At 68.7% G+C, this 53124-nt stretch carries 66 protein-coding genes, 4 tRNA genes and 1 pseudogene (2 of these 71 running past the window's edge); 30 read left to right on the top strand and 41 right to left on the bottom strand.

All coding sequences use genetic code 11. The annotated features are described in order from the left end of the window. The 3 genes from OQ968_RS18450 to OQ968_RS18440 form a co-directional block, all read right to left on the bottom strand. Window positions 1–677: the 5' portion of a metal-dependent transcriptional regulator gene (locus OQ968_RS18450; protein WP_324680474.1), read on the bottom strand. The gene continues 13 nt to the left of window position 1, outside the view; only the first 677 of its 690 coding nucleotides appear in the window; it begins with the start codon at window positions 675–677; its stop codon lies off the left edge, out of view. Between the two features lie 132 nt (window positions 678–809). After that, the gene (gene sigB, locus OQ968_RS18445) at window positions 810–1805 is read right to left on the bottom strand and encodes a sigma-70 family RNA polymerase sigma factor SigB (RefSeq protein ID WP_324680472.1); all 996 of its coding nucleotides are present in this window, start codon (window positions 1803–1805) and stop codon (window positions 810–812) included. 118 nt (window positions 1806–1923) lie between these two features. Beyond that, entirely contained in the window at window positions 1924–2394 is a 471-nt protein-coding gene (locus tag OQ968_RS18440) for a DUF3099 domain-containing protein (protein ID WP_420715947.1), read from the bottom strand. A gap of 63 nt (window positions 2395–2457) precedes the next feature. On the opposite strand from OQ968_RS18440, the gene OQ968_RS18435 reads away from it, so the two are divergent. Continuing rightward, window positions 2458–2697 carry a DUF3039 domain-containing protein gene (locus OQ968_RS18435; RefSeq protein WP_324680468.1) on the top strand — a complete coding sequence of 80 codons (240 nt, stop codon included), beginning with the start codon at window positions 2458–2460 and terminating at the stop codon, window positions 2695–2697. Here OQ968_RS18435 and OQ968_RS18430 read toward each other — a convergent pair whose 3' ends face one another. Next, window positions 2698–3630 carry a YihY/virulence factor BrkB family protein gene (locus tag OQ968_RS18430; protein WP_420715946.1) on the bottom strand — a complete coding sequence of 311 codons (933 nt, stop codon included), beginning with the start codon at window positions 3628–3630 and terminating at the stop codon, window positions 2698–2700. Window positions 3631–3694: 64 nt separating this feature from the next. Then, window positions 3695–3880, bottom strand: coding sequence for a DUF7455 domain-containing protein (locus OQ968_RS18425; protein ID WP_076063742.1), 186 nt, complete (start codon window positions 3878–3880; stop codon window positions 3695–3697). Between the two features lie 135 nt (window positions 3881–4015). Between OQ968_RS18425 and OQ968_RS18420 the strand changes: the two genes are divergently transcribed. Next, the gene (locus tag OQ968_RS18420; RefSeq protein WP_324680465.1) at window positions 4016–4393 is read left to right on the top strand and encodes a DUF952 domain-containing protein; all 378 of its coding nucleotides are present in this window, start codon (window positions 4016–4018) and stop codon (window positions 4391–4393) included. Here the strand turns inward: OQ968_RS18420 and OQ968_RS18415 are convergent. Then, a complete protein-coding gene (locus OQ968_RS18415) occupies window positions 4369–4755 on the bottom strand; it encodes a RidA family protein (protein WP_324680463.1) in 387 nt (128 codons plus the stop codon). The genes OQ968_RS18420 and OQ968_RS18415 overlap by 25 nt on opposite strands. An 86-nt stretch (window positions 4756–4841) precedes the next feature. On the opposite strand from OQ968_RS18415, the gene OQ968_RS18410 reads away from it, so the two are divergent. Next, complete coding sequence (locus OQ968_RS18410) at window positions 4842–5270, top strand: nuclear transport factor 2 family protein (RefSeq protein ID WP_324680461.1); 429 nt, start codon at window positions 4842–4844, stop codon at window positions 5268–5270. Here the strand turns inward: OQ968_RS18410 and OQ968_RS18405 are convergent. Both OQ968_RS18405 and OQ968_RS18400 read right to left on the bottom strand, forming a co-directional pair. Further along, the gene (locus tag OQ968_RS18405; RefSeq protein ID WP_324680459.1) at window positions 5258–5545 is read right to left on the bottom strand and encodes a hypothetical protein; all 288 of its coding nucleotides are present in this window, start codon (window positions 5543–5545) and stop codon (window positions 5258–5260) included. The genes OQ968_RS18410 and OQ968_RS18405 overlap by 13 nt on opposite strands. Window positions 5546–5557: 12 nt before the next feature. Continuing rightward, window positions 5558–6433, bottom strand: coding sequence for an SAM-dependent methyltransferase (locus OQ968_RS18400; RefSeq protein ID WP_324680457.1), 876 nt, complete (start codon window positions 6431–6433; stop codon window positions 5558–5560). Window positions 6434–6572: 139 nt separating this feature from the next. Here OQ968_RS18400 and OQ968_RS18395 point away from each other — a divergent pair, with 139 nt between their 5' ends. Next, entirely contained in the window at window positions 6573–7187 is a 615-nt protein-coding gene (locus tag OQ968_RS18395; RefSeq protein WP_324680455.1) for a TetR/AcrR family transcriptional regulator, read from the top strand. Window positions 7188–7239: 52 nt separating this feature from the next. On the opposite strand, the gene OQ968_RS18390 is transcribed toward OQ968_RS18395, so the two are convergent. After that, window positions 7240–8853 carry an RNA polymerase sigma factor gene (locus tag OQ968_RS18390; protein ID WP_324680453.1) on the bottom strand — a complete coding sequence of 538 codons (1614 nt, stop codon included), beginning with the start codon at window positions 8851–8853 and terminating at the stop codon, window positions 7240–7242. Window positions 8854–9030: 177 nt separating this feature from the next. Beyond that, window positions 9031–9840, bottom strand: coding sequence for a polyphosphate--glucose phosphotransferase (gene ppgK / locus OQ968_RS18385; RefSeq protein ID WP_324680451.1), 810 nt, complete (start codon window positions 9838–9840; stop codon window positions 9031–9033). 101 nt (window positions 9841–9941) lie between these two features. Between ppgK and OQ968_RS18380 the strand changes: the two genes are divergently transcribed. After that, on the top strand, window positions 9942–10817 hold the full coding sequence (locus OQ968_RS18380) for an inositol monophosphatase family protein (RefSeq protein WP_324680449.1): 876 nt from the start codon (window positions 9942–9944) through the stop codon (window positions 10815–10817). Between the two features lie 9 nt (window positions 10818–10826). On the opposite strand, the gene cei is transcribed toward OQ968_RS18380, so the two are convergent. Next, window positions 10827–11477, bottom strand: a complete 651-nt coding sequence (cei, locus tag OQ968_RS18375) for an envelope integrity protein Cei (RefSeq protein WP_324680447.1) — start codon at window positions 11475–11477, stop codon at window positions 10827–10829. A 190-nt stretch (window positions 11478–11667) separates the two neighbouring features. Here cei and OQ968_RS18370 point away from each other — a divergent pair, with 190 nt between their 5' ends. Next, window positions 11668–11970: a DUF4193 domain-containing protein gene (locus OQ968_RS18370; RefSeq protein ID WP_003919098.1), complete on the top strand. Its 303-nt coding sequence runs from the start codon at window positions 11668–11670 to the stop codon at window positions 11968–11970. 6 nt (window positions 11971–11976) lie between these two features. Here OQ968_RS18370 and OQ968_RS18365 read toward each other — a convergent pair whose 3' ends face one another. After that, complete coding sequence (locus OQ968_RS18365) at window positions 11977–12456, bottom strand: DUF3093 domain-containing protein (protein WP_324680439.1); 480 nt, start codon at window positions 12454–12456, stop codon at window positions 11977–11979. Window positions 12457–12481: 25 nt separating this feature from the next. Here OQ968_RS18365 and dut point away from each other — a divergent pair, with 25 nt between their 5' ends. Both dut and OQ968_RS18355 read left to right on the top strand, forming a co-directional pair. Beyond that, complete coding sequence (gene dut / locus OQ968_RS18360) at window positions 12482–12946, top strand: dUTP diphosphatase (RefSeq protein WP_324680438.1); 465 nt, start codon at window positions 12482–12484, stop codon at window positions 12944–12946. Further along, window positions 12946–13665 (top strand): DUF3710 domain-containing protein, encoded by a 720-nt coding sequence (locus tag OQ968_RS18355; RefSeq protein ID WP_324680436.1) that lies wholly within the window; start codon window positions 12946–12948, stop codon window positions 13663–13665. The genes dut and OQ968_RS18355 overlap by 1 nt, the downstream gene beginning before the upstream one ends. Window positions 13666–13678: 13 nt before the next feature. Here the strand turns inward: OQ968_RS18355 and OQ968_RS18350 are convergent, their stop codons facing one another. Further along, window positions 13679–14377, bottom strand: coding sequence for an alpha/beta hydrolase (locus tag OQ968_RS18350; protein ID WP_324680434.1), 699 nt, complete (start codon window positions 14375–14377; stop codon window positions 13679–13681). Between the two features lie 134 nt (window positions 14378–14511). Here OQ968_RS18350 and OQ968_RS18345 point away from each other — a divergent pair, with 134 nt between their 5' ends. Together OQ968_RS18345 and OQ968_RS18340 are read left to right on the top strand one after the other, a co-directional pair. Beyond that, a complete protein-coding gene (locus OQ968_RS18345) occupies window positions 14512–14880 on the top strand; it encodes an OB-fold nucleic acid binding domain-containing protein (RefSeq protein ID WP_324680432.1) in 369 nt (122 codons plus the stop codon). Then, window positions 14877–15548 carry a DUF3159 domain-containing protein gene (locus OQ968_RS18340; RefSeq protein ID WP_324680430.1) on the top strand — a complete coding sequence of 224 codons (672 nt, stop codon included), beginning with the start codon at window positions 14877–14879 and terminating at the stop codon, window positions 15546–15548. Before OQ968_RS18345 ends, OQ968_RS18340 begins: the two co-directional genes overlap by 4 nt. Here OQ968_RS18340 and OQ968_RS18335 read toward each other — a convergent pair. Both OQ968_RS18335 and OQ968_RS18330 read right to left on the bottom strand, forming a co-directional pair. After that, window positions 15545–16219, bottom strand: a complete 675-nt coding sequence (locus OQ968_RS18335) for a TrkA family potassium uptake protein (RefSeq protein WP_324680428.1) — start codon at window positions 16217–16219, stop codon at window positions 15545–15547. The two genes, OQ968_RS18340 and OQ968_RS18335, sit on opposite strands and share 4 nt — an antisense overlap. Window positions 16220–16223: 4 nt before the next feature. Continuing rightward, window positions 16224–16907: a TrkA family potassium uptake protein gene (locus tag OQ968_RS18330; RefSeq protein ID WP_324680427.1), complete on the bottom strand. Its 684-nt coding sequence runs from the start codon at window positions 16905–16907 to the stop codon at window positions 16224–16226. Window positions 16908–16990: 83 nt separating this feature from the next. Between OQ968_RS18330 and OQ968_RS18325 the strand changes: the two genes are divergently transcribed. From OQ968_RS18325 to OQ968_RS18305, 5 genes are all read left to right on the top strand, one after another. Next, entirely contained in the window at window positions 16991–18985 is a 1995-nt protein-coding gene (locus OQ968_RS18325) for an APC family permease (RefSeq protein WP_324680425.1), read from the top strand. Beyond that, entirely contained in the window at window positions 18982–20175 is a 1194-nt protein-coding gene (locus OQ968_RS18320) for a class I SAM-dependent RNA methyltransferase (RefSeq protein WP_324680423.1), read from the top strand. Before OQ968_RS18325 ends, OQ968_RS18320 begins: the two co-directional genes overlap by 4 nt. Before the next feature lie 116 nt (window positions 20176–20291). Then, the gene (locus tag OQ968_RS18315; RefSeq protein ID WP_324680421.1) at window positions 20292–21197 is read left to right on the top strand and encodes an ABC transporter ATP-binding protein; all 906 of its coding nucleotides are present in this window, start codon (window positions 20292–20294) and stop codon (window positions 21195–21197) included. After that, entirely contained in the window at window positions 21194–21904 is a 711-nt protein-coding gene (locus tag OQ968_RS18310) for a fluoroquinolone transporter permease (RefSeq protein WP_324680419.1), read from the top strand. The genes OQ968_RS18315 and OQ968_RS18310 overlap by 4 nt, the downstream gene beginning before the upstream one ends. Continuing rightward, complete coding sequence (locus OQ968_RS18305; protein WP_324680658.1) at window positions 21904–22680, top strand: ABC transporter permease; 777 nt, start codon at window positions 21904–21906, stop codon at window positions 22678–22680. Before OQ968_RS18310 ends, OQ968_RS18305 begins: the two co-directional genes overlap by 1 nt. Here OQ968_RS18305 and OQ968_RS18300 read toward each other — a convergent pair. Genes OQ968_RS18300 through OQ968_RS18290 form a run of 3 tightly spaced genes read right to left on the bottom strand, consistent with a single transcriptional unit; the run spans window position 22647 to window position 25745 of the window. Continuing rightward, window positions 22647–23936 carry an ArsB/NhaD family transporter gene (locus OQ968_RS18300; protein ID WP_324680417.1) on the bottom strand — a complete coding sequence of 430 codons (1290 nt, stop codon included), beginning with the start codon at window positions 23934–23936 and terminating at the stop codon, window positions 22647–22649. The two genes, OQ968_RS18305 and OQ968_RS18300, sit on opposite strands and share 34 nt — an antisense overlap. A gap of 42 nt (window positions 23937–23978) precedes the next feature. Further along, a complete protein-coding gene (locus OQ968_RS18295; protein ID WP_324680415.1) occupies window positions 23979–25268 on the bottom strand; it encodes an ArsB/NhaD family transporter in 1290 nt (429 codons plus the stop codon). 33 nt (window positions 25269–25301) lie between these two features. Next, complete coding sequence (locus tag OQ968_RS18290) at window positions 25302–25745, bottom strand: CBS domain-containing protein (RefSeq protein ID WP_324680656.1); 444 nt, start codon at window positions 25743–25745, stop codon at window positions 25302–25304. A gap of 156 nt (window positions 25746–25901) precedes the next feature. Here OQ968_RS18290 and dxs point away from each other — a divergent pair, with 156 nt between their 5' ends. After that, window positions 25902–27827: a 1-deoxy-D-xylulose-5-phosphate synthase gene (gene dxs / locus OQ968_RS18285; RefSeq protein WP_324680413.1), complete on the top strand. Its 1926-nt coding sequence runs from the start codon at window positions 25902–25904 to the stop codon at window positions 27825–27827. Window positions 27828–27831: 4 nt separating this feature from the next. On the opposite strand, the gene OQ968_RS18280 is transcribed toward dxs, so the two are convergent. From OQ968_RS18280 to OQ968_RS18270, 3 genes and pseudogenes are all read right to left on the bottom strand, one after another. Next, complete coding sequence (locus OQ968_RS18280; RefSeq protein ID WP_324680411.1) at window positions 27832–29109, bottom strand: ribonuclease D; 1278 nt, start codon at window positions 29107–29109, stop codon at window positions 27832–27834. 1 nt (window position 29110) lies between these two features. Then, window positions 29111–29746 (bottom strand): annotated as a pseudogene (locus OQ968_RS18275) (DUF3000 domain-containing protein). Between the two features lie 99 nt (window positions 29747–29845). Next, window positions 29846–30658: an enoyl-CoA hydratase/isomerase family protein gene (locus tag OQ968_RS18270; RefSeq protein ID WP_324680407.1), complete on the bottom strand. Its 813-nt coding sequence runs from the start codon at window positions 30656–30658 to the stop codon at window positions 29846–29848. A 54-nt stretch (window positions 30659–30712) separates the two neighbouring features. On the opposite strand from OQ968_RS18270, the gene hemE reads away from it, so the two are divergent. From hemE to OQ968_RS18250, 4 genes are read left to right on the top strand one after another with little or no spacing between them, the layout of a single operon-like run. Next, window positions 30713–31774, top strand: coding sequence for a uroporphyrinogen decarboxylase (gene hemE, locus OQ968_RS18265; RefSeq protein ID WP_324680405.1), 1062 nt, complete (start codon window positions 30713–30715; stop codon window positions 31772–31774). Further along, window positions 31771–33138 carry a protoporphyrinogen oxidase gene (locus tag OQ968_RS18260; protein WP_324680403.1) on the top strand — a complete coding sequence of 456 codons (1368 nt, stop codon included), beginning with the start codon at window positions 31771–31773 and terminating at the stop codon, window positions 33136–33138. Before hemE ends, OQ968_RS18260 begins: the two co-directional genes overlap by 4 nt. A 5-nt stretch (window positions 33139–33143) precedes the next feature. Then, complete coding sequence (gene hemQ / locus OQ968_RS18255; protein ID WP_324680401.1) at window positions 33144–33848, top strand: hydrogen peroxide-dependent heme synthase; 705 nt, start codon at window positions 33144–33146, stop codon at window positions 33846–33848. Continuing rightward, window positions 33845–34594, top strand: a complete 750-nt coding sequence (locus tag OQ968_RS18250; RefSeq protein WP_324680399.1) for a class I SAM-dependent methyltransferase — start codon at window positions 33845–33847, stop codon at window positions 34592–34594. The genes hemQ and OQ968_RS18250 overlap by 4 nt, the downstream gene beginning before the upstream one ends. A gap of 74 nt (window positions 34595–34668) precedes the next feature. Here OQ968_RS18250 and msrB read toward each other — a convergent pair whose 3' ends face one another. The 7 genes from msrB to OQ968_RS18215 are packed head-to-tail and all read right to left on the bottom strand — an operon-like array spanning window position 34669 to window position 40624. Beyond that, window positions 34669–35076 carry a peptide-methionine (R)-S-oxide reductase MsrB gene (gene msrB, locus OQ968_RS18245; RefSeq protein WP_324680397.1) on the bottom strand — a complete coding sequence of 136 codons (408 nt, stop codon included), beginning with the start codon at window positions 35074–35076 and terminating at the stop codon, window positions 34669–34671. After that, on the bottom strand, window positions 35073–36425 hold the full coding sequence (gene aftC, locus OQ968_RS18240; protein ID WP_324680394.1) for an arabinofuranan 3-O-arabinosyltransferase: 1353 nt from the start codon (window positions 36423–36425) through the stop codon (window positions 35073–35075). The genes msrB and aftC overlap by 4 nt, the downstream gene beginning before the upstream one ends. 20 nt (window positions 36426–36445) lie before the next feature. Continuing rightward, the gene (locus tag OQ968_RS18235) at window positions 36446–38005 is read right to left on the bottom strand and encodes an alpha/beta hydrolase (RefSeq protein ID WP_324680392.1); all 1560 of its coding nucleotides are present in this window, start codon (window positions 38003–38005) and stop codon (window positions 36446–36448) included. Between the two features lie 25 nt (window positions 38006–38030). Next, window positions 38031–38774 (bottom strand): pyrimidine reductase family protein, encoded by a 744-nt coding sequence (locus OQ968_RS18230; protein WP_324680390.1) that lies wholly within the window; start codon window positions 38772–38774, stop codon window positions 38031–38033. A 21-nt stretch (window positions 38775–38795) separates the two neighbouring features. Next, the gene (locus OQ968_RS18225; RefSeq protein WP_324680387.1) at window positions 38796–39359 is read right to left on the bottom strand and encodes a GNAT family N-acetyltransferase; all 564 of its coding nucleotides are present in this window, start codon (window positions 39357–39359) and stop codon (window positions 38796–38798) included. Beyond that, complete coding sequence (locus OQ968_RS18220) at window positions 39347–39856, bottom strand: hypothetical protein (protein ID WP_324680385.1); 510 nt, start codon at window positions 39854–39856, stop codon at window positions 39347–39349. Before OQ968_RS18220 ends, OQ968_RS18225 begins: the two co-directional genes overlap by 13 nt. Window positions 39857–39877: 21 nt before the next feature. Next, entirely contained in the window at window positions 39878–40624 is a 747-nt protein-coding gene (locus OQ968_RS18215; protein ID WP_324680383.1) for a Clp protease N-terminal domain-containing protein, read from the bottom strand. A gap of 118 nt (window positions 40625–40742) precedes the next feature. Here OQ968_RS18215 and OQ968_RS18210 point away from each other — a divergent pair, with 118 nt between their 5' ends. Beyond that, window positions 40743–41075, top strand: a complete 333-nt coding sequence (locus tag OQ968_RS18210) for a DUF732 domain-containing protein (RefSeq protein WP_324680381.1) — start codon at window positions 40743–40745, stop codon at window positions 41073–41075. Here OQ968_RS18210 and OQ968_RS18205 read toward each other — a convergent pair. After that, window positions 41072–41632 (bottom strand): hypothetical protein, encoded by a 561-nt coding sequence (locus OQ968_RS18205; RefSeq protein ID WP_324680379.1) that lies wholly within the window; start codon window positions 41630–41632, stop codon window positions 41072–41074. The two genes, OQ968_RS18210 and OQ968_RS18205, sit on opposite strands and share 4 nt — an antisense overlap. A gap of 65 nt (window positions 41633–41697) precedes the next feature. On the opposite strand from OQ968_RS18205, the gene OQ968_RS18200 reads away from it, so the two are divergent. Next, window positions 41698–42039 (top strand): DUF732 domain-containing protein, encoded by a 342-nt coding sequence (locus OQ968_RS18200; RefSeq protein ID WP_324680377.1) that lies wholly within the window; start codon window positions 41698–41700, stop codon window positions 42037–42039. Between the two features lie 77 nt (window positions 42040–42116). Here the strand turns inward: OQ968_RS18200 and OQ968_RS18195 are convergent, their stop codons facing one another. Continuing rightward, the gene (locus OQ968_RS18195; protein ID WP_324680375.1) at window positions 42117–42452 is read right to left on the bottom strand and encodes a DUF732 domain-containing protein; all 336 of its coding nucleotides are present in this window, start codon (window positions 42450–42452) and stop codon (window positions 42117–42119) included. A 421-nt stretch (window positions 42453–42873) separates the two neighbouring features. On the opposite strand from OQ968_RS18195, the gene OQ968_RS18190 reads away from it, so the two are divergent. After that, window positions 42874–43107, top strand: a complete 234-nt coding sequence (locus OQ968_RS18190; RefSeq protein WP_324680373.1) for a hypothetical protein — start codon at window positions 42874–42876, stop codon at window positions 43105–43107. A 17-nt stretch (window positions 43108–43124) separates the two neighbouring features. Here the strand turns inward: OQ968_RS18190 and OQ968_RS18185 are convergent, their stop codons facing one another. Then, the gene (locus tag OQ968_RS18185) at window positions 43125–43400 is read right to left on the bottom strand and encodes a hypothetical protein (RefSeq protein ID WP_420715954.1); all 276 of its coding nucleotides are present in this window, start codon (window positions 43398–43400) and stop codon (window positions 43125–43127) included. Window positions 43401–43810: 410 nt separating this feature from the next. Between OQ968_RS18185 and OQ968_RS18180 the strand changes: the two genes are divergently transcribed. Beyond that, window positions 43811–44776 carry a hypothetical protein gene (locus tag OQ968_RS18180; protein WP_324680371.1) on the top strand — a complete coding sequence of 322 codons (966 nt, stop codon included), beginning with the start codon at window positions 43811–43813 and terminating at the stop codon, window positions 44774–44776. An 8-nt stretch (window positions 44777–44784) separates the two neighbouring features. Here OQ968_RS18180 and OQ968_RS18175 read toward each other — a convergent pair. The 3 genes from OQ968_RS18175 to OQ968_RS18165 form a co-directional block, all read right to left on the bottom strand. Continuing rightward, a tRNA-Val gene (locus OQ968_RS18175) sits at window positions 44785–44859 on the bottom strand. Window positions 44860–44873: 14 nt separating this feature from the next. Beyond that, window positions 44874–44947, bottom strand: a tRNA-Cys gene (locus tag OQ968_RS18170). Window positions 44948–44975: 28 nt separating this feature from the next. Beyond that, window positions 44976–45048: transfer RNA gene (locus OQ968_RS18165), tRNA-Gly, on the bottom strand. Between the two features lie 178 nt (window positions 45049–45226). Between OQ968_RS18165 and OQ968_RS18160 the strand changes: the two genes are divergently transcribed. Next, window positions 45227–45301: transfer RNA gene (locus OQ968_RS18160), tRNA-Val, on the top strand. A gap of 23 nt (window positions 45302–45324) precedes the next feature. On the opposite strand, the gene OQ968_RS18155 is transcribed toward OQ968_RS18160, so the two are convergent. From OQ968_RS18155 to OQ968_RS18140, 4 genes are all read right to left on the bottom strand, one after another. Beyond that, entirely contained in the window at window positions 45325–45633 is a 309-nt protein-coding gene (locus OQ968_RS18155; protein WP_324680369.1) for a type II toxin-antitoxin system PemK/MazF family toxin, read from the bottom strand. After that, window positions 45620–45865 (bottom strand): ribbon-helix-helix protein, CopG family, encoded by a 246-nt coding sequence (locus OQ968_RS18150; RefSeq protein ID WP_324680652.1) that lies wholly within the window; start codon window positions 45863–45865, stop codon window positions 45620–45622. The genes OQ968_RS18155 and OQ968_RS18150 overlap by 14 nt, the downstream gene beginning before the upstream one ends. 75 nt (window positions 45866–45940) lie before the next feature. Continuing rightward, on the bottom strand, window positions 45941–46441 hold the full coding sequence (locus OQ968_RS18145; RefSeq protein WP_324680366.1) for a hypothetical protein: 501 nt from the start codon (window positions 46439–46441) through the stop codon (window positions 45941–45943). Between the two features lies 1 nt (window position 46442). Further along, the gene (locus tag OQ968_RS18140; RefSeq protein WP_324680364.1) at window positions 46443–46763 is read right to left on the bottom strand and encodes a helix-turn-helix transcriptional regulator; all 321 of its coding nucleotides are present in this window, start codon (window positions 46761–46763) and stop codon (window positions 46443–46445) included. Window positions 46764–46868: 105 nt separating this feature from the next. Between OQ968_RS18140 and OQ968_RS18135 the strand changes: the two genes are divergently transcribed. After that, complete coding sequence (locus OQ968_RS18135) at window positions 46869–47162, top strand: hypothetical protein (protein ID WP_324680362.1); 294 nt, start codon at window positions 46869–46871, stop codon at window positions 47160–47162. Window positions 47163–47248: 86 nt separating this feature from the next. Further along, window positions 47249–48079 (top strand): enoyl-CoA hydratase/isomerase family protein, encoded by an 831-nt coding sequence (locus OQ968_RS18130; protein WP_324680360.1) that lies wholly within the window; start codon window positions 47249–47251, stop codon window positions 48077–48079. 6 nt (window positions 48080–48085) lie between these two features. Here the strand turns inward: OQ968_RS18130 and OQ968_RS18125 are convergent, their stop codons facing one another. Both OQ968_RS18125 and OQ968_RS18120 read right to left on the bottom strand, forming a co-directional pair. Then, window positions 48086–49645: a long-chain-fatty-acid--CoA ligase gene (locus OQ968_RS18125; RefSeq protein ID WP_324680358.1), complete on the bottom strand. Its 1560-nt coding sequence runs from the start codon at window positions 49643–49645 to the stop codon at window positions 48086–48088. 50 nt (window positions 49646–49695) lie between these two features. After that, window positions 49696–50202 carry a hypothetical protein gene (locus tag OQ968_RS18120; protein WP_420715953.1) on the bottom strand — a complete coding sequence of 169 codons (507 nt, stop codon included), beginning with the start codon at window positions 50200–50202 and terminating at the stop codon, window positions 49696–49698. Between the two features lie 189 nt (window positions 50203–50391). Between OQ968_RS18120 and OQ968_RS18115 the strand changes: the two genes are divergently transcribed. Genes OQ968_RS18115 through OQ968_RS18105 form a run of 3 tightly spaced genes read left to right on the top strand, consistent with a single transcriptional unit; the run spans window position 50392 to window position 52943 of the window. Next, window positions 50392–51180, top strand: coding sequence for an SDR family oxidoreductase (locus OQ968_RS18115; protein ID WP_324680356.1), 789 nt, complete (start codon window positions 50392–50394; stop codon window positions 51178–51180). 17 nt (window positions 51181–51197) lie between these two features. Then, the gene (locus tag OQ968_RS18110) at window positions 51198–52139 is read left to right on the top strand and encodes a catalase family peroxidase (RefSeq protein WP_324680354.1); all 942 of its coding nucleotides are present in this window, start codon (window positions 51198–51200) and stop codon (window positions 52137–52139) included. 36 nt (window positions 52140–52175) lie between these two features. Further along, the gene (locus OQ968_RS18105; RefSeq protein WP_420715952.1) at window positions 52176–52943 is read left to right on the top strand and encodes a sulfite exporter TauE/SafE family protein; all 768 of its coding nucleotides are present in this window, start codon (window positions 52176–52178) and stop codon (window positions 52941–52943) included. A gap of 14 nt (window positions 52944–52957) precedes the next feature. Here the strand turns inward: OQ968_RS18105 and OQ968_RS18100 are convergent, their stop codons facing one another. After that, window positions 52958–53124, bottom strand: the end of a protein-coding gene (locus OQ968_RS18100; protein ID WP_324680350.1) for an anti-sigma factor antagonist. 268 nt of this gene lie beyond the right edge of the window; 167 of the gene's 435 nt are visible here — the last part of the coding sequence; its start codon lies off the right edge, out of view — the gene reads right to left on this strand; the stop codon is at window positions 52958–52960.

The following is a 53124-nucleotide window of genomic DNA, read 5'->3' as shown; positions in this document are numbered from 1 at the left end:
ACCTTGACCGCGTGCGCCATCTCGTGCGGCAGGGTGACGTTTTCGTGGCCCGGGATCAGGATGGTCACGCCGGCGGGGCCGGTCTCGACGGTCACCCGGGCGTTGGGCACCACGCCGGCGTCCTTGAGCCGGGTGATCAGGTCGATGTCGCCCTGGACGTGCTCGGTGAGCTGGCGCACGACCACCGCGACCGGCGACCCGGCGGGCAACTCGGTCAACCGGACCAGGTCGGCGTCCTCGGCGCCCGAGTCCGGGCCCACGCCCAGGTCCAGCAGCCCGGGGATCGGGTTGCCGAACGGGGAGGTGGTGGGGTGGTTGAGCACCTTCACCAGCCGCCGCTCGACGTCCTCGCTCATGACGTGTTCCCACCGGCACGCCTCGGCGTGCACCTCTTCCCACGGCAACCCGATGACGTCGACGAGCAATCGCTCGGCGAGGCGGTGCTTGCGCATCACGGCGACGGCCAGGGCCCTACCCTTGTCGGTGAGCTCCAGGTGGCGGTCGCCGGCGACGTGGAGCAATCCGTCCCGCTCCATGCGGGACACGGTCTGGCTGACGGTCGGCCCGCTCTGGTCGAGCCGTTCGGCGATCCGGGCGCGCAGCGGCGTGACGCCCTCTTCCTCTAGGTCGTAGATCGTCCGCAGATACATCTCGGTGGTATCAACCAGCTCGTTCATCCAGCACCCTCCGTTGACGCTGAGTCTACTTGGCCAGCTGCGCGAATGGGTCCAACGCGTCCCAGGCAAGCAGTATGCCCGCCGCTGCTGCGACGGGCATACTGTCTGCTACCTGGCTCTGGGTTGGCGGGGTCAGCTCGCGTACGACCGTAGCCGATCGGCGCGTTCCCCGTTGCGCAGTTTGGCCATCACGTCCCGCTCGATCTGACGCACCCGCTCGCGCGACAGACCGAACAGCTTGCCGATCTGGTCCAGGGTGCGCGGCTGGCCGTCGTCCAGACCGAAACGCAACCGGATCACCTGATGCTCACGCTCGTCGAGGGTGGCCAGCACGCTGCGGATGTCGGTGTGCAGCAGCTCGGCGATCACCGCGTTCTCGGCGGACATCGCCTCGGCGTCCTCGATGAAGTCGCCCAGCGGGGCCTCCTCCTCGGAGCCGACCGGCATGTCCAGGCTCACCGGGTCGCGGCTGTGCTCGAGCAGATCGTTGATCTTCTCGACCGGAATGCCCGACTCGGCGGCCAGCTCCTCGTCGGTGGCCTCGCGCCCGAGGTTCTGGTGCATCTCCCGCTTGATCCGCGCCAGCTTGTTGACCTGCTCGACGAGGTGGACCGGCAGCCGGATGGTGCGGCTCTGGTCGGCCATGCCGCGGGTGATGGCCTGACGGATCCACCACGTGGCGTACGTCGAGAACTTGAATCCCTTTGTGTAGTCGAACTTTTCCATCGCGCGGATCAGGCCCAGGTTGCCCTCCTGGATGAGGTCCAGCAGCGGCATGCCCCGGCCCGTGTAACGCTTGGCCAGCGAAACCACCAGGCGCAGATTCGCTTCCAGCAGGTGACGGCGCGCGGCCTCGCCGTCGCGCACGACGGCCGCGAGATCGCGTTTGCGGTTCTCGCCGAGGCGCTTACGGGTTTGCAGCAGGTGCTCGGCGTAAAGCCCGGCCTCGATGCGCTTGGCGAGTTCTACCTCGCCCGCGGCGTTGAGCAACGCGGTCTTACCAATGCCGTTCAGGTAAACGCGCACGAGGTCCGCCGCGGGGCTTTGAGCATCCAGATCGCCGTCAATCCTGCTAGTGGTGGCCCGTGTTTCGGCCATAGCGACCTCCCGATTGGCTTGTACTGTCATGTCCTTTAACGACAGGTCCGCCCTTGGAGTTCCCGCGGATTCGGCATCTCACACGACTTGACGTGCACAAATGTGCCGCCGACCTGAGAATGTCCTGAGAAGTCCGGTTCGCGGCCGGTCAGCCGGAACCCATGCCAGAACCCGCGTCGTAGTCCGCGTCGCCGTCCGGGCCCGCGTGCGGCAGCGGATGCCGGCGAGCCTCGAGCGCGGGCCGCTCGGCGGTGGGGAACAGCGGGGTGCGGCGCCGCGCGCTGTCGAACCGCCGGGGCTCGTCGGCGCGGCGCGGCGGCCGGTCGTTGGCGATCAGCACGGCCATCCACGGCAGCGGCACCGACGCCGCCACGATCAGCAGTGAGATCAGGCCGTTGTGCCAGGCGCCGTAGGCCAGCGCGGCGAAGACGAGCGCCGGAACCCGGAACGCCATCAGGGTGAGGTATTTGCGGACCCGCGCGCGGTGCTGCTCTTCGTACGACGGTGCGGCGGCGGTGATCAGCACCGGCCGGGCCTTGTTGCGGTCGAAGTCGTCGAACCTGTCGAAGTTTCCGGACCCCGGACCGGAGCCGCGCGTCATTCCTCCACTGTCCCACACGCGCTCGACTCCGGCTCGGCCGGTTTGGCGACCGGCGGCGCGCGGTGTTGCACAATGTGAGGTATGCAGACCCAGACGATCGAACGCACCGAGACCGACGAACGCGTCGACGACGGGACCGGCAGCGATACCCCCAAATACTTCCACTACGTCAAGAAGGACAAGATCGCCGAGAGCGCGGTCATGGGCAGCCACGTGGTGGCGTTGTGCGGCGAGGTGTTTCCCGTCACGCGGGCGGCCAAGCCGGGCTCACCGGTGTGTCCGGAGTGCAAGCAGATCTACGACCGGCTCAAGAAGGGCTGATCAGGCCGGCGGCTGCGTCGCGCCCGCGCGGGCCAGCAACCAGTTGCGCAGCCGGTGCGCGTGGGTGGCCGGCGCCGGGAACTCCTCCTGGATGGCGGCGTTGAGCTCGGCGCCCAGCATGATGGCGAAGCCGCCGAAGAACGCGAACAGCAGGAACGCGATCGGGGTGGACAGCGCGCCGTAGGTGTAGCCGGTGCTGGTGATCCACCTCAGGTAGACGCGCAGGCCCAGCGTCGCGGTCACGAAGAACGCCGTCGCCAGCACGGCGCCGAACGCCAGCCGGTGGGTGGGCAGCGGCACCGGCAGCGACACCCGGTACAGCAGCACGATCCCGAGCATCAGGCCGAGGATCAGCGCGGGGTAATAGCCGTAGCGCAGGATGTTGGCCAGGCTGTACGGGATGTGCTCGCTCACCTTGCGCGGGCCCACCACCATCACCGGCGCGGCACACACCACGAACACCAGCATCACCACGTAGAGAAACAGCGCGAAGAACCGCTGCCGCACCGGGTGCCGCAGGGGAGTCTGGTCGTGGGCCGCCACCACGGCGTCGACGTATGCCGAGATCGCCGACGACCCCGCCCACAGCGAGATCACGAAACCCAGCGACACCACCTCGCCCCGGGCGTTGGCGGTGACGTCGCGGATGGTGGGCTCGATGATCTCGTTGACGACGCTCGGCGAGAAGAAGCTGTGCGCGGTGGACAGGATGCTTTTCTCGATCGACGGCAGCGTGTCCCGGCCGAACAGCGGCGCCACATAGGCCAGGCTGCCCAGCATCCCCAGCAGCAGCGGCGGCAGCGACAGCGCCGACCAGAAGCCGGCCTGCGCCGACTCGGAAAAGATCGAGTCGTCCCAGCTCTTGGAGAGGGTCCTGCGGCTGATTCGCCAGATGTGGTGGCGGGACGGCCTCGCGGCGACCTGATCGCTCATAGGGGTCCAGCATTACCGATGACTGCGCCGGCGCCCCACATTGCAGATGGGTGAGTTCGCGGACCTAGTTGCCGCTGACCTCCAGCACCGCGGACAGCTCGGTCAGCTTCGCCTCGTGCTCGTTGGCGTGGTGCTGGCAGAAGAGAAGCTCGGCCCCCGAAGGCAGCTTGGCACGGACGCGAGCCGCGGCACCGCAGCGATCGCAGCGGTCCGCTCTGGTCAGCTCGGGACTGGTCAAAGTTGCGTTCATGGCTTCTCCCATTTTTTCGTACATTCACTGTCTCAGACGTATCCGGTTTTCGCGTTGTTCCCCGACCGTTATCGGGTGTGTCGTTTCTCACGGAGTCCCCACCTGCGTCGGGCACCCGCTTTAAGCTGGCCCGACGTGACGTCCGCTCCCGGCCCCCTGGTGCACCTGTGCGGCGCCGAAGAGTGGGCCGCCGCCCGCGCCCGCGGCGAGATCCGGCCGTGCGCCGGGGACCGGTTCATCCATCTGTCGACGCTCGAGCAGGTACACCTGCCGGCCAACCGGCTCTACCGCGGCCGCGACGACCTGGTCCTGCTGCGCGTCGATCCGGCCCTGCTGGACTCGCCCGTGCGCTGGGAGCCGGGCGTGGCAACCGATCCCGAGTCGATGGTGTTCCCGCACCTGTACGGCCCGATCCCGGTGCGCGCTGTGACGAGGGTCACGGACTATCCGCCGGGGGCCGACGGTGCCTTCCCGCCCATCGCGGGACCTCAGGAGGCGAGGGAGTCGACGTAGGCGTCGGCCTCGACCTCGACCAGCAGGTCGGGAGCGATCAGCGCGGCGACCTCCACCATGGTGGCGACGGGACGCACGTCGCCGAAGACTTCCGCGTGCACCGCCGCGACCTCGCGCCAGCGGGCGATGTCGGTGACGTAGATGCGGGTCCGGATCACGTCGGTGAGCGCAGCGCCGGCCTGCCGGAGCGCAATCTCGATGCGGCGCAAGGCATCTCGGGTCTGCGCGGCGATGTCGCCCGCCGGCCCGGCGCCGGTCGTCCCGGCCACCGCCACGTGCGGGCCGACGCGAACCGCGCGCGAGTAGCCGACCACCGATTCGAATTCGGATTCGGACGAGACAAGTTTGCGGTGGGCCGACATGCGGTCACAGTAGCCGACCAAACACGTTGGACGACACCGAATTAAGCTCGGCGGCAACCGGGGCCGCCCGGCGGAGGGAGCGAGCGATGGCCAATCCTGGCATCTCCGAGGACGCGCTGCTTGCGCAGGAGGCGCGCTTCGCGCGGGCGTTCGCCGCCGGCGACCCCGAGGTCGCGCGGGGTCTCTATTCGCCCGACGTGGTGTACGTCAGCCCGACGGTGCGGCTCTTCGACTGGCCCGACCGGATCGACGGCGTCGACCGCACGCTCGAGTTCATCGCGCTCACCATCCGCGGCTGCGCCGACATCCGCTACGAGGCGACCGAGCACGCCATCGCGCCGGGCGGGGACGTCGCGTTCGTGCGCGTGCAGTTCGACTGGACCTCGGGTGCGCACCGCCTGCGCTCGACGTACGTGGTGGTCTACCGCTACCACGACGGGCTGATAGCCCGCCAGGAGCTCTATTACGACCCGAGCGGGGCGCTGCAGCGAGGCACTGCCGGTCATTGGATTTGATGCGGCGCGAACCATACGCCCTCCGGGGAGCCGATCGCGCCGGCCCGCTCGCGCGCGGTCGCCAATTCTTTGGAAGCGGCGAATCTACGGGCCTTGGCGAGGTCGTGCATATCCATCACGACGATGACGGTGTTCGCGTCCTCGGCGTCGACGTAGGTCCCGGTCACCACCAAACCGTGCTCACGGCGCACCGCATCCAATTGAGGGTCGCGGAAAACGGCGTTCCACTGCTCGGTACTGCCGACTTTTTGTTTGACGAGCATGACTCCTGCCACGATGAATCCTCCTTAGCGCGTTCGGTTTTCAGGCCGGCGTCTGGTGGCGGCGACCAGCCAGCCGCGGCCGGCCGCATCGTTGTGGGGGTCGAAGGCGGGCGGGGCAGGACGGCCGTATTCGGCGGCAAGCTGTGCAATGTCGCGCACCTCGGCGTGCCAGCCGCGCCGTTGCAGCCAGGTCCCCAGATCGTCGCCCGGACCGCCCCGCCACAATGCGACGAGTTCGGGTGAGATCGCGGTGAGCGCGGCGCGAAGCAGTGGCGAATCCTCGTTGTGGTCGAAGGCCAGGGTGCTTCCCGGCGCCGAGCACGCGCTGATGCGATCGAGAAACACGTCGGCGGCATCGGGTTCGAGAGCGTATAGGATCCCTTCGGCCAGCCAGGCCGTGCGCTTGTGCGGATCGAACCCGGCCTCGAACAGCCTTGCGGGCCAGTCGGTTCCCAAATCCACTTGCACTGCGACCCGATGACACCGCGGCTGCGCGTGCAGCTCGTCCAACACGGCCGACTTGAACCGTAAGACCTCGGGCTGGTCGGCTTCATAGATCGCGGTGCCGGCCGGCCAGGCGAGGCGAAACGCGCGGCTGTCCATGCCGCAGGCCAGCAGGACGACCTGGGTGATGCCCGTGCCGGCGGCATCGGCCAGTGCTTGGTCGAGAAAGCGGGTACGCACCGCGACCTGCCCGGCCATCAGCTCAAGGAATTTCGGGCCGGCACCGGTGCCGGCCCACGGCGAGCCGTCGGGATGGGCGCGGTCGACAAACGCTTGCGCGTACGGATCGTCGAACAGCCGGTCGGTGCGGCGGCTTTCCCGCGCGCGCAGCAGTGCGACACCGAGGGAGGTGGCGCCGATGCCGGTCGGCGCCGGCGTGTGTGGCTGATCAGCCATGTGGGTCACCCACTTTCGAGCCCGTGCGTGAACCGAACGGTATGTCTACAGCTGTAGACATACAAAATGTTAGTCCCGTATGGGAATGATGTCTACAGTTGTAGATAAACTCGCGTGGATAAGACTCGATGGAGGCGGCATGTCGCGCACGGTCAATCGGGCAGGCCCGGAAGCGAGCGCCCCGCCGCGTCGCAGCGCCGCCGCCACCCGGGCACGCCTTCTGCAGGCCGCTCGCGAGCAGTTCTTGCGCCAGGGTTATCGGGCTACCTCACTGCGCGCCATCGCCGCACAAGCCGGCGTCGACGTGATGCTGATCAGGCGCTACTTCGGGTCCAAGCGAGAGCTCTTCACCGAGGCCACCGATATCTCGGGCAATGTTCCCGCCGCCCGGGCCGCCGCGGATCACGCGGTGGGGCAGCTGCTGATCGACCGAGTCCTGCAAGCCCGTCGCGATATCGACGCCCCGCTGTTCGCGCTGCTGCGCTCGAGCGGGGATCCCGAGGTCGTCGCACGGCTCAACCAGCAGATCGAAATCGGTATCACCCGCAACCTGTCCGACCGCATCATCGCCGACCAACCGCGACTTCGCGCCGACATGGTCACCGCACTGCTCCTGGGCATCGGCGTGCTGCGCGTGCTGCTCAACAAGGAGCCCATCGCCACCGCCGACGATCGCGACATCGCCGCCATCTTCAGCGCGGCATTCCACAGCCTCACCAAACTGCCCGGCGCCGACGAGTCGGCAGCGTCGTAGGTTTCGCGGTCGTTCGGCGCCGCGATCGCTCGCGTACGCCTACGCCCAAATCTCAGTCCAGGTAGTCGCGCAGCACCTGAGAACGGCTGGGGTGGCGCAACTTTGACATCGTCTTGGACTCGATCTGGCGGATGCGCTCGCGGGTGACGCCGTACACCTGCCCGATCTCGTCCAGGGTGCGGGGCTGGCCGTCGGTGAGGCCGAAACGCAGCCGTACTACACCGGCTTCGCGCTCGGACAGCGTCTCGAGCACCGATTGCAGCTGGTCTTGCAGCAGCGTGAACGACACCGCGTCGACGGCCACCACCGCCTCGCTGTCCTCGATGAAGTCGCCCAGCTGGCTGTCGCCCTCGTCGCCGATGGTCTGGTCCAGCGAGATCGGCTCGCGCGCGTATTGCTGGATCTCGAGCACCTTTTCGGGCGTGATGTCCATTTCCTTGGCCAGCTCCTCGGGCGTGGGCTCGCGGCCCAGGTCCTGCAGCAGCTCGCGCTGGATGCGGCCCAGCTTGTTGATCACCTCGACCATGTGCACCGGGATGCGGATGGTGCGGGCCTGGTCGGCCATGGCGCGGGTGATGGCCTGGCGGATCCACCACGTCGCGTAGGTGGAGAACTTGTAACCCTTGGTGTAGTCGAACTTCTCGACCGCGCGGATCAGGCCCAGGTTCCCCTCCTGGATCAGGTCGAGGAACGCCATGCCGCGGCCCGTGTAGCGCTTGGCCAGCGACACCACCAGCCGCAGGTTGGCTTCCAGCAGATGGTTTTTCGCGCGGTCGCCGTCGCGGCAGATCCACATCATGTCCCGGCGCTGGGCGGCGGGCAGCTTGTCGCCGCGCTCGGCGTGCTCGGTCATCAGCTGGGTGGCATACAGGCCGGCCTCGATCCGCTTGGCCAGCTCGACCTCTTCCTCCGCGTTGAGCAGCGCCACCTTGCCGATCTGTTTCAGGTAAGCGCGAACCGAGTCCGCCGACGCGGTCAGCTCGGCGTCCTTGCGGGCCTGACGCAACGCCTCGGATTCGTCCTCGTCCCAGACGAAATCGCCTGAGGCCTTGTCCTTTTCGCTGGGCTCGGCGAGCTCCTCCTCGTCATCGGCCGCCGCCTCGACCGCCGCGACCGGGACGGCCTCGGCGTCGCCCGGCACGATGTCGGTGTCGTCGGCCGCGACTTCTTCCTCCAGGTCGTCGAGGTTGAGGTCGGCGGCGTCGATTTCGATGTCTGGCTCGCTGAGGTCGGGTTCGGCGTCGAAGTCTTCGGCCGCGTCGACGTCGACGGCCTCGACTTCGGGATCCGCCGGGGCGGCCTTCTTGGTGGACTTGGCGGACTTGGGGGAGGCTTTCGTCCCGCGGCCCGACGGCGCCTTCGCCGGCGCGCCCTTCGCCGCCGCGCTCTTGGCCGGTGCGCTCTTTGCCGGTGCGCTCTTTGCCGATGCGCGGGTCTTCTTCGCAGCGCCGGCCTCGCCCGTGGTGGGCTTGGCGCGCGTCGCCGGCTTCGTGGCCGTCGTCGGCTTGGTGGCGGTCGCGGACTTGGCGGCGCGCGGCGCCGACTTGGTGGCCCGCTTCGCCGGCGCGGAGCCGTTGGCCTTTGCCGCCGGCCGCTTAGCGGGGGACTTCGTGGCGGTGCGTTTCGCCGGCGCTTCGGTTGCCGTGCTGGCCTTGCTCGCTGCCACTTACACCCCTTCGGTTGGACTCACTTCCGGTGGGTCTGGGCATGGTGAACCGAAAGTGTCTGCTATGTCGAATGTCGGCGTTGATCTCAGCGCGAGTACTCGCACGCTATCGGTCGGGCGTTCGCCGAGGACCATTGTAACGACAGTGCGTGCTCATACCGTCCCACCGGGCAAAATTCAGTGCGTCACGTCCGAGGTGGAGGCCATCGCCGCGCCGACGATGCCGGCCGTGTTGAGCAGGGCCGCGGCCACCACCGGCGTGCGGTTACCGAGCAGCGGCAGCCATTTGTCGGCCTTGCGGCTGATGCCGCCGCCCGCGATGAACAGGTCGGGCCACATCGCGTTCTCGATGGCGACCAGCACCCTGGTCACCTGCTTGGCCCACTTCTCGTAGCTCCACCCCTTGCGCTCCTTGACCGACGACGCCGCGCGTTGCTCGGCCTCCTTGCCGCCGACCTCGAGGTGCCCGAACTCGGTGTTGGGTATCAGCGAGCCGTTGTGGATCACCGCCGACCCGATCCCGGTCCCGAACGTCAGCAGCACCACCAGGCCGGAGTGGCCTTTGCCCGCCCCGTACCGTTCCTCGGCCAGGCCGGCCGCGTCGGCGTCGTTGAGAACCGTGACCTCCTGGCCGTTCAGCTCGGCGCCGATGATGTCGCGCGCGTTGGTCCCGATCCACGACTTGTCCACGTTGGCCGCCGTGTGGACGATGCCGTGGGTGACGACGCCGGGGTAGGTCACCCCGAGCGGGCCGGTCCAGCCGAACTCGTTGACGACCGCCGCGATGGTCTTGGCGACGGCCTGGGGGGTGGCCGGTTGCGGGGTCAACAGCTTGACGCGGTCGCCGATCAGCTGCCCGGTGTCCATGTCGACGATCCCGCCCTTGATTCCGCTGCCGCCGACGTCGATGCCGAAGCCACGACGTTGCGGCGCGCCGGCCGCCGGGCCGGTGCCGGGCGTGTCCGTGCTCGAGTCGGTGCTGGTCATCGGATCTCCTCGGCGAGACTTGGGCTGTGACTCACCATAGCCCGGGGGCCGCGCAGGTTGGCGCGTCCGCGCGGCCGTGGCGGCTGTGATGCGATAGACGCGTGACGGCCTATGACGACGACCCCGCGCCGCTGCGTTCGGTCGCCGAGACGCTGGCCGCCGAGGCCGCCGGTTTCGTGCGTGCGCGCCGCGCCGAGGTGTTCGGCGCCGCGGCGGGCGACGCCGGCAACGGAGCGGTGCGGTCGAAGAGCACCCCGACCGATCCGGTGACGGTGGTCGACACGGAGACCGAACGGCTGCTGCGCGACCGATTGGCCCAATTGCGGCCCGGGGAGCCGATTCTCGGCGAGGAGGGCGGCGGGCGCCCCGACCCCGCGGCCACCCCCGACGGCACCATCACCTGGGTGCTCGACCCCATCGACGGGACGGTGAATTTCGTCTACGGCATCCCGGCCTACGCGGTGTCGGTCGCGGCGCAGGTGGACGGCGTGTCGGTGGCGGGCGCGGTCGCCGACGTCGTCGCCGGCCACGTGTATTCGGCGGCGAGCGGCCTGGGCGCCCATGTCACCGACGAGGCCGGGACGCGCGCCCTGCGCTGCAGCGCCGTCGACGATCTGTCGATGGCGTTGCTGGGCACCGGATTCGGGTATTCGAGGCGGCGCCGCACCGTCCAGGCGGCGCTGCTGGCGCGGCTGCTGCCGGTGGTCCGCGACGTGCGCCGGATCGGTTCCGCCGCACTGGATTTGTGCATGGTCGCCGCGGGCCGGCTGGACGCGTTCTACGAGCACGGGCTGCAGGTGTGGGACTTCGCCGCGGCGGCGCTGATCGCGGCCGAGGCGGGCGCCCGGGTGCTGCTGCCGCCGCCGAGCGGGCCGGTCGGCGGCGCGGGACTGGTGGTGGCCGCCGCCCCCGGAATCGCCGACGAGCTGCTGGCGACCCTCGAGCGATTCGACGGCCTGCAGCCCATCCCCGGCTGACCCGGCGGGTCAGCAGCTGCTGGCGTGGATCTTTTGCAGCAGCGCGGGATCCGACGGCTCCGAGGCGCCGGGGCGCAGGCCGGCGAGCACGGCGTCGATGTCGTCGTTGTGGGCCAGGCCGGAGAAGTCGGTGCCGACGGCGAGGTCGACGCTGTCGTCGGCGCGGTTGTCGTTGAACAGTTCGGTGCACGGCGCCACCAGCCACACCGCCGCGGCGGCGGCCTGCCCGGCCGTCCCGAACCGGATCTGGCCCGGGCAGTTCAGCCGGGCGCCCGCGTACAACGGGTCGTTGGCGGCGGTCGGCGCGGCGAAGCCCAGGTCCTTCATCGCCCCTGCCACGTCGGCGGCCTGGCCGCCCCGGCCGCTGGCGTTGAGCACGCGCACCTTGGTGTCGGCGAGCTTGGCGGGCGCGACGTCGGCCATCGCGGATCGCGACATCTGCTCACCGAGCTGCGGCGCCGCCGCCCCCTCCTTCTGGGGAGGCGGATTGCACACCGCGACCTCATGGACCCTGGCCGGCCGCGTCAGCGCGATGGTCCACGCCACGCCCGTCACCAAAACCAGGAGGACGAGCACCACGATCGCGGGCCGGGGATTGCGTCGCCGAAAGGGCCGGCCGTGCTTGTCAAACGCGGTACCCTCGGTGATTTGTGCGACCACAGGTGGCACTCTAGCGGCACGCAAACGCACTGTTTGAAGCCGAACATAAGGGTCAATCCGGGGGTGTGACGTAAATCACAACTTAATGGACTACGATCCGGGCACGAATCATTTGGTGGATGCGTTCGACGCTGGTACAAAGCGTTCCTTGAAGTAACGCGGGGAACGCGGGCATAGAGGGGATAGGACGATGCCTACCGACTATGACGCTCCACGGCGCACCGAGACGGACGACGTCTCGGAGGACTCGCTGGAGGAGCTCAAGGCGCGACGGAACGAAGCGGCTTCGGCCGTCGTCGACGTGGACGAATCCGAATCCGCCGAGTCCTTCGAACTGCCCGGCGCGGACCTGTCCGGTGAAGAGCTGTCGGTCCGCGTCATCCCGAAGCAGGCCGACGAGTTCACCTGCTCGAGCTGTTTTCTGGTGCAACACCGCAGCCGGCTCGCCAGCGAGAAGAACGGCGTGATGATCTGTACCGACTGCGCGGCCTGAGCCGGGTCAACTGCGCAATGCCGACAGCACCCGCTCCGGGTGACGGCAGCTCACCAGCCAGTACGGCGTGGGGTCGTCTGGATCGTCGAGGACCAGGAGGATCATCGGGCCGACCCACGCCCGGTGCAGCACATAGGCCGCCGGGTCGAGCTGCCTGCCCAGCGCCGCCGATTTCGCCGAGCGCGCCACCTCCGCGGAGCGGGCGATCACGGTGACCGGTAGGTGCGCCTGGCCCGCCCACAGCTCGACCCCGGCCTCCGGGCCGGCGGTGACCTTGATCTCTATGCGGCCCAACCACAACAGCGCCGCGGCCGCCACCGCGAACAGCGCGACGAACGGCAGCCACGGGGGTAAGGAGCGAACGCCGAGGTTGACTTCGTATGCGACGAGCCCGGCCAGCCCCAGACCCAGCGGCCACCACCACCATGGAACCCACAGGCGTTCGCGATATCGCACACTGTGCGGCGCGACGCGCGTACCGGACACGCGGTCAAGGGTAATCTGTGGCCCCGTGTCGACCAGTCTGGCTGTTGTCCGTCTCGATCCCGAACTCCCGCTGCCCAGTCGCGCGCACGACGGCGACGCGGGGGTCGACCTGTACAGCGCAGAAGACGTGAAGCTGGAACCCGGGCAGCGCGCCCTGGTGCGCACGGGCGTGGCGGTCGCCGTCCCGCACGGGATGGTCGGCCTGGTGCACCCGCGCTCGGGATTGGCTGCGCGCGTGGGCCTTTCGATCGTCAACAGCCCGGGCACCATCGACGCGGGCTATCGCGGCGAGATCAAGGTCGCGCTGATCAACCTCGACCCGGGTGAGCCCATCGTGGTGCATCGCGGCGACCGCATCGCCCAGCTGCTGGTGCAGCGGGTCGAGCTGGTGGAGTTGGTGGAGGTCTCGTCGTTCGACGAGGCCGGGCTGGCCGAGACGACCCGTGGCCACGGCGGCCACGGTTCCTCCGGCGGACATGCGAGTTTGTGATGGCAGCGTTGGGTAAAGGTTCAGGCAAGGACGACGAGGCCCCGGTCGAGCGCAACGACGACGAGCTGGAGGAGCTCGAGGGGCCGTTCGACATCGACGACTTCGACGACCCATCCGTCGCGGAGCTGGCCCGGCTCGACCTGGGCTCGGTGCTCATCCCGATGCCCGAAGGCGGGCAGCTGCAGGTCGAGTTGACCGAGACCGGTGTCCCCAGCGCGGTGTGGGTCGTCACGCCCAACGGCCGTTTCACCATCGCCGCCTACGCGGCGCCCAAGACGGGCGGGCTGTGGCGCGAGGTGGCCGGCGAGCTTGCCGACTCGCTGCGCAAGGACTCGGCCAAGGTCAGCATCAAGGACGGCCCGTGGGGCCGGGAAGTGGTCGGCGTCGCCTCCGGCGTGGTGCGCTTCATCGGGGTCGACGGCTACCGCTGGATGATCCGCTGCGTCGTCAACGGGCCGCACGAGACCATCGAGGCGCTGGAGCAGGAGGCGCGGGAGGCGTTGGCGGACACCGTGGTTCGCCGCGGCGACACCCCGCTGCCGGTGCGGACGCCGCTGCCGGTGCAGCTGCCCGAGCCGATGGTCGAGCAGCTGCGGGCCGCGGCCGCGCAGCAGGCCCAGCAACAGGAGGGGGCCCAACCGCCGCCCGGCGAGCCCGCCGCGCGGCGCAGCGCCGAGGGCTCGGCGATGCAGCAGCTGCGCACCACGACCGGGGGATAGGTCCCGCAACGGGCTACGCGTCGGCGAGCGCGGCCAGGCAGGCCGCCCCCAGCGCGGCGGCGTCGTCGCCGATCTGGTCGAGCGTCACCGTCCGCAGGGCCGCGCGCGGCGCGGCGCCCACCCAGTCGATGCCGACCTGCAGCGGGTGGATCGGGTCGTCGACGGCGGCGACCACCCCCAGCGGCACGGCCAGGCGGGCCAGCTCGGCGCGGCTGGGCGCGACGTAGGCCGCGGCCTCTTCCATCGCGTCGGGCAGTCGCGGCCACTGGGCCTGCCACGAGCGGGCCAACTCCTCGGCCAGCCAGCGTGGGCTGGAGGCCCGCATCTGTGCGGTCGTCGCCGCCAAACCGTGCGTTCGCAGCTGGCATGCGGAATGCCGCGCGGCCAGCGCCGCCGGGGCCGTACCCGGGGCGCCGGCCCAGGCCGGCAGGGCGGCCAGGACGGCGACCACGCGGTCGGGATGCGCGAGCGCCCACGCCGTCGCCACCGCGGCACCGATCGACACGCCGCCCACGGCGATCGGGCCGTCGCGCCCGGCGTCGTCCAGCGCGGAGAGGTAGCCGTCGATCAGCCGGTCCGGCCGCGGCGCCGGGGCCACCAGCGACGCGCCGGCCTCCCGCAACGGTCCGGAAAACGCCCGGTAGACGTAGTCGTCGTCGGATCCGGTGCCGGGCAACAGCGCGGTGGTGACACCGCGCAGATCGACAACCACCCCTCGATAGTGCCCGCCGCCGGAGGGTCGCCAAAATCACGGTTTGTTGGGGTTGGCGCCGGGGAACCAACAGGTCTACGGTGTCCGTTGGCATAAGACGGAAGCGCCGTAGCTTTAGCAGTCAGGAGCGGCCAATGGGGGCCCAAGGATATCTGCGTCGGCTCACCCGTCGATTGACGGAGGACCCGGAACAACTCGACTCCGAGGAGCTGTCCGACGAGGTCGCAAGCACCGGCGCGCAGCGCGTGATCGATTGCGAGCGCGGCCAGGAAGTCACCATGGTGGGCACGCTGCGCAGCGTGGAATGTAACGGCAAGGCCTGCGCGGGCGGGGTCCGCGCCGAACTGTTCGACGGCACCGACACCGTCACCCTGGTGTGGCTGGGGCAACGCCGCATCCCCGGCATCGACTCGGGCCGCACCCTGCGGGTGCGCGGCCGGCTGGGAAAGCTGGAGAACGGGGCCAAGGCCATCTACAACCCGCACTACGAAATTCAGCGGTGAGCGTTCCCGGCCAAACCAGCAATCGCACCACGCTGGAACGCCTGCTGGAGCAGGCGGGCGGGGTGAGCGGGGTCGTCTACTCGTCGCTGCCGGTGGTGACCTTCGTCACGGCTTCCTCCCTCTTCGGCCTGCTGCCCGCGGTCGGGTCGGCGCTGGCCGTGGCCACGCTGGTCCTGCTGTGGCGGCTGATCCGGCGCGATTCCCCGAAGCCGGCGTTTTCCGGGTTCTTCGGCGTCGCCTTCTGCGCGGCCATCGCCTACGCGATGGGGGAGTCGAAAGGCTACTTCCTGCTTGGCATTTGGGGGTCGTTGTTCTGGGCGGTGGTGTTCGCGCTGTCGATCCTGGCCCGCCGCCCCGCGGTCGGCTACGTGTGGACCTGGGCCAGCGGGCGCGATCACGGTTGGCGCGCCGTGCCCCGGGCGGTGTACGCGTTCGATTTCGCCACGCTCGGCTGGATGTTGGTGTTCGGCGCCCGGTACGTGGTTCAGCAGCAGCTCTACGACGCCGGCCGGACCGGTTGGCTGGGCGTGGCGCGGATCGGGATGGGCTGGCCGCTGACCCTGCTGGCCGCCGCCGCGACCTACGCGGCGATCAAGGCCGCCCAGCGCGCCATGTCCACGGCCGCCGGTGCCACTGTCGCGGTCGAGGCCGACCACCCGGTCGACTAGGGCGCGGGCGGGGCGGCCGGCAGCAGCAGCTTGCGCAGGTCCTCCTCCACCTCGGTGACGGCGACGAACAGCAGCTCGTCGCCGCCCTCCAGCGGCTCGTCGGCCTCCGGCACGATCACCCGCGTCCCGCGCAGGATCGTCACCAGCGCCGCGTCGCGGGGCAGCTGCAACCTGCGCACCGGCTTGCCGCCCCACGGCGTGTCGTCGGGCAGGGTGATCTCGACCAGGTTGGCCTGACCCTTGCGGAACTCCATCAGCCGCACCAGGTCGCCGACGGCGACGGCCTCCTCGATCAGCGAGGCCAGCATCCGCGGGGTGGACACCGCCACGTCGACGCCCCAGGCGTCGGTGAACAGCCATTCGTTGCGGGGGTCGTTGACCCGCGCCACCACCCGGGGCACCGCGAACTCGGTCTTGGCCAGCAGGCTGAGCACCACGTTGACCTTGTCGTCGCCGGTCGCGGCCACCACCACGTCGAAATCCTCCAGATGCGCCGACTCCAGCAGGCTCAGCTCGCAGGCATCGCCCAGCCGCCAGTGCGCGGCCGGGATCGCGTCGACGTCGACGTGTTCGGGGTTGCGCTCGATCAGCGTCACGTCGTGCCCGTTGCCGATCAGCTCGCGGGTGACCGAGCGGCCCACCGCGCCGGCCCCGGCGACAACTACCTTCATGGCTTCACCGGCCCCCTCCCGACTCGAGGTCCTCGCCGGGCGGCAGTGCGGCGATGGCCACCGCCTCGGCGGCGCGGCCGGATATCGCGGCGATGTAGACCTGGTCGCCGGCCTGGATGATGGTCTTGGGCTCCGGCAGCACACCGGTCCCGAACCGGATCAGGAACGCCACCCGAGCGCCCGTGGCCTGCTCCAGGTCGGTGGCCCGGTGCCCCACCCAGTCCTCGTGCAACACCACCTCGGAGACGGTGACGGTGCCGGTCGGATCGCGCCACTTGGCGGTCTCGCTCTCCCGGGTCAGCGCGTTGAGCAGCCGGTCGGTGGTCCAGGGCACGGTGGCGATCGTGGGGATGCCGAGGCGCTCGTAGACCTCGGCACGCTTGGCGTCGTAGATCCGGGCGACCACGCGCTTGACGCCGAACGTCTCCCGGGCCAGTCGGGCCGAGATGATGTTGGAGTTGTCCCCGGACGACACGGCGGCGAAGGCGTCGGCCTCCTCGATGCCCGCGCTCAGCAGCACATCCCGGTCGAATCCCTGGCCCAGCACGCGCTCACCGGCGAACTCCGGGCTCAGCCGGTTGAACGCGGCGCTGTCGCGGTCGATGACGGCGACGTCATGCCCGATCCGGGACAGCCCGTCGGCCAGGGAGGAGCCCACCCGGCCGCACCCCATCACAACCACCCGCACTTGAGGCCTCCCGGCTGGGTTCTGCGTGTTCCTGCAATCGGCAACGCTACCGGCAAACCGGGGTGGGCTTACCCTTGGCTCTCGTGTCCAAACTTTCGACCGCCGCGCGCCGGTTGCTCATCGGCCGGCCGTTTCGCAGCGACCGGCTGAGTCACACGCTACTGCCCAAGCGGATCGCCCTGCCGGTGTTCGCCTCCGATGCCCTGTCCTCGGTGGCGTACGCACCGGAGGAGGTCTTCCTGATGCTCTCGGTGGCCGGCGTGACCGCGTACGCGCTGACGCCGTGGATCGGCCTCGCGGTGGCCGCGGTCATGTTGGTCGTGGTGGCCAGCTACCGGCAGAACGTGCACGCCTACCCGTCGGGCGGGGGTGACTTCGAGGTGGTCACCACCAACCTCGGCGATACCGCCGGCCTCGTCGTCGCCAGCGCCCTGATGGTGGATTACGTTCTGACCGTTGCCGTTTCGACGGCGTCGGCGATGTCGAACATCGGCTCGGCGATCCCGGTCGTGGCTCAGCACAAGGTGTTCTTCTGCGTGGCCGCCATCCTGCTGGTGATGTCGTTGAACCTGCGCGGGGTTCGCGAGTCGGGGGTGGCGTTCGCGATCCCGACATACGCGTTCATCGTCGGGGTGCTCGTCATGATCGGCTGGGGCCTGTTCCGGATCTTCGTGCTCGGCGACCCGCTGCGGGCCGAGTCCGCGAGTTTCCAGATGCACGCCGAGCACGGCCAGATCGTCGGTTTCGCGCTGGCGTTTCTGGTGGCGCGGTCGTTCTCCTCGGGATGCGCGGCGCTGACCGGTGTCGAGGCGATCAGCAACGGGGTGCCGGCGTTTCAGAAACCCAAGTCGCGCAACGCCGCGACGACGCTGCTGATGCTGGGCGGCATCGCGGTGACCCTGCTGATGGGCATCATCGTGCTGGCCGAGAAGATCGGGGTGCAGCTCGTCGAGGATCCGGCACGCCAACTGAGCGGTGCCCCGCCGAACTACTACCAGAAGACGCTGGTCGCGCAGCTGGCCGAGACCGTGTTCGGCAGCTTTCACCTCGGCTTTCTGCTCATCGCCACGGTGACCGCGCTCATCCTGGTGCTGGCCGCCAACACCGCGTTCAACGGGTTCCCGGTGCTGGGATCGGTGCTGGCGCAACACAGTTACCTGCCCCGCCAGCTGCACACCCGCGGGGACCGGTTGGCGTTCTCCAACGGGATCCTGTTCCTGTCGGGGGCGGCGCTGCTGGCGATCATCGCGTTCCGCGCCGAGGTGACCGCGCTTATCCAGCTGTACATCGTCGGCGTGTTCATCTCGTTCACGCTGAGCCAGATCGGCATGGTCCGGCACTGGACACGGTTGCTGCGCACCGAGACCGATCCGCGGACGCGGCGCAAGATGATGCGCTCGCGGATCGTCAACACGATCGGGTTGCTGTCCACCGGCGCGGTGCTGCTGGTCGTGCTGATCACCAAGTTCGTCGCCGGCGCGTGGATCGCGTTGTTCGCGATGGGCCTGCTGTTCGGGCTCATGAAGCTGATCCACCGCCATTACCACACCGTCAGCAGGGAATTGGAGGAACAGGCGGCCGCCCAGCACGACGTCGTGCTGCCCAGCCGCAACCACGCCCTGGTGCTGGTGTCGAAGTTGCACCTGCCGACGCTGCGCGCGCTGGCGTATGCGCGCGCCACCCGGCCCGACGTGCTCGAGGCCCTCACCGTCAGCGTCGACGACGCCGAAACGCACGAACTGAAGCACAAGTGGGAGGAGAGCGACATCAGCGTGCCGCTGAAGGTCATCGCCTCGCCGTACCGTGAAATCACCCGTCCGGTGCTCGATTACGTCAAGCGGGTCAGCAAGGAGTCGCCGCGGACCGTGGTGACGGTGTTCATCCCCGAGTACGTGGTGGGGCATTGGTGGGAGCAGGTGCTGCACAACCAGAGCGCGCTGCGGCTCAAGGGCCGGTTGCTGTTCATGCCCAACGTGATGGTCACTTCCGTGCCCTGGCAACTGAGTTCGTCGGAGCGGCTCGAGGCGTTCCACCCGCACGCGGCGCCCGGCGACGCCCGTCGGGGAATCTTCGATTGAACACCGACCTCACGCTCGTCACCGGCGCCCCCGCCAACGGCGGCAGCTGCGTGGCCCACCACGAGGGCCGGGTGGTGTTCGTCCGCTACGCGCTGCCCGGCGAACGGGTTCGGGTGCGCGTCACCGCGGATCGCGGCTCTTATTGGCACGCAGAGGTTTTCGAGGTGATCGAGCCGTCGGCCGACCGGATCCCGCCGCTGTGCCCGATCGCCGGGGTGGACGGCGCCGGCTGTTGCGATCTGGCGTTCGCCGCCCCGGAGGCGGTGCGGGCGCTCAAGGCGCACGTGGTGGCCAACCAGCTGGAGCGGCTGGGCGGACACCGCTGGAGCGGGGAGGCCGAGCCGCTCTCCGACGGCGGTCCCACCGGTTGGCGCACCCGGGTCCGGCTCGACGTGGGCCCCGACCGTCGCCCCGGTTTTCACCGCTACCACAGCGATGAGCTGGTGACCGACCTGCGGTGCGCGCAGTTGCCGGACGGGATGCTGGACGGGCTGACGCGGGCGTGCTCGGAGGCGGACCTGACGCCGGCCGCGCAGCTGCACGTGGCCGTCGACGACGACGGCGAGCGCCATGTGGTGCGGACCCTGCGGCAGGGCGGACGGACCGCGACCAAGGTGGTCGAGGGCGGCTACGAGGCGATGCAGCGGGTGGGCTCGCGCAGCTGGCGGGTGCCGGTCACGGCGTTCTGGCAGGCGCACCGGGGCGCGGCGGACGTCTACAGCCGCCTGGTCGCCGACTGGGCACAGCCCGGCACCGGCGCGACGGTGTGGGATCTCTACGGCGGTGCGGGCGTGTTCGCCGCGGCGCTGGCCGACGCGGTGGGGGAGTCCGGGCGGGTGCTGACCGTGGACACCTCGCGCGCGGCGACCCGGGCCGCGCGCGCCGCGCTGGCCGATCTGCCGCAGGTCGACGTCGTCACCGACTCGGTGCGCCGGGCGCTGAAGGGGCAACGGGCCGGCGCCTCAGTGGCGGTGCTGGACCCACCGCGCTCGGGCGCCGGGCGTGACGTCATCGACCTGCTGGCCGCAGCCGATGTCCCCCGGGTGGTGCACATCGGCTGTGAGGCAGCGTCTTTCGCGCGCGATATCGGGCTGTACCTGGGCCACGGTTACCGGGTCGAGAAGATCACCGTGTTCGATGCGTTTCCCCTGACCCATCACACCGAATGCGTTGCGCTGCTGACACGCTAGGGCTTCGAGCCCGCGTCGCGATCCCGCCCGGCCGTTAACTATGCTGGCGACGGCGCTCCGGGAAGTCTGGTCGGAATCGGAATCTGTACCGCTTACCGGGAGGCATTGCGCGCATCATGCGGAACCTCGAGCCAGCAACACAAACCGCCGATGCCGGGACCGAGGTGATCGCGGTCCGGGGGCTCACCTTCACCTATCCGAAGGCGTCGACGCCGGCCGTGCGGGGCATGGACTTCAACGTCGGCCGCGGCGAGATCTTCGGGTTCCTGGGGCCCAGCGGCGCAGGAAAGTCGACCACACAGAAGCTGCTGATCGGCCTGCTCCGTGGATCTGGCGGCCAGGCGGCGGTATGGGGCCGCAGCCCGTGGGACTGGGGACCCGATTACTACGAGCGCATCGGCGTGTCCTTCGAGCTGCCCAACCATTACCAAAAACTCACGGGTATGGAGAACCTGCGCTTCTTCGCATCGCTCTATCGGGGCGCGACGGCCGACCCGATGCAGCTGCTGACTGCCCTCGGCCTGGCTGACGACGCTCACATCCGAGTCGGGAAGTACTCCAAGGGCATGCAGATGCGGCTGACGTTCGCCCGCGCCCTCATCAACAACCCCGAGCTGCTGTTCCTCGACGAGCCCACGTCGGGACTGGACCCCGTAAATGCCCGCACGGTCAAGAACATGATCCTGGATCTGAAGGCGTGCGGGCGCACAGTGTTTCTCACCACACACGACATGGCGACCGCAGACGAGCTGTGCGATCGAGTCGCTTTTGTCGTCGACGGAACGATCGTCGCACTCGACACCCCGGCCGAACTTAAGATCGCTCGGAGCAAGCGGGTTGTCCGCGTCGAATATCGCGGCGAGCGCGGTGGTCTCGAGGCGGCCGATTTCGCCATGGACTGCCTGGCCGACGACCCGGCTTTCCACGTGTTATTGAGGAACCGGCACGTTGAGACGATCCATAGCAGGGAAGCCAGCCTCGACGACGTCTTCGTCGAGGTCACAGGCAGGCGCTTGACATGACTCGGCTGACCAGTGCCGTGCGGCTAGAGCTGATCCTTCAAGTCCGGCAACGCTTCTTGCACGCGGCGTTTTTCTCCGGCCTGATCTGGCTGGCGGTGCTGCTGCCAATGCCAGCTGGTCTGCGCCGGGCCGCCGAGCCTTACATCTTGTCGGGCGACACCGCCATCATCGGGTTCTTCTTCATCGCCGGGACAGTGTTCTTCGAAAAGCAAGAACGCACGCTGGGCGCCGTCATTTCCACTCCGCTGCGGTTCACCGAATACTTGATAGCCAAACTGGCTATACTGCTTGGTGTTTCGCTGTCGGTAGCGGTGGTGGTCGTATCGATCGCGCACCGATCCGCCTACCAAGTCGCACCCATGCTTTTCGGTGTTGCGCTGGGAACGCTGCTGATGCTGCTGGTGGGATTCACCACCTCGCTGCCGTTCGCCTCGATCAGTGATTGGTTTCTGGCCGCCACGATTCCACTGGCCGTGATGAATCTGCCGATCCTGGATCTGTCGGGCGTGTGGCCGAATCCGGTGCTGTACCTTATCCCCACCCAGGGACCGCTGTTACTGCTCGGCAACGCCTTCGACCAGATCCATCTCGCGGCGTGGCAAGCAGCGTATGCCGTCGCTTATCCGGTGCTATGCATGGCCGGATTGTGCTGGGTGGCGAAGGTGTCGTTTTTCCGTTATGTCGTCGCAAAGTCCGGCGGCGTGTGATGGTAACGGCACGGGCGTTGGCCGCGTTCGGGCGCAACGACATTCGCGGCACCTATCGGGATCCCCTACTGGTCATGGTCGTCGTCGCCCCCGTCATCTGGACCATCGGCGTCGCCGTGCTGACTCCGCGCGTGACCGCGCTGCTCGCGCGCCGCAACGGGTTTGACCTGGTGCCGTACTACCCGTTGGTCCTGACCGCGTTTCTGTTGCTAACCAGCATTATCATCGTCGGGGCGCTGGCCGCCTTCCTGGTGCTGGACGAGGTCGATGCCGGCACCTTGACCGCGCTGCGGGTCACCCCGGTCCCGGTGTCGACATTCTTCGCCTATCGGGCTGCCACGGTCCTCGTGTTGACCACCGTTTATGTTGTCGCGACAATGTCGTTCAGTGGGCTGCTGAAACCCGGCCTGCTCCCGGCGCTGATCCCGATCGGCCTGCTTGCCGGGCTGTCGTCGGTGGTGAGCCTGCTGCTGATCATCGCCGTGGCGAACAACAAGATTCAAGGTTTGGCGATGGTCCGCGCCCTCGGCATGCTGATCGCCGGTCTACCCTGCCTGCCTTGGTTCATTCATTCTGGGTGGAACCTCGCATTCGGCGTTCTCCCGCCCTACTGGGCCGCCAAGGCGTTCTGGGTGGCCAGCGATCGCGGCACGTGGTGGCCGTATCTCGTTGTGGGACTGGTGTATAACTTGGCCATTGCGTGGGCGCTGTTCGGCCGGTTCCGCGCCAAACAGACCGGCGCTCAGCCCAGCACGAAATACCGCAGCCACAGGTAGATCGCCGCAAGACCGAGCGAGATGACGGTGACCACAATGCCTTTGCGCGTGAATTCCCAGAAGGAAATGGGTTCGCCGACACGCCGGGCGATTCCCAGCATCACGACATTGGCACTGGCTCCGACGGCTGTCAGGTTTCCGCCGAAGTCGGCGCCCAGTGCCAGCGCCCACCACAGGGAGTCGGGGTTGACGTGACCTGGCATGGCCGCGGTGAGTTCGGTGACGATCGGCGCCATCGTCGCAACGTAGGGAATGTTGTCGATAATGCCCGACACCGGTGCGGAGATGCCCAGTATCAGGAACACGGCGAGTGTTTCATTGCCGCCGGTGAATTCCGTGGCCGCGTGTGCCACCTTATCGATCACGCCGGTCTTCACCAGGGCGCCGACCATGATGAACAGACCGGCGAAGAACAGCAGGGTCTCCCACTCCACGCTGGACAGGTAATCGGACCGTTCCAGCCCAGAGATCACGATGAGGACGCCGGCGCCGAGCAGCGCCACGATCGACGGCTGCAAATGCAGTACGGGATGGGCGATGAAGGACGCGAATACCAGCAGCAGGACAACCCCACACTTGGCGAGCAGGCGGCGATTGCGAAGGGCCTCGCCCTCGTCCAGCGACATGACCTCGGCGACGCGTTCGGAATCGACCGCGAACGAGCCCCGGAATAGCAGGGGCAACAGGGCGACGAAGACGGCCATCACAAGCAGCACGATCGGGGCGAGATGCACCAGAAAATCGTTGAACGTCAACCCCGCCCGGCTGGCGATGATGATGTTCGGGGGATCACCCACTAGCGTGGCCGCGCCGCCGATGTTGGCAGCGAACACCTCGGCCATCAGAAACGGCGCCGCCTTGAGCGCCAACCTCTCGCACACCAGCAGCGTGACTGGCGCAATGAGCAACACTGTGGTGACGTTGTCCAGCAGCGCCGAACCGAGCGCCATCACTAATACCAACAGGATCATCACGCGCAACGGGGAGCCGCGGGCGCGTTTGGCAGACCAGATCGCCACATATTCGAAGACGCCGGTTTGGCGTAGCACGCTGACGATGATCATCATGCCGAGAAGCAAAAAGATGACGTCCCAATCGATTCCGGTCTTGTGGGAATAGAAGACGTCGTCGGAATTGATTGCCGGCAGGGCGACCATGATCGCCGCGCCGGCCAGCGCAGCCAGGGTCTTGCTGATGCGATCGCTGGCGATAAGCGCATAGATGACAACAAACACCGTGATCGCGATGGCGCTCATCGATTACCCTCCATTGATCCAGACACGGGACTACCCATCGCGTCAGCTGAAAAGGAGGTAGCGGAGCCACAGGTAGATGGCCGAGAGCGCAAGGGAGATCGCGGTGACCACGGCACCCTTGCGGGTGAAGTCCCAGAAAGAAATCGGACTCTCGGAACGAGCGGCGATTCCCAAGACAACCACGTTGGCGCTGGCGCCGACCGCGGTGAGATTGCCGCCGAAATCGGTGCCGAGCGCAAGGGCCCACCACAGGACATCCGGGTTGGCCTGGCCTACCAGGGCCGGGGCCAAATCCCCGACGATAGGTGCCATTGTCGCGGCGTAAGGAACATTGTTGACGAACCCGCTGATCACCAGCGACGCCGCCAGGATCACCATGGTCGCTACCAAAGCGTTGCCGCCGGTGACGGTGATCGCCAGGCGCGCGAGCTGTTTGACAATGCCCGTCTTGACCAGAGCGCCCACCATGATGAACAGCCCGGCGAAGAACAGCAGCGTTTCCCACTCGACATTGGACAAGTAGTCGGAATGCTCCAGCTTGGACACCAGGATCAGGACGCCGGCGCCTAACATCGCCACGATGGACGGCTCCATGTGCAGCGCCGAATGCGCGATGAACCCCGCGAAGACCGCGACCAACACGACACCGCAGGCGATGAGCAGCCTGTGGTCGCGAATCGCCTCCTTCTCTTCCAGTGACATGACGTCGGCAACGCGCTCGGGTTCGACGGTGAAGGCACCCCGAAAAAGCCGCGGCAACAACGCGATCAGGACGGCCGTCACGATAATCACGATCGGCGCCAGGTGGATCAGGAAGTCGTTGAAGGTCAGGCCGGCCTTGCTGGCGATGATGATGTTGGGCGGGTCGCCAACCAACGTCGCCGTGCCTCCGATATTCGATGCGAAAGCCTCGGCGATCAGAAACGGCGCAGGGTTGATTGCCAGACGTTCGCACACCAGCAGGGTGACCGGAGCGATCAACAACACTGTGGTGACGTTGTCCAGCAGAGCCGATGCGATCGCGGTGACCAGTACCAACAGAATCATGACGCGCAGCGGGGACCCGTGGGCGCGTTTGGCGGACCAGATCGCGACGTACTCAAAGACGCCGGTTTGGCGTAGCACGCTGACGATGATCATCATGCCGAGAAGCAAAAAGATTACGTCCCAGTCGATTCCGGTCTCGTGGGAATAGAAGACGTCGCCGGAATTTATGATCGGCAAGAGCACCACGATCGCGGCGCCCGTCAGCGCTACCAGCGTTTTGCTGACACGGTCACTGGCGATCAGCGCATACGCGACCACGAACACGACGACCGCGACAACGCTCATCGATTGTCCTGTGTGCTCAATGCTTTGGGGGTATCAGTGTTTCAGCGCCGCAGCCAAGAGACGTGAAGCCGTAATGACGCCGACCAGTGTCTTGTCCTTGACCACCGCGATCAGCGGGCTTCTCAGCCGCGCCATGAGCGCCGCCACCTCGATGATGGTGTCGTCGGCATCGGCCGGAGGTATGTCGACCAAATGGTCCGGCAACACGTCGCGCACTTTCTTACCGCTCAGTTTTTCCCCGCAGCGGTCGGCCATCGATTCGTTGAGCACTCCGGCCAGCGAGGGATCGTCTTGCACGTAACGGGGCACGATGAACCTAACAACCTGAGAGGCAGGTAGTACCGCGTAGGGGCTACCCGAGGTGTCGGTGACCAGGAGCCCGGGCAGGCTGTGCTCCGCGAGCATCCGGGCAGCGTCCAACGCGTTCGCTTCGATGTTGACGGCCGGAAATTCCTCGGCGATGTCCTCGGCGCGCATAAGGCGACGATACGTCTGCAAGGTCACGGCGGTGTGCTCGATGCCAATGCTCACGGCGTACTCCGGGCTCGCTGGACAATCCCGCCGACCAGGCTTCCCGGCACACCGTGCACTGACGCTACCAAAGGTGCCGCGGCCGCTGCGTAGACTGACGGGATGCTGGAACAGATCCGCGGGCCCGCTGATCTGCAGCACCTTTCCCAACAGCAGCTCCGCGATCTGGCCGTTGAGATTCGCGAGTTTCTGATCCACAAGGTCGCTGCCACCGGGGGGCATTTGGGACCCAATCTGGGCGTCGTCGAGTTGACCCTGGCGCTGCACCGGGTGTTCGACTCACCTCACGACCCGATCATCTTCGACACCGGGCACCAGGCCTACGTGCACAAGATGCTGACGGGACGCTGCCACGACTTCGAGTCCCTGCGCAAGAAGGGCGGGCTGTCGGGGTATCCGTCGCGCGCCGAGAGCGAACACGACTGGGTGGAGTCCAGCCACGCCAGCGCCGCGCTGTCCTATGCCGACGGCCTGGCCAAGGCGTTCGAGCTGACCGGGCACCGCAACCGGCACGTGGTCGCGGTGGTCGGCGACGGCGCCCTGACCGGCGGCATGTGCTGGGAGGCGCTGAACAACATCGCCGCCTCGCGCCGCCCGGTGATCATCGTCGTCAACGACAACGGCCGCAGCTACGCGCCCACCATCGGCGGCGTGGCCGACCACCTGGCCACGCTGCGCCTGCAGCCCGCCTACGAGCAGGCGCTGGAGAAGGGCCGCGACGTGGTGCGCTCGATGCCGCTCATCGGTGAGATCGCCTACCACTTCATGCACAGCGTCAAGGCGGGCATCAAGGACTCCCTGTCGCCGCAGCTGCTGTTCACCGACCTCGGCCTGAAGTACGTCGGCCCGGTCGACGGCCACGACGAGCGCGCGGTGGAGGTCGCGCTGCGCCGGGCCCGCGGCTTCGGCCGCCCGGTGATCGTGCACGTCGTCACCCGCAAGGGCATGGGGTACGCCCCGGCCGAGGACGACGAGGCCGAACAGATGCATTCCTGCGGCGTGATCGACCCGGCCACCGGCAAGGCCACCAAGATCGCCGGCCCGGGCTGGACGAAGGTCTTCGCCGAAACGCTGATCGAGTACGCCAAGGTGCGGCGCGACATCGTGGCGATCACCGCGGCGATGCCCGGCCCCACCGGGCTGGCGGCATTCGGGCAACGGTTCCCGGATCGGCTGTTCGACGTCGGCATCGCCGAGCAGCACGCGATGACGTCGGCGGCCGGGCTGGCGATGGGCGGCATGCACCCGGTGGTGGCCATCTACTCGACGTTCCTCAACCGGGCGTTCGACCAGATGATGATGGACGTGGCGCTGCACCGGCTGCCCGTCACCATGGTGCTCGACCGGGCGGGGGTCACCGGTTCGGACGGGCCCAGCCACAACGGCATGTGGGACCTGTCGATCCTGGGCATCGTCCCGGGGATGCGGGTGGCCGCGCCCCGCGACGCCACCCGCTTGCGGGAGGAGCTGGGTGAGGCGCTCGACGTCGAGGATGGCCCGACGGCTCTCAGATTTCCCAAAGGCGATGTGGGCGAGGACATTCCGGCCCTGGAGCGGCGCGGGTCGGGCGTCTCGGGCGTCGACGTGCTCGCGGCGCCGGCCCCCGGGTTGAACCACGACGTGCTGCTGGTCGGTGTCGGCGCGTTCGCGTCGATGGCGTTGGGGGTGGCCAAGCGGCTGCACAACCAGGGGATCGGTGTGACGGTGATCGACCCGCGTTGGGTGCTGCCGGTGTCCGACGCCGTCCTGGAGCTGGCGGCGGCGCACAAGTTGGTCGTCACGCTCGAGGACAACGGCGTCAACGGCGGGGTGGGCTCGGCGGTGTCGGCCGCGCTGCGGCGTGCCGAGATCGACGTGCCGTGCCGCGACGTCGGGCTGCCGCAGGAGTTCTACGAGCACGCCTCGCGCGGCGAGCTGCTGGCCGACCTGGGCCTGACCGACCAGGACGTGGCCCGCCGCATCACCGGCTGGGTCGCGGCGCTGGGCGCCAGCGTTGCCGAGGCGGAGATCCGCGAGCCCCTCGACTGACGGATTAATCCTCGTCCGGCGGCTGCAACGCCCGCGCCAATGCGGGGTCGACGAGTTCCCGCTGCCACGCCCGCGCCTGCCCGGCGCGCAGGAACTCGTCGACGGCCGTCGGGGCGTCGGGCGCCGGCTCCCACTCCCAGCACAGCCGTCGCACCAGCTCGGGCGAGACCAGGTTCTCCGTCGGGACCCCCACCCGCTCCGACACCTCCCACAGCGCGGCCCGGGCTGCCTCCAGCCGGGCGGCGGCCTCCGGCTTGCGCCTGCTCCAGCGCGCCGGCGGGGGCGGCCCGTTGGGCGCCTCCACCTCGTCCGGCCGATCCCGGCTTTCCCGGGCCGCTTCCAGCGCCGCCAGCCACATTGCGGCGCTGCGACGCTGGTTGCGCCCGCCGAACACGGGCAGCGCCACGAGGTCGTCGACCGTCTTCGGATCCGCGAGGGCGGCGTCGATGATGGCCGAGTCGGGCAGAATGCGCCGGGGCGCGATGTCGCGGCGCGCCGCGATTCGGTCCCGCGCGGTCCACAACTCGCGGACCGCGGCCAGGCCGCGCGAATCGCGCACCCGGTGGATCCCCGACGTTCGCCGCCAGCGCTCGCGCCGCGTCGCGGGCCCCGCCTCCCTGGGCTCCGCCGCCCGCAGGTAGTCGAATTCCTGTGCGGCCCAATCGGTTTTACCCTGCTCGGCCAGGATTCCCGAGATCGCCTCGCGCAGTTCGATGAGCAGCTCCACGTCGAGGGCGGCGTAGTTGAGCCATTCGGCGGGCAGCGGGCGCTTGGACCAGTCGGCGGCGCCGTGGCCCTTGGCCAGGCCGAGACCCAGCAGCCGCTGCACCATGGTCGCCAGGTTCACCCGTTCGAACCCGGCCAGCCGTCCCGCCAGCTCGGTGTCGTACAGCGCCGGCGGCCGCATGCCGACCTCGGCCAGGCAGGGCAGGTCCTGATCGGCGGCGTGCAGGATCCATTCGTCGGAGCCGAGCACCTCGGCGACGGGCCGCAGCGCGGTCAGCGGGTCGGCGCCGTGGCTGACCGGGTCGATGAGCACGGTGCCGGCCCCGGTCCGGCGAATCTGGATCAGGTAGGCCCGGTTGGAGTAGCGGAAACCCGATGCGCGCTCGGCGTCGACGGCAAACGGCCCGCGCCCGGAGTCCAGCAGTCGCGCGGCCGCCTCGATCTCGCCGACGGTGACGGAGAGGCGCGGTATGCCCTCGGCGGGGTGCAGCAGCGGCGTGGGGCTGGGCTCGGTGCCGTCGGGCCCGTCGGGCCTGTCGGCCGCCGGTTCGCCCATGTCAGGCGCGTGACCGCGAGCCCAAATCGGTGACCCCGGCCGGTGGTAGGCCCGCGGCGTGCTCCAGCACGTCGCAGAACGCCTTGACATGGACTCCGACCTCGGGGTTCGTCGCCGTCCACGATGCCCGCAGCTCGAGCTGGTGGGCGCGGGGCGGTCCGGAGATGTCGCCGTAGCGCACCGAGGTGGTGGCGGTGACGGTGCCGCCGAGAGCGGTGACGTTGTTGGTGTGCGACTCCAGCGCATCGACCAGCCAGCTCCACGCCACCTCCGGCAGCAGGGGGTCGACGGCCTCGCTGGGGTCCAGGTCGGCCTGGATGTAGGCGACCAGGCGGATGTTGCCGTCCCAGGCGTCGGCGCCGTCCGGGTCGTACAGCAGGATCAGCCGGCCGAAGGCGTCGCCCTCGGAGCGCTCGGGGACGACCTCGAGGTCGGGGTGCTTGACCTCGGCCCCGAGCGCGTAGCTGTAGGGCGCCAGGCGCTGCGGCGGCCGGATGGGGCCCAGCTCGATCTCCGGCCGTGCGGTGACGGCGTTCATCGCCGCGACCGCCTCGCGGAATGGGGCCGGTTCAGTCGAGGTCAACGGCGCCGCTCCTCCTCGTCGCTCCCGCTCTGCATCGTCGCAGGCGCGGGTCACAGCGTTTGACGGTAGACCCATGGGTCGACACGCCGAAACAGGCGCGCCGATTCCCGCGCCCGTCGCGACCAACCCGTTACCCACGCTCATCGAGCCTGCTCAGCCGCCACTTCCGTCGGAAAATCGGGCCGGGCGCTTCTCGCGATGCGCGGCCAGGCCTTCCTGCACGTCGGGCCCGCTGAAGCTGAGGAACTCCAGGCCGAGCGACGTCTCGAAGGTGGGGCCGAACATGCGGTACCAGTGGTTCAGGCTGTGCTTGGTCCAGCGGATCGCGTTCTGGGCGCCCTGCGCCAGGTTCTCGGCGAGCCGGGTCGCGGTGGGCAGGACGTCGTCGTCGTCGACGCAGGTGGAGACCAGGCCGATGCGCTCGGCCTCCTCGCCCAGCAGCGTCTCGCAGGTGAGCAGGTAGTACTTGGCCTTGGCCATGCCGACCAGCAGCGGCCAGCAGATCGCGGCGTGGTCGCCCGCCGCCACCCCGAGCTTGGTGTGCCCGTCGATGAGCTTCGCGGTCCGGCCCGCCACCGAGATGTCGGCGAGCAGCGCGACCACCAGGCCGGCGCCGACGGCCGGGCCGCGGATCGCCGAGACCACCGGCTTGTCGAAGTTGACCATGTTGAGCACCAGATCGCGGGCCTCGCGCATGATGCGGATCCGGCCGTCATAGTCGCCGATGGTCTCCGCGATCAGGTCGAAGCTGCCGCCGGAGGAGAACGACTTGCCCTCGCCGCGCACCAGCACCACCCGCACGGCGGGGTCGCGATCGAGCACCGGCCAGACGTCGGCGAGGTCGCGGTGCATCTGCGGCCCGACCGAATTCAGCCCGGGCGCGTCGAGAACCAGCGTCAGCACGCCGTTGTCGCCGGGTTCGAAGCGGAGGCTGGGGAATCCGTCGTAACTGATCGGCTGGGTCATTTTCGAGTCGTTCCTAAGCGGTCGTTGCTAAGCGTCATGGCAGCATTGAGCTCGATGAGTTCTCGCCGTGACCTTACCGAGTCGCCGTACCTGGCCGCCGTCACCGGCCGCAAGCCCAGCCGGGTGCCGGTGTGGTTCATGCGGCAGGCCGGCCGCTCGCTGCCCGAGTACCGGGCGCTGCGCGAACGGCACAGCATGCTGGCGGCGTGCTTCGAGCCCGAGGTGGCCTGCGAGATCACCCTGCAGCCGATCCGCCGCCACGGCGTGGACGCGGCGATCCTGTTCTCCGACATCGTGGTGCCGCTGCGCGCCGCGGGCGTCGAGCTGGACATCGTCGCCGACGTGGGCCCGGTGATCGCGCACCCGGTGCGCGCCGGCGCCGACATCGACGCCATGAAACCCCTTGACCCGCAGGCGATTCAACCGATCTGCGAGGCGGTTTCGCTGCTGGTCGGCGCGCTTGGCGAGGTGCCGCTGATCGGTTTCGCCGGCGCCCCCTTCACGCTGGCGTCCTACCTGGTCGAGGGCGGCCCCAGCCGCAACCACGCCCGCACCAAGGCGATGATGCTGGCCGAACCGGCGAGCTGGCACGCGCTGATGTCGAAGCTGACCGATCTCACGATCGCGTTCCTGCGCGGCCAGATCGGCGCCGGGGTGGACGCCATCCAGGTGTTCGACTCGTGGGCCGGGACGCTGTCGCTGGCCGACTACCGCCAATACGTGCTGCCGCACAGCTCGCGGGTGTTCGCCGCGCTGGCCGAGCACGGCGTGCCGATGACGCACTTCGGGGTCGGCACCGCCGAGCTGCTGGGCGCGATGTCGGCGGCCCTCAAGCCGGCCACGGCGACGGTGGTCGGGGTGGACTGGCGAACCTCGTTGAGCGACGCCGCCGCCCGCGTCGAGCCCGGGACCGCGTTGCAGGGCAACCTCGACCCGGTGGTGCTGCTGGCCGGGTGGCCGGTGACGGAACGCGCCGCGCGGGCCGTCGTCGACGACGGGCGCCGTGCCGTCGACGCCGGCGCCGCGGGTCACGTCTTCAACCTCGGCCACGGGGTGTTGCCGGAGACCGATCCCGGCGTGCTGACCGACCTGGTAGCACTGGTCCACTCGCTATGAGCCCACGCTCGTATTGCGTTGTGGGCGGCGGAATCTCGGGCTTGACGGCGGCCTACCGGCTGCGCGCGGCGGCCGGTGACGACGCGGCCATCACGCTGTTCGATCCCGCCGACCGGCTCGGCGGGGTGCTGCGCACCGAGCCGGTCGCCGGGCGGCCGATGGACCTGGGCGCCGAGGCGTTCGTGCGGCGCCGGCCCGAGGTGCCGGCGCTGCTGGCCGAGCTGGGCCTGTCGGGGCGCCAACTGGCCACCACCGGCGCCCGGCCGCTGATCTACAGCCGGCGGGAGTTGCATCCGCTGCCGGCGGACACCGTCGCCGGGATTCCGTCGTCGGCGTCGTCGCTGGCCGGATTGGTCGACGACGCGACGCTCGCGCGGATCGACACCGAACCCTCCCGCACGTTCGCTTGGCGCCCGGGCGGCGACCCCGCGGTGGCCGACCTGGTGGGCGACCGGTTCGGCGAGCAGACCGTGGCCCGGTCGGTGGACCCGCTGCTGGGCGGGGTGTACGCGGGCTCGGCGGCGACCATCGGGCTGCGCGCGGCCGCGCCCAGCGTGGCGGCGGCGCTGGACCGCGGCGCCCCCAGCCTGACCGACGCGGTCCGGCGGGGGTTGCCCCCGGCGACCGGCGCGCCCGTGTTCGGGGCGATCGACGGCGGCTACCGGGTGCTGGTCGACGAGCTCGTCGGGCGCGGCCGGCCGCGTTGGATCCGGGCCGCGGCGGAGCGGATCGAGCGGGCCGGCCGCGGCTGGGCCCTGCTCGACGACAGCGGCGCCTCTTGGGACGCCGACGCGGTGATCCTCGCGGTTCCCGCGCCGCGGGCGGCGCGCCTGGTGGCCGAGGTCGCCCCGCGCAGCTCCGCCGCCGCCGGCCGGATCGGCAGCGCGTCGTCGGTGGTGGTGGCGCTGGCCGTGCCCGCCGACACCCCGTTCCCGGAGTGCTCCGGCGTGCTGGTGGCCAGCCGAGAGCCGTTGCACGCCAAGGCGATCACGCTGTCATCCAAAAAATGGGGGCGCAAGTGGGGTATAGCCGGGGACGTCCAATTCCTGCGGCTCTCCTTCGGGCGGTTCGGCGACGACGTGGCGGCCAGCGCTTCCGATGAGGAGCTGCTGGCCTGGGCGGTGAGCGACCTGGCCGACGTGTTCGGCCTGACCGTCGACCCCGTCGACGCCCGCGTCCGGCGCTGGATCGACGCCATGCCCCAGTACGGGCCCGGCCACGCCGAGCTGGTCGCCGAGGTCCGCGCCGGCCTGCCGCCGGGGCTCGCCGTGGCCGGCAGCTACCTGGACGGCATCGGTGTGCCGGCTTGTATCGGCGCGGCCGGGCGCGCGGTCGAGGCGCTCGATGCGGAAGTGGCACGATAGGTTTCATGGCCAAACTCGCGAAACTCGACTACGACGCCCTGAACTCGCAACTTCGCTATCTCATGTTCTCGGTGTTCGCGGTGCGGCCCGGCGTCCTCGGTGAACAACGCGACCCCGTGACCGACGAGGCAGCCCGGTTTTTGAAGCAACAGGAGGAGCGCGGGGTCGTGGTGCGCGGCCTCTACGACGTGGCGGGCCTGCGGGCCGACGCCGACTTCATGATCTGGACGCACGCCGAGCGGGTCGAGGCGCTGCAGGCCACCTACGCCGACTTCCGGCGCACCACCACGCTGGGCCGCGCCTGCTCGCCGGTGTGGAGCGCCGTGGCGCTGCACCGGCCGGCCGAGTTCAACAAGAGCCACATCCCGGCGTTCCTGGCCGGCGAGGAGCCCGGCGCCTACATCTGCGTGTATCCGTTCGTGCGGTCCTACGAGTGGTACCTGCTGCCCGACGAGGAGCGCCGCCGCATGCTGGCCGAGCACGGCATGGCCGCCCGCGGGTACAAGGACGTCCGGGCCAACACGGTGCCGGCGTTCGCGCTCGGCGACTACGAATGGATCCTGGCCTTCGAGGCGCCCGAGCTGGACCGCATCGTCGACCTGATGCGCGAGCTGCGGGCCACCGACGCCCGGCGCCACACCCGCGCGGAGACACCGTTTTTCACCGGTCCGCGGATGCCGGTCGAGCAACTGGTGAACGCGCTGCCATGACGGCCCAATTCGACCCGACCGATCCCGAGCGGTTCGAGCAGATGTACCGCGACGACCGGCGCTCGCACGGCCTGCCCACCGCCACGCCGTGGGACATCGGCGGCCCGCAGCCGGTGGTCCAGCAGCTGGTCGCCGTGGGCGCGGTCAAGGGCGAGGTGCTCGACCCGGGCACCGGTCCGGGTCACCACGCGATCTACTACGCGTCCAAGGGCTACTCGGCAACCGGGATCGACGGGTCGGCGGCCGCGCTGGAGCGGGCCCGGGAGAACGCGCGGAAGGCCGGGGTGTCGGTGAACTTCCAGCAGGCCGACGCGACCAAGCTGGACGGGCTGGACAACCGGTTCGACACCGTCATCGACTGCGCCTTCTACCACACCTTCAGCACGGACCAGGAACTGCAGAAGTCGTATGTGCAGGCGCTGCGCCGGGCCACCAGGCCGGGAGCGCGGCTCTACATGTTCGAGTTCGGCGAGCACGACGTCAACGGCTTCAAGATGATGCGGTCGTTGTCCGAGGACGATTTCCGCGACGTGCTGCCGGTCGGCGGCTGGGAGATCACCTACCTGGGCACCACCACCTACCAGGTCAACATGAGCGTCGAGACCATCGAGCTGATGGCGCAGCGCAATCCCGACATGGCCGAGCAGGCGCAGAACCTGCTGGACCGGTTCCGGGCGATGGAGCCGTGGCTGGAGGGCGGCCGGGTGCACGCCCCGTTCTGGGAAGTGCACGCCACGCGGGTCTGACCCCATTCGCCGCGAGACTGTAACTGGCGACGCGTTTCGCGAGTAGCGCCGTCGTGGAATACAGTTTCGCGGCGCTATTGGGCCGGGACTAACCTCAGCGAGATCGAGTTGATGCAATACCGCTGATCGGTCGGCGTCGGATAACCCTCGCCGGTGAACACGTGACCCAGGTGGCTGTGGCAGTTGGCGCACAGCACCTCGGTGCGCGTCGTCCCCATCGAATGGTCGGGACGCAGGACCACCGCGTCGGAGTTCGCCGGGTCGAAGAACGACGGCCAGCCGCAGTGCGACTCGAATTTCTCTGTGCTGCGGAACAATTCGGCACCGCAGGCCCGGCACTGGTAGACGCCTTCGGTTTTGGTGTCGGTGTACTCACCGGTGAACGGCCGCTCGGTCCCCGCGCGACGGAGCACCTGAAACTCCTCGGGCGTGAGCTTCTGACGCCACTCGTCGTCGGTCAGTTGCAGCTTGGGCCCTGTCAATTTGCGCCACTCCTCCTCATCGCTTCGCTCTGCATCGTCGCTGGCGCCGATGCATCCACGCTAGCGCGCTGCCGCTCGGCCGTCAGCCACGCCGGATCGATGCCGCCGTCCAGCCGGTCCTCGGCCTTGGCGTCGGAATACCGGAAGTACAGGACGCTGAACACCACGATCAGCAGCAGCGACCAGCCGTAGGTGATCTTCAGGTATTCCAGGGCGCGGCCGTATCTCATCCAGTTGAACAGCAGCCAGCGGTCCAGCGTCATGAAGCCGTAGATCCCCAGCCACGCCGGCCAGCTGCGGATCAGCGAATTCGGCAGCACCACCGTCATCAGGAACGGGAACAACATCATCGAGTAGTAGCCCTGCGCCAGCGGCAGCGCCAGCCACGACCACAGCAGCAGCACCCCCGCCGAGTTGGTGAACCAGAACCGCGGGTCGCGGGTGCGGTAGTAGCGGTACAGCAGCCACAGGGCGCCGATCGCGATCAGCGTGAACAGGATTCGCATGAACACGATCAGCCACGTGGGCAGGCCGAAATAGACCCCGTTGCCGCCGATGGAGCTGTTGAAGTAGTCGCGGGTGCTGCGGATGTACGGCACGGTGCGGGTGACGAAGTCCATCGGGTCGCTGACCAACGGCCACGCGGCCACGTTGAACACCACCGGAACGACGACGGCGGCCACCACCGCCCGCCACTGCCGGTTGAGCAGCGGCAGCAACAGCAGCGGCAGCAGCAGGGGCTTGACCACCAGCGTCAGCCCGATCGCCGCGCCGGCCCACCATTGATGACCCACCCGGTTGGTTTCGGAGCCGTCCAGCAGCCACCGCAGGAACAGCATCTCGGCCAGCAGCACGCAGCCGTTGACGTTGGTGAACACCAGCGAATTGGTCACGGTCTCGGTGCAGAACATGGCCAGCAGCAGGGCGGGGGCGGCCACCGAGGACAGCGTGTAGTTGAACAGCCGCAGCAACAGGTACCAGGCGATCAGGATGGCCACGGTGTTGATCAGGATGAACAGGTAGCGCGACGGCGCGAACGGCAGGTATCCGAACGGCGCCATCAGCAGCGTGCCGCCCGGCGGATACAGGTAGTGCGGGTCGACGTAGTCGAAGTGCTCGTTGTAGATGTCCCAGCCGTGTCGGAAGTTCAGCACCGCGCGGTAGACCGGCTTGAAGTCGTCGGTGATGTTGCCGTTGGTGGTGACCACGATGCTGCGGTGCAGCACCGACAGGATGGCCACCGGCCACAGCGCCGACCGCAATATCGTCGCGGTGCTCGGTGCGCCGGTGCGGGGGCGGAAAGCGTCGCGGAATGCGTCCAGGAGCGCGGTCACCAGCGCACCGTACACCGGCCGGGCGGGCCCAACTATCAGGCGGGGCAGTAGGTGTCGGTTCCGGGCAGCTTGCCGCTGTTGAGATAGCCGATCAGCGGCGGGACCGCACACGGCGAGTAGATGCTGGCGCCGTGGCCGATGCCCTGCCACATCACCCGCTTGCTGGCGGCGTTGGCGTTGATGATGGTGGCCGCGGTCGCGGCGATACCCTCGCTGCCCACGATCGGGTCGTTCTGCACGCCCGCCAGCAGGACGTCGAGCTTGAGCTTCTTCGGCGGTGCCGGCGGCGAACCCGTCGGCCAGTGCACGCATTTGACCAAGTTGAGCGCGGCGACCGTGCCGAACTGCGGGTAGAGCTTCCCCCACGCCACGACCAGTTCGCGAACCCGGTCCGGGGTGGGGCGGTTGATCGCGTCGCTGCAGGAGTTGACGAACTGGCCGTCGGAGTCCTGGGTGGCGTCGGCGTGGTTGATCAGGCTGTTCAGCTGGTTGGCGTCGCCCGAGCGGGCCGCCGCCAGCGCGTTGGCCAGGCTGGTGGTGGCGCCGACGCGGCCGCCGGAGGGGAAGCCCAGCGCGACGGTGATGGCGTTGGCGACCTGGGCCACCGACGCGCCGCCGGGCCCCTTGCCCGCGCGGGCGTCGGCCAGCAGCGTGCCGACGGCGCCCTTCGGGTCGGGGCCCAGCGCGCAGTTCACCGCCAGGCACTGCGCGGCGAACGCGTCCAGCGCGGCCTGCTGGCCCTTGACCTGTTGCTCGGCGGCCGCCTCGGCGTTGACCCCCAAGGCAATTGGCGAGTCGAGGATCAATCGGGCGACCTTGTCGGGCCGCGACGCGGCGTAGGCCAGCGCCACCTGGGCGCCGTTGCCGACGCCGACCAGCGCGACGGCGGGCACGTCCCACAGGCTGCGCAGCCGCTCGATGTCGGAGGCGGCGTGCGCGTTGTCGTAGGCCGCGTCGCCCGGCCCGATGGCGTCGGTGCAGTTGGTGGTCGCGGTGTTGGAGATGTCGGAGAGGTTGGCGACGGGATCGTCGCCGGTCTGGAATTGCGCCTGGTCGCGCATCGCCTGCCGGGCGAAGTGATCCCGGCAGTCGATCGGGTTCGACATGCCCATGCCGCGACGGTCGACGGCCACGATGGGACGCGTCTGCAGCACGTCACCGCCCGCCTGGGACAGCCACACCGGCAGCTGCGCCGAGGACGGCAGGTCGGACCCGGTGGTGAAGACCAGCGGGCCGGCGTCCTTGGGGGTCTGATCCGACCGGGCGCGGACCACGCCGATGGTCACGGTCCCCGACCCGCCGTTGACCGGGTCGAGGTCGGCGTCGTAGTTGGCGCAGTCCAGCCGGATCCCCGGCGCGGGGCGCAGCGCCGCGTCGTTGAAGAGCTGCGACGTGCAGTCGTGCCAGGACAGGTCGTTCTTGGGCGCCGCGATCGGCGGCGGGCCCGCCGGCGCCGGCTTGCTGGTGGCCGCGCCCTGGGGGCGGGCGCCGGAGTTGGTGGCAAACCGGGGGTCCGCGCCCAGGCCCGGGACGCAGCCGGCCACCACGACGCTCACCGCGACCAGGATCGGGGCGGACGTGCTGAGCCGGCTCATGCCGACCACAGTAGCTTCGGCTTTTTCACGCCTTCACGTAGCGGGTGTACAGGTAGCCGGCGTCGTCGGCGAGGATGTGCGCGCAGCGCATCCGGGTCATCAATTGGCCCGGGCCGGTCGCGATGCGCCGGGCCAGGCCGCCGACCAGGTAGGGCGCGATGGTCAGGCACAGCTCGTCGAGCAGGTCGCGCTGGACGAATGTGCCGAGCAGCATCGGGCCGCCCTCGGTCAGGACGCGGCGCATGCCGCGCGTCCCGAGGAGCGCCAGCAGCGCGGCCTCGTCGACCTTGCCCGGATCGCTGCCCGAGCAGTCGATCACCTCGGCGAGACCGGACAGCGTGCGGCGCGTCTCGTCGGCGGCCGCCGTGCAGGTCAACACCAGCGGGGGCACCTCGGTGCGGGTGAACACCCCCATGTCGCGGTCGAGGCGACCGGACTTGGTCACGATCGCCAGCTGCGGGAGCTCGCTTTGCCCGCGGGCCTGCCGGCCCTGGCGCTGGGCGGCGCCCAGCTGCGCGCCCGAATACCCCTCGACGCGCACCGTGCCCGCGCCGACCACGATGACGTCGGCGAGCTCGCGCAGCAGGTTGAAGACGAACCGGTCGCCGGGCCCCGCCATCGTGCCGGTCTTGCCGTCGGCGGTGGCGCCGCCGTCCACGCTGGCGATGAAGTTCGCCCGCACCCAGGTTTGGTCGGGATAGGCGTACAGCTGGAGGAGTTCGCTCTCGTCGAGATCGCGTGTCGACCCGAGAAGCGTCAGCGGGGGCATGGGCTTGATTGCAGCACGCCGCTACAGTTCCCGCATGCACGGGTCCGCGTCCGGCCGGGTGGCCCGCCTCGTGGACCGCACCCCGCGGGCCATGACGAAGTCGTCTTCGCGGCCGGCGCCCACCCGAAACACCCTGGTGCCGTTGATCTCGAAGCCACTCTTGGCGTAGAAGCGTTGTGCGCGTCGATTTTTCTGGTTGACGCCCAGCCAGATGCGGCGCACGCCCCAGTCGGCCGCGACGGCCAGCGCGCGTTCCATCAACGCCGTCGCGACCCCGGCGCCGTGAAAGTCGGGCAGCACATACATCTTCGACAGCTCGGCGGTGGCGCCCTCGTCGTCGTCGCGAATCAGCATGGCGTAACCGATAATTCGGCCGTCGCGGTGCGCGGTGAGCACCGCACGCCGCGGGTCGGCCAGATACTCCGCGAAGCGCCCCGCCGACAGGTGGTCGTCGATGAACGACGCGATGTCCTCCGGCGCCATCGAGGGCGGACACGCCAACGGGAAGGTGCGCGCGGCCACCGCGGCCAGCTCGTCGACGGAATCCGTTGTGGCGCAGTCGATCTGCAGCGTCAGAGGTTCCACTGCGCGAGATGCTGGCCCGTCTTCTTGTCCAGCAGCACGACATTGGAGACCGGGTCGCGGTAGGCGTCCCAGTACACGCCGCCGCGGACGATCGCGCCGTTGGGCGCGTTCACGAGCACGTTGTCCAGCGCATCGGGCGCATCCGTTGCCCGCGGCTTGTACGCGTCGGCGAACGGCGTCACCCCGTCGAAGCTGAAGGTGGTGGCCATGATGTACGGGTTGGGCACCCGGATGGCGCGGACCGTCACGTCGGCGCGGTTGGGGGTGCTGCCGGGGAAGCTTTTGATCGGAACGCCGCTGCGAGTGTAGCCGAACCCGGGCGGCGGGTTGCAGGGGGTCACGCTGCTGACGGTGACGTCGGCGACATAGGTATCGGTGCTCACCCGCAGGGTGTCGCCGATGTGACCGATCGGTGCGTCGCCGGCCCACGCGCGCGGTGCGGACAGGCTCGCGGCGGCGACGAGGAGGGTGGACAGGGCGACCAGCCAGCGGTGCATCTTCGCATGATTGCACACGCGCTATGGCGAAGGGGAGGCCTTCTTGCCGCTGCTCAGCGATTCGAGGGCGGCGGCCAGGTCGACCTGGACGCGTTCCTTGTCGACGCCGGCTCGGTGCAGCGGCCCTTCAACGGAAGAGCTGCCCTCGAGTTCGAGCAGGGCCAGCAGCAGATGCTCGGTGCCGATGTAGTTGTGGCCGAGCCGAAGCGCCTCGCGGAAGGTCAGTTCGAGGACCTTGCGCGCCGGGCCGCTGAACGGGACGAGCGCGGGCGGCTCGGCGGTGGCCGGGGGCAGCTCCATGGAGGCACGAACCGCGTCGACGTCAACCTGCTGCCTTTGCAGCAGCAGCGTGGCCAGCGCGCCCGGATCGCCGAGCACGCCGAGCAGCAGGTGGTCCGGGGTGATCTCGTCGTTGGCCGCCTCGTGCGCGGCGTTTTGGGCCGCGACGACGGCGCTGCGGGCCCGGGGGGTGAAGCGCCCGAAGCCCTGCTCGAAGTCGAGGGTGGTGGCCTCGGCCTTCGGGACGAACCGCTTCTGCGCGGCCTGCTTGGTGACGCCCATGCTCTTGCCGATGTCGGTCCAGGAGGCCCCCGAGCGGCGCGCCTGGTCGACGAAGTGCCCGATCAGATGGTCGGCGATCTCACCCAGATGCTCGGCCGCCAGCACCGCGTCGGCCAGTTGGTCCAGCGCGTCGGTGTGCACCCGCTTGATGGCGTCGATCATCTCGTCGAGGCGGACCGGATAGGAGATGGGCGTGGGATCGGGCATGCCGTCAACGGTAGGTTGACGACGGCAGGGTTGTCAACCAGGGGTTGACGTTGCCGGTTTTCCGCACTTTGCCGCACGAGATGCGGGCCGGAACCCGCTCTGGGAGAATCTGTGAGCCATGAAGCTACTCCTGACCCTGGCCAGCTGCGCCGCGATGATCGGCATGGCCGCGCCCGCGTACGCCGACAGCACCGACGACTCGTTCATCGCCTCGCTCAAGGCGGCGGGCATCAGCTATTCCGACCCGGATGCGGCCGTCGGGGCGGGTAAATGGGTGTGCGACAAGGTAAACGGCGGCACGGATATGTCGACCGTCGTCAAGACGCTCACGACCAAGAACGCATCGCTGAACCCGGACAAGGCCAGCAAGTTCGCGGCGATCGCCGCCAACGCGTACTGCCCGGACGCGGTCTCGGCCACCAGCTCGGCCAGCCCCGACACCCCGTCTTAACGGCCGGGCGCCCGGCCCAGCTCCAGCGGCCCCAGGCCGGGAACGGTGCGCGGGGGCGTCGTGACGGATCGCCGCTTGCGCCAGTGGCCGGCCCGCGAGAGCCGCCGATCGGCGGCCCACTTCCACTCGTAGACGTCCGGCGTGCCCAAATTCCACGCGAGCGCCGCCATTCGCATGGCGCCGCGAGCCTCAATCCAGCTGGCGATCAACCAGACTCGGTCCAGGTCCTCCTCGGCAACCTCGAAACCCCACGACATTTCCTCGTCGTCGCAGCCCATCGACGGGCGTATCGCGGGTTTGGGCGTCGACACGTCGAACCGGTTGCCGTCGGCCTCGAGGTCCAGCCCCACCTCGTAGCGCACGACCGGTCCCGCCATCCGCAGCCGCACCTCGAGCCGGGCGAGGTTCTTGCGGCGCGGCGCGAGCCGATCGATGACCATCACGACGCCGTCGGCGTGCGGTTTGTTGTGCTGTGCCCGTGGCCGATTCGCGAGTACGACCAACCCGAGCACGGCGATGATGCCGGCGAAGACGTCGAGAACGATGATGGCAGCCACGGCGTCCTAGATAACACGATCCGGACTCGCGTCGCCCGCCCGGCCTCTGCGAGAATCGGGGAGCTATGAGACTTCTGCCGATGCTGTTGAGCGTCGTCGCCCTGATTGCTACGGCCGCGCCGGCGCGCGCCGACGACACCGACGCCGGCAACGACCAATCCTTCCTGGTCGCGCTCCAACAGGCCGGGCTGACCTATCAGGATCCCGAGCGCGCGGTGGCGGCCGGCAAGAAGGTGTGCGATCTGGTCAACGGGGGAATGGCCGGCGTGGACGTCGTCAAGAACCTGGAGCAGGCCAACCCGGGATTCGCGGGCAACGGTGCGGCAAAGTTCACGGCGATCGCGGCGGAGGCGTACTGCCCCAACGAGCTCGCCCGCTTTGGCCAAGACACCGCCCTGGGGCGCTGACCATCCGGGGCCGTTGGCGCCGCCGGGAGCGACGGCGCCGGCCCGTCTGGGAGCGATTTCGCGGAAGGTAATGCGTGTCAGGTGGACGTGACGTACTGCGGGCAGTAGGCGGCAGCGGCGTCGATCGCGAACGTCTTGGCGCCCTTGCCGCTCAGGCCCGTCGACTGGGCCACCGCGCTGATGACCTCCTGGCTTGAGTGGCCGTTATCGAGTGCCTTGCAGACGGCGTGTCCATCGCTGATGGCGCGCGCCGCGCTGGGCGGCGTGATTCCGTCGGCCTGCAGCTGGGCAAGGAATGCGTCGTCGAGCGAGCTGGCGCCCGCGGTGCCGGCGAAGCCGAGCGCGGCCAGGCCGAGGGCGGCGGCGGTGAGGGTGGTGGAGGCCACCGAGGTTGCGAAGCGGCCAGTGAACATTGGGGTACTCCTTGTGCTGATGTGTTGTGTTGGACGCTGTTTGCGTCTGCAACAGAATCGGCACCGGACCTTTATGGTTTCTCAATAAATTCTTGACGGCCTGTGGCGCCGTCCCCAGATTTGACCGTGAGTCCACGGCGTTGCGTGTGGGCTCACTTTGAAAGCCCTGGGCTCACACTGAAAGCCCTGGGCTCACACTGAAAACCCTGAGCTCACACCTGGCCGGCCCCGGCATCGCGCTCGCGACGTGAGTCACTTGTTTCCCAATAGTGACTATTGTTTCAAAAATCACATTTGTATCGTTGGTAACATGGACGGCTGGCGTCGTCGGCTTAGGCCATGCCGGCGACCCAAGTATTGGGGGCAAAGGGTCTTTACTGCGTCCGGATAAAACGGGAGAAAAGTGGATAGCACTACGGAATTGATCGCGCTCGCGGACGCGGTTGTCAGGGGAGATAGCGTCGACCCCGGCCAATTGTGCAGGGCCGCCATCGCGGCGGCCGACAACCCGCCGGAGGACCGGGAGTTGGCCCGTTTCGCCGACCTATTGATCGACGCCTCGTTTGGCTGGGCTCGATTCAACGGGTCGCGGCTGAGATTGGCGACCGCCGTCCGTGCTTATACGCTCGCTGCGTCCCTCATGGTCGCCGACTGAAAATAGCGATTTGCGTTTTACCGCCAGCCGGCCGGCAGGTCGGTTATGTGATTGGGGCAGAAGTCCTGGGCGGCCTCGGACATGACAACCCGCGCCTTCTCGGCGGACATCTTGGCGCGCAGCAGCATGAAGGCGTATTCGGCTGGCGCGTAACCCAATTGGGGGCCGGTTGGGTCGTCCATCAGCTGGCACGCCTCCTTCTCCTGGTCGCTGTCGGCCGTGGCCACGCCCGGGCCGACGAGAAAGGCCGAGGCGGCCAGCCCGACGGCGGCGACTTTCGTAACGATCCTCAGCCGTGTCACCTTCTACTCAGGCGCCTCCCGCCGGTGCGCGCACGATATTGGGCGCACCCAGAGTACCGCCGCTAAAGTGCTCCAACGTTATTCCGCTTACCGGGCAATCGCGGTAGCATCAATCGTTGGTGTTGCACTCGTGTACAACGTGAAAGGCATTTGCGATGAACGCTAAGGGCAGCAAGCGGCGGATGGTCAAAGCTGGCGCGGCGGCGGTGACGCTTGTCGCGGTTTTGCTGGGATCGACGGGATGCACCCTAAGTGGTTGCAGCGGTGCGATACCCGGCACGGTGACCTGCGCGTAAATCGGTCACTGACAATCCACAACGACGCTGACTGCATGGCGTCGTAAATCAATACGTAGCGCGGAACCGGGTAACCGTTTTCGTCGACACGGTGTGGCGGCCTAATTGGGGTGGGTCGCGCAGTCGGACTCCTTCACCTCGTGCAATTTCGGGGTCGGGGCAGGCAACCCAAAACCGCCGACACGTGCGTCGTCGATTTACTGTTCGCACGCCGGTTGGGACAAGCCGTCGGTAGGCTGCGTCGTCAGCGACTACGCGATGCCGAGCGACCACGCGACGCCCAACGCGGGCGACAGGAGACCTATGCAGGAGCGGTGTTTAAAAGTCGACGTCAACGTCTCCTGGCATTTGGTCTGGCTACTCGCGCTCTTGGAAGGGATCACAGTTCCGCTGGTGCCTTTGTTTCTGCAAAGCGGACCCCACGCAAAACCAACCGCTCACGCTGCGACGGCCACCGCGAAGGTCGTCTCGTTTGGGCATAGATTGATGATCAATGGTGTATTTGGGTTAGCCATAGGGTTTATCGGGGCATCGATAGTTTGTCTACTGCTCAACCATATCGTCTTTCGCAGGCTGCAAGTTCGGCTCAATAATGCGCCGGTTCTGCGGGTGTCCCGCCCATTGGTTGCCGCGCTGTGGGGCGGCCTGCTGTTGGCGGTTATCTTCTGGATACAGCAATGCATCGGCCGCCTGTTGGTATTTCCCATGACGGTGAATTTGGTGCTGTTTGGATTTGTCTCTGCCGCGGGGAGCATCGTGGTCATCGGCTTCGTTTACCTGCTAACTGCAAGCATCGTGCCGTTCCTGGGAATCCAACTAACCACCACAGAACAACGATTGTTGTTGGCCAAGTTTCCAATTATGTCTTTTGCTGTTCTGGTAGGACTCTACGAGGGATTGGCCGCGCCGATTTTCCAACGATGGGACTTTGCGCCTCAACATAAGGTGTTGATCGCATTGCTGGTGGGGCTTTCCGGTGGCGCACTCAGCGCTTCGATAGTCGTGGGGTTAGCTCACATGCACGCGATCAAGAAGCACCTGTGGCTGAAATTTGCCGTCCTGGGCGAATAAACCAATCCTGGTGCGCGGTACTGGGATTGAACCAGCGACCTCTTCCGTGTCAGGGAAGCGCTCTCCCGCTGAGCTAACCGCGCCCGGTCAAAAGAATTGGAGGTGGAGACGGGAATCGAACCCGTGTGCACGGCTTTGCAGGCCGTTGCCTCACCACTCGGCCACTCCACCGCTGGGGTTGATGCCACTTGCACCTTCGAGCGGATGACGGGATTCGAACCCGCGACCCTCACCTTGGCAAGGTGATGCGCTACCAACTGCGCTACATCCGCGCGCAACGGACGAGATCGTCGCCCGGTGCGAAGCACGACGATAGTCCACGTAAGCGGGCCCACACAAATCTCTCGGCGCGCGCCGTGTCCAGGCTATCGCCCCGCCCCGGCACCGGCATCTAGCGGTTGGCGACGCCCCACGCGTGCTACCCTTCGACGTCGTTCGCCTCTCGGCGCCGGTCCCGTGGCTCAGTGGGAGAGCGTCCGCTTCACACGCGGAAGGTCGCTGGTTCGATCCCAGCCGGGACCACCACTATCACTGCAGGCAGTGACGTTTCAGCAGCCGGTGGCTGCTCGAAGTGTCCGACACACCTGGTGCACCCGCGCCGCAGGCAAACGAACGATCCGGCGTCGAAACGCCGTGCGCGGCAACGTATGAATGTTGTCGAAATTGACGACGCAATCGCTTGGCACGCCGTCGTCGGCGGCGGTCAGTGCCAACTCGGACACTAGCCCCCTGCGGGTGCGCGTCAACGCGGCTACGACTACCGCGCCGATCCGATCGGCAACCGGATCTCTGGTGAGAATGAGCACAGGCCGATCGCCGTCGGGCGTCGCGGCGAACCACAATTCACCGCGCCGCATCGGCCCAGTCAGCCCAGTCCTCGGCCGGCCCCCAATCGGCGATCTCGGCGAGCGCCTTCTCATCATCCGTCACGGGCTGCTCGACGTACGCGTGCACTTCATCGTCTGCCGTGAGCTCGGCCAGGTGGCGTCGTAGTGCCTCGCGAAGAAGCTCCGACCGGTCGACATGCAATCGATGGGCCCACTGCTCGATCGCGGCCGCGTCCTCGTCGTCGACGCGAAAGCTAACCATCGTCGTCATACAACTATTCTAGACTGTATGACGGGTACTGACGCTCTGAGGGTTCCCAGCCGGAGCCACTCACGTTCATGCAGGAGTTTCATCAGTTTTTCGGTGAGCCAATATCTCTCGCAGCGTTGGCAGCACTCGTTGATCCTTGGGACGGTTCGCTGCCTGCTTGGACCGGATCACATCACGAAGTGACGCGATCTCGACTGTGACATCGTAGATTTCGGCTGAGGTGGCGTCGCGGTGCAGATCCCGGTAGCCGTGTGTTCCCGCCGGCTGAAACGAGATGTCGAGGTCGCCGGCGTCAGTGACCAGGTTCCACGTTTCCGCCGCCAGCGCCTGCTCATCGCAAGCGAATGGCAGGCCCTCGGGGGCAGCTTCAGTCCGAACCCGCGCATTGAGCTCCCTGAGTGCGGCGCTCAGGCGAACGAGGTTGCGGCGGCCGGGCTCCGGGGTGATGTCGGCATCTTCGGTGGGAAATGGTGAGCCGTGGTAGACCGCGGCAAGCCCGCCGATCAGAACATAGGTCACGCGGTGCCGGTGCAACACCTCGAACAGGGTGGGCAGGTCGAGTTCCACATCAGCCCTGACTGTGTTGGCGCAATTCGCTGAGCTGGCGTGTCAGGCGGTCATGGCGCGCCAGGCGCTCCTGGCCCGACAACGACGCAAGACGGGCGGCCTGAGCGAGATCGCTGTCATCGCGCGGCACCAGGTGCAGTTCCAAGTCGAATCCGCAGAGCCGCACCAGGCGCATCACGTCATCGAGGCTCACCGCGGTGCCCCCTGATTCCCATCGGGCAATGGCCGGTTGGGCGGTGCCGGCGCGGGCGGCAAGTTCTGCCTGCGAGAGTCCCGCGCGCCGGCGGGCTTCGTGGATGAGATCCGCCCCATAGCCCGCCATGGCAAAAGTATAACAGAACTGTTATAGACATACCGCGGGCTTGCCGCCGCTGCTCTCGGGCGACAATGGGCGGGCGCGACGCACCAGACCCAAGGACGGTGGACGATGGCAGGCAACCAAGAGGGCATCGGCATCCTGAAACTCGAATGCCCGCAAATGCACGCCGTGGGCAGGGTTCTCAAGGAGGCCCCGCATCAGCAGATCGTCTACGACCCGGGAGCCCAGGTTGGGCCGCGGCGGTTCTGGCCGGACGAAGGCGACCAGCCTCAGTTCAAAGTGCACTGCCGGTTTTGCGACAAACCCGTGGGCGAGGCGACGACGACACTTCAGGACAAACTTCGCAACCTGATCGACAACGCTTCCGAGACCACCGAGGCGGCCACGCTGCCGTACCTATAGCCGGGCGAGCCCACCGCATACTGTAAGCGCTACAGTAGCGAGCCGACGGCGGGCGCGGCCAACGGCGCCGCCGCGAGAGGAGTCCCGTGACGCAGAACCCGCAGACCAGCCCGCGCCCGCCGGAAGGCGATTGGCTGGGCACCCCGTATCTTTCGTTCGATCGCCAGGGGCCGATCGCGGTGTGCACGATCGACCGCCCGGACGCCCGTAACGCCATGACGCCGGCGATGTACTTCGGAATCCGTTATGCCGTAGGACGTCTCAACGAGGACCCGGATCTGGCCGGCCTGCTGATCACCGGAACCGGGGACGTCTTCGCCCCGGGCGGCGACATGGGCGGCGGGGGTGGCGCCGACGACTGGATCACCTTCGGGTCGGCGCTGGGCATGGACGTCACGCCGTTCGACGCGGTCCGCACCTCGGCCAAGCCCATCGTGTCCGCGGTGAACGGGCTGTGCCAGGGCGGCGGCATGCAGATCGCGTTGTGCAGCGACCTGTCGGTGGTCAGCGAGCGGGCCACCTTCCGGGTGCCCGAGCTGTTCCGCGGCTACGCCGACACCTACTACAGCCAGATGCTCGCGCGTGTCATCGGGCCGGTGCGCACCCGCGACCTCATGTTCACCGGGCGGGTGCTCACCGCCGCCGAGGCCCTCGACTGGGGTCTGGTGACCAGGGTCGTGCCCCACGACGGCCTGCTCGCCGCGGCGAAGGATCTGCTGGCGCAGGCCTGCCGGACTGCGCCGCGCGCCCGCGGCGTCATCAAGTCCAGCATCGACAACTACCTCGGCCTCTACGACCGCATCGGCATGACCGCCAGCCTGTCCGACGCCGAGGCGAGGGAGGGCTTCCGCGCGTTCAAGGAGCGCCGCTCGCCCGATTGGGTGCATCCGGAACTGCGGGTCGAGGGACGGCTATAAAGGCACTCACACCTTCCGCGCGCGGCCTGCCCAATACGGTTCGCGCAGCTGGGTTTTGAGGATCTTCCCGCTCGGGTTGCGGGGCAGCTCCGGGACGAAGTCGACGGTTCGCGGGCATTTGTAGGCAGCCAGATGCCGGCGGCAGAACTCGATGATCTCGCCGGGGTCGACCTCGTCGGTGGCCACCAGGATCGCCTTCACGGATTCGCCCCAGTAGTCATCGGGCACACCGATGATCGCGGCGTCGGCGACGGCGGGATGCTCGATGAGCACGCTTTCCACCTCGGGGCCGTACACGTTCTCGCCGCCGGTGATGATCATGTCCTTCAGCCGGTCCTCGATGTAGACGTAGCCCTCGGCGTCGAGGCGGCCGATGTCGCCGGTGCGCACCCAGTCGTCGGCGGTGATCGTGTGGGCGGTGGCCTCCGGGCGGTTCAGGTAGCCGGTCATGTTCTGGTTGCTTCGCACCCAGATCTCGCCCGGCTCCCCGGCGGGCAGCGTGTCGCCCGTGTCGGGATCGACGACCCGAATCTCGGTGCCCAGCACCGCCTTTCCGGCCGACAGCTGCAAGCCGGGCCGGGCCGCGTCGCGGTGGTCGGCGTCGGTCAGGGCGGTGACCGCGCCGCACAGTTCGGTCTGCCCGTACACCTGCACGAAATTCGTGTCCGGCCACGTCGCGAGCGCCCGATGCAGCAACGGCAGCGGCATGGGCGCGGCCCCGTACACCAGGTGGCTCAGGCCCGACAGCGCCGCGCTCGCGGCCTCGCCGGCGTCCAGGAACCGGGCGATCACCGGGGGCACCAGGAACGCGTGCGTCGCGCCGGCGCGCATCGCCCCGATCAGGGCCGCCGCGTCGGGCTCGCGCGTCATGATGGTCGGCACCCCCGCCCTGATGCCGAAAAGCGCGTATCCGATTCCGCCGACGTGAAACAACGGCATCGCCACCAGGTTTGCGTCCCCGTCGCCGAACGGAAACGCCGGGGCGAGGTTCGCCGAGTGGTTGACCAGCGCGCGTTGGCTCAGCAGGACGCCCTTCGGCCGTCCCGTGGTGCCCGAGCTGTAGATCACCAACGCGGTCTCGTCGCCGGCGACGTCGGCGTCGGTCGGCGCGGGTGGCGCTGCGGCGAGCAGGGATTCGTACTCGTCGCCGTCGCCGCCCACCACCACGACGCGCTCCAGACCCGGGACCCGGGCGGCGGCCGGCTCGACGGCGGGCCACAGTTCGGCCCCGACGAACAGCAACCGGGCGCCGCAGTCGTCGAGGACGTGGACCAGTTCGTCCCCGATCACGCGCCAGTTGACGACCGTGGTCACCGCGCCGATGGACGCGGCGGCGAAGAGGACCTCCAGGCAGGCCGGGTGGTTCTTGTCCAGGAACGCCACGCCGTGGCCGCGCCGAACGCCGGCGTCGCGCAGCGCCCCGGCCGCGCGGCGAATCCGCGACGCCCAGTCGTCCCACGACCACCTCTGGTCCCCGTAGCGAATCGCGATGCCGTCGGGCCTGCGCTGCGCGTGTCGCTCGACGAATCCGGCGAGCGTCTCCGCGGTGTCGGTGGCGGTCTCCATAGCCCCCCACGCTACGGCGCGCCCGAGGGCGCCGGGCAATCAGAGCGCGATCAGAGCATGGAATCGATCATCGCCGCGCCGTCGCCGGCGGCCTGGGCCGTCGCGTTGCCGCCCTGCCTGAAGTCGACGAAGGCCGACTGCCCGTTCGAGGTGTTGAGCAGCTCGCTGAACGTGCCGATGACGGGGATGGCGCCCTGCTGCGTCAACACGTCGGCGGTGTAATCGGTGAAGGCCTCCTGCTGGAACTTCCCGCCCTGCAGCGCCTTGGTGCCGGGCGCGCCCAGGGTCTGCACGTTGCCCAGGATGGCCGATGCCGAGTTGGTGAACTGATCGATGTCGGACTGCAGCACCGCGGCGGCGTCCAGTCCCGGGGCCGGTTTGACCGTGACCCGCAGCTGCGCGCTGGTGTCGGCGTTGTTGAGCGCCACCCAATTCGGGCCCCGGTTTCCGAGCGTCCAGCCGGGCGCGGGGGTGATCCAGACGCCCTGGGCGATCGCGATCGCGTCGGCCGAGGTGAGCACGATCCGCGCCGTTGTGGGTGTGGCGGCGACGAGGATGGCCGCCGCGACGACGGCGGCGACGGGGATGGGCCGCCGCCGCTCGCCACGCTCTCGTAACCCGTTGTGCACCACAGTGATTGGTTCTCCGCATGCGTGGTCGGCGCCCTTGGTGGTGGGCGTTCGCTGACTCGAGCCTATGCGGTGTGTCAACATTGCTGCGGCACAACTTACGACGAAGGATCCGACATGGCGAGTAGTGACCGCACGTTCGTGGTGACCGGCGCGGCGTCGGGCATCGGCCTGGCCACCGCGAGGCGCCTGCTCGCCGAGGGCGGCACCGTCGTCGGCGCCGACCTGGCGCCCCCGCCGGACCTACCCGAGCTCAACCGTCCCGAGTTCAGGTTCGTGACGGCCGACGTGACCGACGAGGCCGCGATCGCCGCCGTGTTCGACGCGGTGCCCGACCGCCTGGACGGGGTCTTCCACGCCGCCGGCGTCGCCGGGGGCGGCCCCGTTCACCTGCTCGACCGCGCCGAGTGGGACCGGGTGATCGGAATCAACCTGACCGGCACGTTCCTGGTGGCCAAGGCCGCGCTGGCCCGGATGATCGGGCAGGAACGCGTCGACGGCGAGCGGGGGTCGATCGTGACCGTCGCCAGCATCGAGGGTTTGGAGGGCACGGCGGGCGGCAGCTCGTACAACGCGGCCAAGGGCGGCGTCGTGTTGCTCACCAAGAACATCGCGCTCGACTATGGGCCCAGCGGCATCCGGGCCAACGCGATCTGTCCCGGCTTCATCGAAACACCAATGGCCCAAAGCATTTTCGGCCTGCCGGGGATGGAGGGCCCGCTGGCCTCGATCACCGCGGAGCATGCCCTGCAACGCCTCGGCCGGCCGGAGGAGGTCGCGGCCATGGCGGCCTTCCTGCTGTCGCCCGACGCCTCCTTCGTGACCGGCCAGGCGATCGCCGTCGACGGCGGCTACACGGCGGGCCGCGATCACGGGGTCGTCAAACTCTTCGGTTTGCCCCAGTGAGCTTTTAGGATTCGGCAATGGGCGATCCGGTCTCTCCCGACGACGCGATCGAGGCGATCCGGGGCACCGGGGGAGCGCAGCCGGGCTGTCGGGCGTTGCACGCGAAGGGCACGCTGTACCGCGGCACCTTCACCGCGACCCCCGAGGCGGCGTTGCTTTCCCGCGCAAAGCATCTGGACGGCTCGACGGTCCCGGCCCTGATCCGCTTCTCCAACGGATCGGGAAACCCGGCGCAGCCGGACAACTCGCCCGGCGTGCGCGGGATGGCGGTGAAGTTCACCCTGCCCGACGGCTCCACCACCGACGTCTCGGCCCAGACCGCCCGGCTGTTCCTGTCGGCCACGCCGGACGGCTTCGTCGACCTGCTCAAGGCGATGCGGCCGGGCCCGGCCGCGCCGCTGCGCATGGCGCGCCACTTCCTCACCCACCCGCGGCTGCTCGGCGCGCTGCCGCTGCTGCGCGACGCCGGCCGGATCCCAGCGAGCTACGGCACCGTCGAATACCACGGGCTGCACGCCTTCCGCTGGACGGCCGCCGACGGCAGCACCAGATTCGTTCGCTACCACCTGGTCCCGACCGCCGGGGAGGAATACCTGGCGGCATCGGCCGCCCGCTGCAAGGGCCCCGACTTTCTCGCCGACGAGCTGAACGCCCGCCTCGCGGGCGGGCCGGTGCGGTTCGACTTCCGCGTCCAGGTCGCCGGACCCAGGGACTCGACGGTGGACCCCTCGGCGCCCTGGCAGAGCACCGAGACCGTCACCGTCGGCACCCTCGACATCACCGGCCCGGACACCGAGCGCGAGCGCGGCGACGACATCGTCGTGTTCGACCCGATGCGCGTCACCGACGGCATCGAGCCCTCCGAGGACCCGGTGCTGCGGTTCCGCACCCGCGCGTACTCGGCGTCGGTCAAGCTGCGCACCGGCGTGGATCGCGGACCCGCGGCGCCGCGCATCTGACGCCGACTAAGCTCCCCGGGAGTGCTGCCGTCCCACCTGCTGTTGATCGGCCTGGCCGGGTTTGCCGCCGGCGCGATCAACGCGCTCGTCGGGTCGGGCACGCTGATCACCTTCCCGACGCTGGTGGCCCTCGGCTATCCGCCGGTGACGTCGACCATGTCGAACGCGGTCGGCCTGGTGGCGGGAAGCGTGTCGGGCACCTGGGGCTATCGCGCCGAGCTGCGCGGCCAGTGGGATCGGCTGCGCTGGCAGATCCCGGCGTCGCTGGCCGGCGCGGGGCTCGGGGCCTTCCTGCTGCTGCATCTGCCCCCGCGGGTGTTCGCGCGGGTGGTGCCGGTGCTGCTGGTGCTGGCCCTGGTGATGGTGGTGCTCGGGCCGCGGATCCAGTCGTGGGCGCGCCGGCGCGCCGAGGAGGCGGGCCGCCCGCCCGAGCACATCACGCCGGCGCGCAAGGCCGTGCTGGTGCTCGCCACGTTCGGCATCGGTGTCTACGGCGGCTATTTCACCGCGGCGCAGGGCATCCTGCTGGTCGGCGTGATGGGCGCGCTGCTGCCGGAATCGGTGCAGCGCATGAACGCGGCCAAGAACCTGCTGACGCTGGTGGTGAATGTCGTTGCGGCGCTGAGCTATACGCTGGTGGCCTTCGACCGGATCAGCTGGACGGTGGCCGGGATCATCGCGGCGGGCTCGCTGGCGGGCGGGTGGCTGGGCGCGCGCTACGGGCGCCGCCTGTCACCAAATGCATTGCGCTCCACCATCGTCGTGGTGGGCCTCATCGGGCTGTACCGCCTGCTCACCGTGTGACCCGCGGCGTCAGCTCACCAGCGGCTGCCGTCCGCGAGCGCGGAGTCCGCGGTCGGGTAGATGGGCAGCAGGGCGCCGAGCCCGCACGCGTCCACGATCCGGGCGACGACGGGCTGGCGGCTGACCAGCCGCAGTTCGAAGCCGCGGCGATGGCACTGCTGCGCCTGCTCGGCCAGCACCG

Origin of the sequence: Mycobacterium sp. 663a-19 (assembly GCF_035616495.1) — a bacterium.
GTDB lineage: Bacteria > Actinomycetota > Actinomycetes > Mycobacteriales > Mycobacteriaceae > Mycobacterium.
This window is presented reverse-complemented; position numbering and strand designations above follow the sequence as displayed.

Coding starts and splice junctions, on each gene's coding strand:
- OQ968_RS18220 (WP_324680385.1), bottom strand. CDS start 39,856: ATGCACCGCTGGCTGGTCGCCCTGTCCACCCTCCTCGTCGCCGCCGCG.
- OQ968_RS18415 (WP_324680463.1), bottom strand. CDS start 4,755: ATGTCGGCCCACCGCAAACTTGTCTCGTCCGAATCCGAATTCGAATCG.
- hemE (WP_324680405.1), top strand. CDS start 30,713: ATGAGTTCTCGCCGTGACCTTACCGAGTCGCCGTACCTGGCCGCCGTC.
- OQ968_RS18210 (WP_324680381.1), top strand. CDS start 40,743: ATGAAGCTACTCCTGACCCTGGCCAGCTGCGCCGCGATGATCGGCATG.
- ppgK (WP_324680451.1), bottom strand. CDS start 9,840: ATGACCAGCACCGACTCGAGCACGGACACGCCCGGCACCGGCCCGGCG.
- OQ968_RS18270 (WP_324680407.1), bottom strand. CDS start 30,658: ATGACCCAGCCGATCAGTTACGACGGATTCCCCAGCCTCCGCTTCGAA.
- OQ968_RS18430 (WP_420715946.1), bottom strand. CDS start 3,630: ATGAGCGATCAGGTCGCCGCGAGGCCGTCCCGCCACCACATCTGGCGA.
- OQ968_RS18150 (WP_324680652.1), bottom strand. CDS start 45,865: ATGGTTAGCTTTCGCGTCGACGACGAGGACGCGGCCGCGATCGAGCAG.
- OQ968_RS18250 (WP_324680399.1), top strand. CDS start 33,845: ATGACGGCCCAATTCGACCCGACCGATCCCGAGCGGTTCGAGCAGATG.
- OQ968_RS18435 (WP_324680468.1), top strand. CDS start 2,458: ATGCAGACCCAGACGATCGAACGCACCGAGACCGACGAACGCGTCGAC.
- OQ968_RS18260 (WP_324680403.1), top strand. CDS start 31,771: ATGAGCCCACGCTCGTATTGCGTTGTGGGCGGCGGAATCTCGGGCTTG.
- OQ968_RS18410 (WP_324680461.1), top strand. CDS start 4,842: ATGGCCAATCCTGGCATCTCCGAGGACGCGCTGCTTGCGCAGGAGGCG.
- OQ968_RS18235 (WP_324680392.1), bottom strand. CDS start 38,005: ATGAGCCGGCTCAGCACGTCCGCCCCGATCCTGGTCGCGGTGAGCGTC.
- OQ968_RS18110 (WP_324680354.1), top strand. CDS start 51,198: ATGGGCGATCCGGTCTCTCCCGACGACGCGATCGAGGCGATCCGGGGC.
- OQ968_RS18195 (WP_324680375.1), bottom strand. CDS start 42,452: ATGTTCACTGGCCGCTTCGCAACCTCGGTGGCCTCCACCACCCTCACC.
- OQ968_RS18230 (WP_324680390.1), bottom strand. CDS start 38,774: ATGCCCCCGCTGACGCTTCTCGGGTCGACACGCGATCTCGACGAGAGC.
- OQ968_RS18425 (WP_076063742.1), bottom strand. CDS start 3,880: ATGAACGCAACTTTGACCAGTCCCGAGCTGACCAGAGCGGACCGCTGC.
- OQ968_RS18355 (WP_324680436.1), top strand. CDS start 12,946: ATGGCAGCGTTGGGTAAAGGTTCAGGCAAGGACGACGAGGCCCCGGTC.
- OQ968_RS18125 (WP_324680358.1), bottom strand. CDS start 49,645: ATGGAGACCGCCACCGACACCGCGGAGACGCTCGCCGGATTCGTCGAG.
- OQ968_RS18155 (WP_324680369.1), bottom strand. CDS start 45,633: ATGCGGCGCGGTGAATTGTGGTTCGCCGCGACGCCCGACGGCGATCGG.
- OQ968_RS18310 (WP_324680419.1), top strand. CDS start 21,194: ATGACTCGGCTGACCAGTGCCGTGCGGCTAGAGCTGATCCTTCAAGTC.
- dxs (WP_324680413.1), top strand. CDS start 25,902: ATGCTGGAACAGATCCGCGGGCCCGCTGATCTGCAGCACCTTTCCCAA.
- OQ968_RS18135 (WP_324680362.1), top strand. CDS start 46,869: ATGGCAGGCAACCAAGAGGGCATCGGCATCCTGAAACTCGAATGCCCG.
- OQ968_RS18370 (WP_003919098.1), top strand. CDS start 11,668: ATGCCTACCGACTATGACGCTCCACGGCGCACCGAGACGGACGACGTC.
- OQ968_RS18215 (WP_324680383.1), bottom strand. CDS start 40,624: ATGCCCGATCCCACGCCCATCTCCTATCCGGTCCGCCTCGACGAGATG.
- OQ968_RS18140 (WP_324680364.1), bottom strand. CDS start 46,763: ATGGCGGGCTATGGGGCGGATCTCATCCACGAAGCCCGCCGGCGCGCG.
- OQ968_RS18335 (WP_324680428.1), bottom strand. CDS start 16,219: ATGAAGGTAGTTGTCGCCGGGGCCGGCGCGGTGGGCCGCTCGGTCACC.
- OQ968_RS18300 (WP_324680417.1), bottom strand. CDS start 23,936: ATGAGCGCCATCGCGATCACGGTGTTTGTTGTCATCTATGCGCTTATC.
- OQ968_RS18115 (WP_324680356.1), top strand. CDS start 50,392: ATGGCGAGTAGTGACCGCACGTTCGTGGTGACCGGCGCGGCGTCGGGC.
- hemQ (WP_324680401.1), top strand. CDS start 33,144: ATGGCCAAACTCGCGAAACTCGACTACGACGCCCTGAACTCGCAACTT.
- sigB (WP_324680472.1), bottom strand. CDS start 1,805: ATGACAGTACAAGCCAATCGGGAGGTCGCTATGGCCGAAACACGGGCC.
- OQ968_RS18280 (WP_324680411.1), bottom strand. CDS start 29,109: ATGGGCGAACCGGCGGCCGACAGGCCCGACGGGCCCGACGGCACCGAG.
- OQ968_RS18305 (WP_324680658.1), top strand. CDS start 21,904: ATGGTAACGGCACGGGCGTTGGCCGCGTTCGGGCGCAACGACATTCGC.
- OQ968_RS18395 (WP_324680455.1), top strand. CDS start 6,573: ATGTCGCGCACGGTCAATCGGGCAGGCCCGGAAGCGAGCGCCCCGCCG.
- OQ968_RS18315 (WP_324680421.1), top strand. CDS start 20,292: ATGCGGAACCTCGAGCCAGCAACACAAACCGCCGATGCCGGGACCGAG.
- OQ968_RS18295 (WP_324680415.1), bottom strand. CDS start 25,268: ATGAGCGTTGTCGCGGTCGTCGTGTTCGTGGTCGCGTATGCGCTGATC.
- OQ968_RS18200 (WP_324680377.1), top strand. CDS start 41,698: ATGAGACTTCTGCCGATGCTGTTGAGCGTCGTCGCCCTGATTGCTACG.
- OQ968_RS18400 (WP_324680457.1), bottom strand. CDS start 6,433: ATGGCTGATCAGCCACACACGCCGGCGCCGACCGGCATCGGCGCCACC.
- OQ968_RS18345 (WP_324680432.1), top strand. CDS start 14,512: ATGGGGGCCCAAGGATATCTGCGTCGGCTCACCCGTCGATTGACGGAG.
- OQ968_RS18290 (WP_324680656.1), bottom strand. CDS start 25,745: ATGCGCGCCGAGGACATCGCCGAGGAATTTCCGGCCGTCAACATCGAA.